The sequence below is a fragment of the Embleya sp. NPDC005971 genome, assembly GCF_040629175.1.
In the GTDB taxonomy this organism is placed as follows: domain Bacteria; phylum Actinomycetota; class Actinomycetes; order Streptomycetales; family Streptomycetaceae; genus Embleya.
This window is the reverse complement of record NZ_JBEXUX010000067.1, coordinates 1-54979: the sequence shown is the minus strand read 5'-3', so window position 1 is coordinate 54979 and position 54979 is coordinate 1. Positions and strand designations below refer to the sequence as shown.

Sequence of the window (54979 nt, the reverse complement as noted above, 5' to 3'; positions counted from 1 at the left end):
CTTCTTGCGGACCAGCAACTGGGCCTGGCCGCTGTTGCCGTCGGCGTCGGTCACCGTGAGGGTGTGCGCGCCGTTGGCGACGTTGTCGGCCAGCTTGACGGTGCCGCTCAGGTTGCCGGCCGTGTCCGCGGAGAGGGTGGAGGCGGCGATCCCGGCGGCGTTGCCGTCCAGCGTCGCGGTCACCGCTCCGGGCGCGAACTTGGAGCCGGTCAGGGCCACTTCGCTGCCGGGCTCGACCGCCGCGGAGGGTGCGTTCAGGACCGGCTTGTCGGCCGCGCCGACCTTGAGGGTGGCCGAGGGGGCGACCGCGGTGACCGGGTTGCACTTGGTCTCGGCGTCGAAGCCGAACGCCTTGGTGAAGGTCGAGTACAGACCGGGGGTCAGCGTCACGTCGCCGGCCTGGGTCAGCTTGACCTTGCCGGTCATGTTGGTGAGCACCAACTCCTGGCCCGGGCCGGTCTCCGGGTTGATCCGCTGACCCTCGACGGCGACCTCGCCGGTGGCCGCGCCGCCCAGGGTGACGCTGCCCTTGGGCAGGGTCGAGTCCTTGTCCACCTTGCCGACGACCGGGATCTCCGGCGGCGCCTTCGGGTACGACTTCCAGGTCCAGGTGACGGTGACCTCTTCGCCGACGTCGTAGCGCGGCTTGGCCGGCGCGACCGACAGGTCGATCTTCAGGTTGCCGTCCGGGATCACCAGGTCCTTGACGATCTGGTTCACGCAGTGCGAGGTGTAGTCGACGTCCGCCGCGTTCGCGGAGGGCGCGAGCGCCACCATGCCGACGGTGCCGGCGATCGTCACGACGCCGAGCGACGCGGCGAGTTGCCTGTTTGCCTTGAACATATGGTGCGTTCCTTTTTCTCGGTTACCGCTCTGCCGGCGCCGGGGAAGGGCGGGGCAGCCGAAACACCGCATCGAGTGGCCGGGGCGCGCCGCCGTCGGGACCGGACGCGGCGCGCGGGCTTCGATACCTCGTGCGCGACCGGCGGACGTCGCAACGGATGCGGCCCGCCGGGTCGGTGGAACGTGTTGCAGAAATCGTGCTTGATCATTCCGCTTCACGAAGATCACAAAGTCAAGGGATTCGCGCGCGGAAACGAAAGGACGCCCTCCTCGAACGATGCGAGGAGGGCGTCCCGGTCTCCGACGGTGACTCAGCTCAGACTGAGCGTCAGATTCCCGGTGTAGGCGTCGGAGCGCGAACCGCCGGGGAGCGAGAGGTTCAACAGGGCGTTCGCCTCGAACGCCCCGCCGGTGACCGCGCCCGTGCTCGGGCTCTGCCGACACAGCACCTCGGCGCTGCCGCCGACCGTGCCGGGCACACCGGTACCCACCGCGGCGGGCGGGCCCTCGACGGTGGTGCAGGCGGGGATCCAGGTGAGTTGCCGGGCCGGGACGATCTCGCCGCCCTGGCCGACGAAGTCACTGGCCTGTGCGGTCAGCGTCCAGCCGAGCGTGCTGCCGCGTCGATCCAGGATGGACACCGGGTTCAGCCGGCCCTCCAACTGTTGTGCGTCACCGCTGGGTTGGAACTGCGGCATGGTCACACCGGCCGAGTTCTGGCGCATGAACAGCGGTCCGGCCACGGTGTCGGCGGGGGTCTGCGGCACCTGGCCGGTGAGCGGCGGCGGGAGGGGCGGGGCGCTCGGCGGCGGGGTGGTCGCCCCGGCGGAGGGGCCGGGGGTGGCGCCGACTCCGCCGAGCGTCGGGTCGCCGGCGCCCGCGGTGCCGGCGGTCGGGTCGGTCGTGGCGCCGCCGGAGGGTGGGGCGGACGGTGTGCCGCCGCCGGACGAGCCCCCGGCGGCGGTGCCGCCGCCCGTGCTCTGGCCCGGGGTCTGGGTGGTGCCGATCTGGATGCTCGCCGACACCGGCAGCCGGTCCGGATGCACCGGGGTGCAGGGCGAATCCTGGATGGCGGTCTGCTTGAGCACGTACGCGCCCGGCGCCAGGTCGATCCGACCCTCGGCCGCGATGGTGAATCGGCCGGTCATGTCCGCGACCGGGAGCGGCTGGGCGCCGCCGACGCCGGGGTGTTTCGCGGGGCCGGTGAGCGTGATGTCGCCGACCTGGCCGTTGGAGAGCTTGACCGTGGCGCTCGGCGCCTCGGTGTTCGGAATCACGTCGACCCACGTCCACGGATTGCGCGGCGGGGAGGCCCAGTGCCAGGTGACGGTCACCTCCTCGCCGACCTTGTACGTACCCTGCTTCGGCGCCGAGACGGACAACTCGACCTTCGGCTTCCAGGTGAAGTCCGGACCGCCCAGGGCCGGCGGTCGGCAACTCACCTCGTGCTCCACGGGCGCCGCCTGGGCCCCGGGTGCGACCGCCGTGAGACCTGCCGCGCCGGCGGCGAGCACGCCTGCCCCCAACATCGCGAACAGCCTCCTGCGGGGTGGAACCATGCGCGGGACGCTCCCTTCCCTGTTTCTCGACTTCGTTCTTCGGCGTCGTTCTTCGGCCTCGATCCCGCCCCGTCCGTTCGGGATCGGGGCGGCCGGCCTGAAACGTGTTCCATAAATGGGCCAAATGCCCATTGATTCCGCTCCTCTGACGTGGTGTCAAGGGATCGCGGCCGGCTGTGACGGGTTCGAGAAGCGCCGGTACGCAGCGTCGTCGTCGCCATGGCTCAGTGTCACGGTCGGGCCGGTCCGGCCGGTCGCCCGCGTTCCACAGGAAACGCGGCACGGCAAGGCCGGTGGGGCGGAATGGAGCGTTCCGCTCGATTGAGGCCGAAAACCGTCCGGTTCACCGCAGCCGCCCGGGAAGTTTTCGGTGGGAAGCGGGACAGAGTGTCGCGACACACGGTGATACCGCGCCAACTTTCGGTTGCACACGTGTCACTCGCGCCGTGCGCCGGCTTTCGATCTGACGCCGTGTCAGGGTTGCCGCGCTCCAGCTGATCCGTACGTGCCGCTCCACCCGGCGCGCCCTTTCGCGCGCCGGGACGTTCACCCCGGGATAGAGGAAACAGCATGCGTGCTTCGCTTCAGGCAAAGGCACTCGTGGCGGCCGGAATGCTCGCCGCCACCATCGGCTTCGCCGCCCCCGCGTCCGCAGGGACGGCCGGCGTCGGCGACAACTGGCAGACCTGCGACGGGCCCAGGACGTTCGCGCCCGACGGTGCCACGGTCGGTACGGCGTGCCTGGCCAAGGTCGGCGACACGCTCCAGGCGTCGACGTACATCGACTTCAACAGCCCGACGCCGTCCGGATGGACGCAGTGCGGTGTGCTCTACAGCCTGTCCAAGCACGCGAGCAACGGTGACTGGGTGTCCGTCGGTGGGGAGTACGTCGACTGCCTCACCGCGGCTCAGGCGGGCACGGCCGTCCTGAGGTCGGACGCCGAGCCGCTCGCGCCCGGGGAGTACCGCGCGTCCGTGGGCATCCTCGGCGTCTACAACGGGCAGGTGCTCCAGTCGCAGGTGCCGCTCGCGGTGACGGCCGCGGTGGTCGTTTCCTAGCGCGGGTCCTCGATTTCGCGTCGAACAGGGCGCACAGCCAGGCTCCGGGCGTTCTCGCCCGGAGTTTTGCTGTTTGGGGGGCTTTCGCGCATCGGTTGTACGCGACACGTGTCGAGTTTGTGGGGACCTGTCGACCGCCTTGTCGACACAGTGATTTCGCAGGTCCGCGCGATATGGAACCGTGTCCGACGGATGCAGATTTTCTGCTTTTCGCTGTTGTCCGCTCATGCCACTTGTCGTACCGTCACCCGAAGATCTGACGTGACATCAAGTACTGGAACAGTCTCGATGTCTCCCGGACGCGCCAAGGGAAGCCCCCTCCAGGGAACGCGAGGCGTGTCCCACCGGTGCTTGCGTGGTCCGGTTTCCCGCCCGGCCCGCGCCTCGAAAGGGGGAAGTCGGGTGTGGCGACCGCGTGTACCCGATGCGTCGGGGCGCGTGCCGGGTCGGTGCAGGCCGACACGCCGGAACGGCCCTGCTGAGCGCGCGTCGCTCCGGCCGTTTCGATCAGGACTTCTCGACGAGCAAGAGATCCCCCCGAAGGGAGAACCACCGTATGGTCAGGCCCAATAAGCGAGCCGCGGGCGGCGTGGCGGCGTTCGCCGTCATGGCAGGCAGCATGCTGGCGTTCGCACCGCAGGCCGGCGCGGCGCCGGTCACCACCCAGGTGAAGTGTGAATTCGCCGACAAGGTCGTCCAGGATGCGATGGGCGGGCCGTCGGTCTCCGGCCCGCAGCCGTTCACCATCACCGGTCCCGCCGACGCGACTCCGGGCAAGTCGATCCAGCTCAGCATCGACCCCGGGGTCAGCCCCGCGTCGTCGCCGGTCCCCGCCGAGGTCAAGATCATCCCGACGGTGGTCTTCGATGCGAAGTCCGACGGCGGCACCGCGACGCTGACCGCGGTCGGCGCGGCGGCCACCCTCACCGTGAAGGAGAAGGTGGGGATCGACGTCCCCAAATTCGCCGTCAACATTCAGGTGCCGAGCAATGCCAAGGGCAAGCTCGAACTGAGCCCCAAGAAGTTCTCGCTGGACCTCCAGGTCATCGACCCGGAGCTGAGGTTCCCGGTGCCGTGCAACATGACCTCGACGGCGGTCGCCTACACGGTCAACACCCCGGGTGCCTCCACGACTTCGGGCACGACCAGCGGTACGACTTCAGGCACGACGAGCGGTACCACCTCGGGTACGACCAGTGGCACCACCTCGGGTACGACCACCGGCACGACCGCGGGCACCACGACCGGTACCACCTCGGGTACGACCGCCGGCACCACCGCCGGTGCGGGCGGCACGCTGCCCAAGACGGGTCCGCTCGACGACGCGCTCTCGATGGGCCTGCTCGGCGGCACCATCGGTCTGCTCGGGATCGGCGGCGTGCTGCTGGCGACCCGTCGCGTGCGGGCCTCGCGCAGCGCCTGATCGATGTCTCGGGACGGTCGGCCTTCCCTGCCCGGAAGGCCGACCGCGCCGCTCCCGGCGGCTATTGACTATGTGACGGGATCGCGCGTGAATGGCCGCCAGAATCTGAAACAGGTTTCAATTCGCAGCACGGGGTCCGTGCCCGGCAAGGGAATCGACGGACGGCGAGACGGCCGCCTCGGTCGTGTGCGACGGATCTTCAGCGAGGCGGTCGCTCAGGTACGGCACCGGAGCGCCGGGCCCACGGAAGTGCGACGCTCCTCGGCTCTCGCTCCGGTGTGGTGTTCGACCGCCCCGCCCCTCGGCGGCCGGCGGTAACCCCCTGAAGGGAGCAGCACCACAATGTTCAAACCCAGAAAAAAGGTTGTCGCGTCGCTCGGCGTCGCGATGATCGCGGGTACCGCCGGTCTGGTCGCGGGAGCGCCGGCCGCATATGCCGGGTCGGTCAACCCCGACCTGGTGTGCACCGAGCCGATCCTGAACTGGAACAAGACCGGCAAGCAGACGTTCGACGCGACCCTGACGCCGGACACCGGCAGCGCGCCGGGCACGGTGAAGATCAAGATCGACGCCGGCGAGAACCCGCTGCGTCCCGACTATGACTTCGAGAACATCGGATTCATCGGCAAGTACACCTTCACCTTGAGCACCGGCGGCGAAGTCACGGTGGTCGCACCGGAGTTCACCGCGAACATCGGTCCCAACACCGGCATCAACCCGCCGGAGTTCACGGCCGACCTGGCGATCCCCCAGGCCGCGCCCGGGACGAAGATCGATCTCACGCTCAAGACGTTCGCACTGGACGTCAACGTGCCCGATCTGCCGCCGCCCACCACCACGGCCACGTGTGAAGTCACCGGCAGCAACGGCGTCATCGCGTCCTACACGGTCGCCGACGCCCCGCAGGAACCGACCCTGACCAGCACTCCCGGACAGGTCAAGCCCGGCGGTGCCCTCACCGTCGCCGGGACGAACTGGCCGGCGGGTACGCCCACGGTCGAACTGTGCGACGCCAGTGGCAACGCCTGTGACGCCACCAAGGTCACCGGGGCCCTCACCGTCACGGATGGTGCGCTCGCCGGTACCGCGACGATCGGCGCGGCCGTCGCGGACGGCTCGTACCAGCTCAAGGTCACCGTCGGCGGCAAGTCCAAGACGTCGAACGTGACGGTCAAGGCCGACGTGCCGAGCAACCCGCGCAAGCTCACTCTGAACCCGACCCACGGGCCGGTCGGCACCGAGGTCACGGTGAACGGCGAGGGCTACACGCCGGACGCCTCCGTCTACGTGGTCCCGACCAATGCCGCGCAGCAGCCGGACGTTCCCGGTCTGGTGGTGGCGAAGGCGGGTGCGGACGGCAAGTTCACCGCCAAGGTCAAGGTCAACAAGGCGGACACCACGCTGATCGCGGCGTCCGAGGACACCGCGGGCACGCTGTCCGCCGGTGCGCCGTTCACGGTCGACGGGAACCCCCCGGCCGGAACGCTCAAGCAGGACCTCACCGGCACGATCGCCGGCGGCGCCCTGACGATCTCTCAGGAGAACGGCGGGATCAAGCTTTCCGACGTGACCCTGAACGGCACCGAGCAGAACATGACCGGCGCGCTGAACACGGTGACGGTCAAGGACTACCGCGGTGGCGCCACCGGTTGGACGCTGACCGGCGCGGTGACCGACTTCAGCAACAACGCGGGCGGCACCATCCCGGCGGAGAAGTTCTCCTGGACTCCGAAGCTCACGCCCGGCGAGGGTTCGCCGAGCCAGGCGGTGGCCGGTAGCGCGGGTCCGATCGGCAAGACCGGCGCCACGCTGGCGTCCGCGCCCAACGCGGATGTCACCGGCGGTACGTTCCAGGCCGACGCGGGTCTGTCCCTGGCGGTCCCGGCGTACCAGGCGCCCGGCAACTACAGCGCGACGCTCACACTCTCCATCTCCTGACCGAATTCTCCGCGCCGGAATCCTTCGGCGCGGAGACCTCGAACGGCCTCGACACCGGGGGCCCGTGCGCCGCGGAAAACCAGCCGCGGCGCACGGTCCGCCGGAGCGGGCCGCTGCGGATCGACGCAGAGCGGAGGGTGGGGCGGGCAGCCGGCCCGTCCCGCCCACACCGCAGGCGGGTGATCCGCATCCGTTCCACCCAGACACACAGCGCGGGCCCTTCGGATCCGCTCCCGAAACCGGCCCTTTCGATCCGCAGCACACAGACCAGTTCTGGAGACACCGATGACGGGCACCCCGGCCCCCCCGAGCCGCCGGCAAGGCGGACGCAACCGATCCCTGGCCACCCTGTTCGCGGTGCTGGCCACGCTGTTCGCATCCTTGACGCTGGTCGCACCGACCCCCGCGTCGGCCGCGGGCAACGGCGAATGGTCGGTCGATCCGTTCGTGCCGGACGGCACCAGCCAGAACGCCCGTCGCTACTTCTTCCTCGAAGGCGCCGCCGGCACCACCGTTCCCGACGTGGTGACCGTGCACAACACGAGCCCGGCGCCGCTGACCATGAAGCTGTTCGGCGCGGACGCGTACAACACGCCGCGCGACGGCGGTTTCGCACTGCGCACCGTCACCGACAAACAGAAGGACGTCGGTACCTGGATCCAGGTGGCGCCGGAGAACCAGACGCTGACCCTGCAACCGGGGGAGAAGCGCCAGGTCCCGTTCAACATCGTCATCCCGCCGAACGCGACCCCCGGTGACCACCCCGGCGCCATCGTCGCGCTCAACACCGCGATCGAGGGCACTCAGCAGCAGGGCCAGATCAAGGTCAACATCCAGCGGCAGATCGGCGCCCGGGTCTACCTGCGGGTGCAGGGCGACGCGCTGCCCGCGATGGACATCCAAAAGGTCGAGGTCAAGCGGGACGCGGGCTTCCACGAGTTCTTCGGTTCGAGCAAGGCGAAGGTCACCTACCGGATCATCAACCGGGGCAACGTGATCCTGCGGCCCAAGTTCGAGCTCAAGGCCGAGGGCCTGTTCGGGCGCAAGCTGATGAGCAAGGTCGACGAGGGCACCGAGATCCTGCCGGGCTCGGCCGTGGAGAAGGTCGTCGAGTGGAAGGACGCCCCGCGACTCGACCACGTCACCGTCAAGGTGAACGGTGTCGTCGCGGACCAGAACATCAAGGACGACGCGAGCGCTTCGTACACGGCCGTGCCGTGGCCGAGCCTGCTCACCCTGGCCGCCCTCCTGCTGGTCGCCGGCATCGGTTGGGGCGTGTGGCGCAACGGACGCAAGGGCAAGGGCGGCGACCCGGCCAAGCCCGCCGGCCCGGTGGGTCCGACCGACGACACAACGGTGCTGCCGCCGGTCCCGGCCGCGCCCGCGCCGGCCGGCGCCGAGCACGCCCAGGCCGCCGGTGAATCCGCGCCCGTCGCGGAGCCGGCGCCGGCCGAACCCGCGAAGGCGGCGGTGTCGGCGGAGACTTCCGGTGCGGCTGCGGATGCCGAGGCGGCCGAGAAGGCCGAGGTCGAGACGCCGGCCGAGGACACGTCCAAGGACGCGGAGTCGGGGGACAAGGGCGAGCGGGCCGAGACGGCCGACAAGTCCGCCGAGACCGAGGAGAAGCCGGCCGAGGTGGCGGCGAGCGACGACAAGCAGGCCGACGCCGAGGCGACTCCCGTGGCGGATAAGCCCGTTGCGGAGACACCCGCCGACGCGAGCGCCGCACCGGAGACGGCGGCAACCGAACCGGCCGAGCCCGAAGCCGCATCCGCCACACCGGCCGCCGAGCAGCCGGCCGCCGCGGTCCCGGCCGCCGACGCCGAGCCCGAGCCCGACGCCGAGCCCGCGGTCCCGGCCGCCGCTCCCGCCAAGAAGGCCGCCAAGCGCCCGAAGGGCAAGCAGCCCCCGGCCCGCCCGCGCGCCGACGCGCCGGCCGCCGAGGACTCCGCCGATTCCGCGGGGGTCGGCCGTTGATCGTGGTCGACCGGGTTCGTCACGTGGTTCGGGTGGGCCGTGCCCGCGGTACCGCCCTCGCGCTGATCGCCGTGCTGCTCCTGGGGCTGGTCGCCCTGGGCGGCACGGCGCCCGCGCGTGCGGCGGACCCGGCGCCGGCCGGACCGAGCGCGTCGATCGACCCGGGCAAGGTCGCGGCCGGGGACAAGGTCTCGGTCGTCGGTGGCGACTGGACTCCCGGCTCGCTGGTCCAGGCGAGCATCTGCGGTGAGAACGGCCTGCGCGGCACGGTCAACTGCGCGGCGGCCAGTGCCGCGAGCGGGACCGTGGACGCCGCCGGCAATGTCACGATCACCCTGACCGCAGCCATCCCGCCGTCCCCGTGCCCGTGCGTGGTCCGGATCGCGGTGATCATGAACGGCCCGCCGAAGGACGCGAGCGTGCCGCTGGAGATCGACGGCGCGCCCTACGCTCCGCTGCCGGTGACCGTCAAGACACCCGGCCGACTGGTCTTCATCGACAGCGCCATGGTCGGCGAGGACTCGATCTTCACCTGGTTCGGCTCGCCGGTGCAGCGCCGGTTCCGGATCGAGGTCGGGAACATGGGCCAACAGCCCATCGTCAACCCGACCTTCCGGATCGGCTTCTACGAAGGTGTCTACGCCCCGACCTGGGAGAACTACGAGTCGCACGTCACCATCCCGCCGGGCAAGCGCACCACCATCTCGCTCCCGGTGGAACTGAACCCCCGTCAACACGGCACCTTCAGTTGGCGCGTGACGTACGACAACCAGATCGTGGACGAACAGGCCCTGGAGGTCGGCCGTCCGTGGGGCGTCTACATCTTCGGCGCGCTCCTGGTGATCGTGGTGCCGGTGGCGGCCTGGCGGTTGTTCCTGCGCATCGTCGAACTCATCGGCGAACAGCGGGCCCGCCGGGCCGGCGAGCGCGAGCGCGAAGTCGGCCTGGCCGAGCCGCCGTCCCGGTTGACCAGGGACGACAAGAACCGAAAGTCCGCCGAGGACAAGGCGGATGACGGCGAGTCGGATTCCCGGACCGCGAACAGACGCCCGCCGCAGTCCTCGGCCGCACCGGTGGACCTGAGCAAGCGCCCGGTGCGTTCGATGGTCGAGACGATGGTGATCGGCGGTCCGCTGTACGCGGGTTCCGAGCCCGGTGAGGACGACCACCCGCGTGCCGGCGAGTCCGGGGGAGGCGATCGATGACCACCCGACCCCGCCGGGGCCTCGGCGCGCTGATCGCCGGCACCGCTGTGATCGGCACCGTGCTCGCGTTCTATTACGGGCCGGGCGGCGGCGAGTTCGGCCCCTCGCACACCAACGTCACCGACCAGGCCGGCCCGAGCGGCGGCGGTACCTACCGGCCCGCGCCCACCGCCGGTACCGGTGATCCCGGCTCCGCCGCGCCGAGCGACGGTTCGACCGTTTCGAACCCGCCCGGATCGGGTGGGAGCGCCGGCGACGGATCGGTGTCCGGCGCGGGAGAACTCGACTGGGACACCAGGATCGACCAACCTCGGCCCCCGGACCGGGTGGACGGCAACATCAACCCGGGTGTCCTGGCCGTCAGTACCCCGAACACCGGACAGAGCCGGCTGACCGTGGATCGCACCAGCGGCACCGCCAAGGGTGCGCTGAATCCGATGCTGGTCCAGGACTTTCGCGGGTCGCGCAACGGGTGGACCCTCACCGGCGCGATGTCCGACTTCCGGGCGGAGGACGGAACCCGGATCGAGGCGCACAACCTCGTCTGGGATCCGTACTGCACGCCGCACCCGGGACGCGGCCCGTATCCCAGCTCGGCCAGGCCCGGAAACCGGGCCGAGTCGAGCCGTACGGCGACCCTGTGCTCGACATCGTCGTCACCGAGCGTCACGGGGGGTGAATTCGATGTCGGCGCAGAGCTGACCCTGCGGCTGCCCGACCGGAACACCTCCGCCGAGAGCTACTCGGCGACCTTGACGCTCACGCTGAGCTGACCAACACGACGGGGTGAGTCCCGCCCCGACGAAGGGAGCGCACAACCTGATGAAGCGCCAAATCACGCGTACCGCGATGGCGGGGGCCGCAGCCCTGGCCATCGCCTCCGGCGGCATGCTCGGCCTCTCCGGAACTGCGGTCGCCGCCGAGGTGGTCGTGCCGGACACCTGCAAGCTGCCGATCCTCGCCGGCGGCAAGGACGTCACGAACGACCAGAAGATCGAACTCGTGATGCCCACGACCGCGATCAAGCCCGGCAACGTCGCGACGGTCGGCGTCAAGATGGGCCCGACCGGGCAGAAGGCACCGGCCAAGCTCAACAACGACTTCACCTTCTCGATGACCTTCGAGGTCGGCGGAGGCGGCGGCACCACCAAGGAGGTGAAGCTCGAAGGCGGTGGGAAGCTGGTCGCCGAGAAGGACGGCGACGTCGCCCTCCCGCAGTTCGACGGCAAGATCGCCATTCCGGCCGACCTCAAGAGCGACATCACGCTCAAGCCGAAGGAGTGGACGACAACCGTAAAGATCGCCGGTTCGCAGGTCACGGTGTGCAAGCCCACCGGGACGGCACCGGAGCTGGGCACGCTCAAGATCAGCGAGGACGGCGGCGGCGACCCGCCGGCCGGCGCCCCGAACGGCAAGGACGTCTCGGTCGACTACACCTGTGACATCTTCCTCGGCACCGAGAAGTTCGGGGATCCGCTGCCGCTGAAGACGACCATCAAGGTGATCGTGCCCAGCGTCGCCAAGCCGAACGAAAAGGTCGCGGTCCAGGCGAAGTTCAAGGACGACATCCTCGGCACGGCGCCCTCGATCACGCCGCCCGAAGGGGTCGAGGCCACCGTTGTCCCGACCCTGACCATCGACACCACGGGCGGTGACAAGAAGCCGTTCGACGTCACGCTGGCGGCCAAGAAGGTCAGCATCAAGCCGGGCGACCAGATCAAGGCGGCCGGTCCCCTCGCGGGCGAGTTCACCGTCGGCGCGGCGGGCGACTACGGGTTCACCCCGGGCGCGTTCAACCTCGGCCTGGAGATCCCGGGCGAGCAGGTGGTCAAGGTCAACCTCAAGTGCAAGGCCGACAAGACCGCCGTCTCGGCCACCCTCAAGGCGAAGGGCGACGGCGGCACGACCGGCGGCGTCACCCAGACCCCCACGGGCAATGTGGGCAGCGACGGTGGCAGCAGCACCACCAGCACCGGCGGAGCCACCGGCGACCTCGCGCACACCGGCGCCTCCGGCGGCGGCATGACCGCGTTCGCGATGGCGGCCGGCACCGCCGTGCTCGGTGCGATCGCGCTGATGTTGTTCGTGCCCTACCGTCGGCGGATCCGCAACCAGGTCTGACCTTCGGAGCACACCCGGCGGCAACTCGGCGCCGTAGCGGCCACGATGGCCGAACCGAGCTGATCCGAAATCGAAGGGTCCCCTTGCCGGTCCTCACCCGGCCGGGGGACCCTTCGGCTGTATCCCGCCACCCATGAGAAGGAACGCGACTCCGATGGTTGTCTGGGCTCCACGCATGGCGAGTGCCGCCCTCGCTCTGGGTTGCACGGTCGGTTCGGCGCTCGCGCTCGCCCCGCCCGCCGGCGCGGCGGAACCGTTGATCGTGCAGGTGCACTGCGTCATCCCGCTGGATCAGCCCGCCGTGGACGGTCCGCAGCAGATCTCGCTGGAGGCACCGAGCGATCCGGTCCGCCCCGGCGACAAGGTGAAGATCAAGGTCACCCTCGGCGGCAGCCCCGCGACCAGCCCACTGCCGTTCCCGGGCACCCCGTTGACCCCGTCGATCCAACTCGTCCTGTCCGGCGGCGCGAGCGGTGAACTCACGCTCCAGGGGCCCAGGATGCGCGTCGACATCCCGGGCACGCCCGCACAGATCGTGGTGCCGCCCTACGAGGGCGAGATCACCGTGCCGCTCGACGCCAGGGGCGACATCAGGATCGCGCCGGGCAAGATGGTCACCAGTACCGCGATCTTCGGCGACCAGATCACCACGTGTTTCCCGACCGCTCCCGCGCCGCCCGCCGCGACGCTCAAGGTCGATGCGGCGGGGAAGGCCCCGGAGGGGCCGCAGGGCACCGCGGCGAGCCCCGGCGCCGGACAACCCCCGGCATCGGGCGCGACGTCCGCAGAGACCGCGTCACAGCGCGCGGAGAGCCCGGCCGCGAGCCCGGGCGGGGTCGCCGAGGGAGCGGGCAAGCCGAGCGGGGTCGACATCGGGACGCTGAGCAGGGGCGAGGACGACGGGGACATCTCCGGCGGGACGATCGCGCTGATCGTGATCGGCGCGCTGATCCTGGTGATGGCCGCGGCCACGATGTTGTACTCGTGGCGTCGACACGAGGACGACGAGTGGTGAGCGCGCCGGTCCCGGTGCCCCGGTCGTTCGCAGTCCCTCGATCAGGGAAAAAATCCCGCCGATTCCCGGCCCCCGCAGCTCTGTCGGGCGGAGCTCGTCAACCTCGCGCCGATGGCTCAGTAACATCAAGGTCATGACCCGCGTACTGCTCGCCGAGGACGACGCATCCATCTCCGAACCGCTCGCGCGTGCGTTGCGCCGAGAGGGCTACGAGGTCGAGGTGCGCGAGGACGGTCCAAGCGCTCTCGAGTGCGCCGCGCAGAGCGGGGTGGACCTGCTCGTTCTCGACCTCGGCCTGCCCGGCATGGACGGCCTGGAGGTGTGCCGGCGGCTGCGTGCCGAGGGGCACGGCTTTCCGGTTCTGGTCCTGACCGCGCGCGCCGACGAAGTGGACACGGTGGTCGGCCTCGACGCCGGCGCCGACGACTACGTCACCAAGCCCTTCCGGCTCGCCGAACTGCTCGCGCGCGTGCGGGCGCTGCTTCGCCGCGGCGCCGCCGATGTCGGTCAGGGGGTGCACGGCGTGCGGATCGACGTCGACTCGCACCGCGCCTGGATCGGCGAGGAGGAGCTTCAGCTCACCGCCAAGGAGTTCGACCTGCTCCGGGTGCTGGTGCGCGACGCAGGCCGGGTGGTCACCCGCGACCAGCTCATGCGCGAAGTGTGGGACACCACGTGGTGGAGTTCCACCAAGACACTGGACATGCACATCTCGTGGCTGCGCAAGAAGCTCGGTGACGACGCGGGCAATCCCCGCTACATCACCACGGTGCGCGGTGTGGGCTTCCGCTTCGAGAAGAGCTGACCTCGGGCCGGGCCGACTTCGCGGGAGCCGATCTCGGAGCCGATCTCCGAGCCGACCTCGGAAAGCTGACGGGACCAACCTTGCGTCGCAGGCTCATCAACACCACGCTCGGCGTGGTCCTGGTCGTCGTGGCCGTACTCGGCGTGCCGCTGGCGTTCGTGGAGACCCACGCGATCGAGAACAGCGCGGGCGACAGCCTCAAGGCCGAGGCCGCGCGCATCCTGGAGGTCGTCGAGCTGCGCCTGGCCTCCGGCGAACGCTCGAACGCGGAACTGCTGCACCGGCAGATCGAACCGCATCGCTACGCGATCGTGCGGCTGCAGGGGGAGCCCCCACTGGTGATCGGCGACAAGCCGAGCGGCCGGGTCTTCGAGAAGGAGATGCCCGGCGAGATGGGCGACTCGGTCACCGTCGGCGAACCGCGCGAGCGGGTCACCGGCAAGATCCGCGAATCCCTCCTGCTGATCCTCGGCGTCGCGCTGCTCGCCGTCGCCGCGGCCGCCGCCCTCGCGGTGTGGCAGGCCCGCCGGCTCGCCCGCCCGCTGACCGACCTGGCCGAGACCGCCGAACGCCTCGGCTCGGGCGACCCGCGCCCCCGACATCGCCGGTACGGCGTGCCCGAGCTGGATCGGGTCGCCGAGGTGCTGGACCAGAGCGCCGAGCGGATCGCGCGGATGCTCACCGCCGAGCGCCGGCTCGCCGCGGACGCCTCCCACCAGCTCCGCACTCCGCTCACCGCGCTGTCCATGCGGCTGGAGGAGATCATCGCGACCGAGGATCCGGAGATCGTCAAGGAGGAGGCCGCGATCGCGCTGTCCCAGGTCGAGCGGCTCACCGACGTGGTGCAGCGGCTGTTGACCAGCAGTCGGCGCGGCAGCGGCGGGCGCGATCCGCGCAACATGTCCGCGGTCACCGTCCGGGTGGACGACGTGATCCAGCAGCAGATCGACGAATGGCGACCCAACTTCCGCGAGGCCGGACGCAGTATCCGAGTCGAGGGGGAGCGCGGGCTGACCGCCGTGGCCACCCCGGGCGCGCTGTCCCAGGTGCTTGCCACGCTGGTCGAGAACACCCTCATGCACGGTGCCGGCGGGGTGAACATCCGTACCCGGACGACCGGCACGTCGGTGGTGGTCGAGGTCGAGGACGAGGGCACCGGCGTGCCCGACGAGCTGGGTGCGCGGGTGTTCGAGCGGGCGGTCAGCGGCCACAACTCGACCGGCCTGGGCCTCGCGGTCGCCCGCGACCTGGCCGAGGCGGACGGCGGCCGACTGGAACTGCTCCAGCAGCGCCCGCCGGTGTTCGCGGTGTTCCTGGCGGCACATCCGGAGGAACCGCCCGGCTGAGCGGGCGGGGCGAGCGCTCAGGCCCGGGACGTTTCGCTTTCGTCCTCGACCAGGCGGGCGGCCTCGGTGTCCAGGTGGGCTGCGCCGGGGGCTATCGGCTCGTCGGGTTCGGCGTCCTCGCCGACCGGCGGTGCGACGACCCGGACCGGCTTGCGGTCGACCTCGTGGGTGCCGGTGAAGACCCAGGTGCGGTAGGACCAGAAGCGGAACAGCGTGCCCAGGGGCAGCCCGACGGCGTACTTGGCGACGTTGTCCGCGAGCAGCGAGGGGTGGCCGAGCCAGTAGTGCGAGATGGCCACGGTGCCCGCCTCGATCGCCATCCCGACCCCGCTGAACGCCATGAACAGCACGAACTCGCGTCGACTGTCCTCGGACGTCCGGTGTCGGAAGGCCCAGTAGCGGTTGCCGAGATAGTTCACCATGATCGCGAGCGCGGTCGAGATCACCGACGAGCGCACCGAGGCCAGGCCCAGGTGGTTACGGCAGATGTTGAACACGATCACGTTGACGACCACGCCGAATCCGCCGACGGCGCCGAACTTCAGCGTCTCGTGCAGCAGGTGTCCGACTCGGTCGTACCAATTCCGGAGCGCCTTCACGACATGCCACCTTCGACGACCGGGAGGGTGCCGGGTCGTTTGTGCTTGAACACCCACGTACGGAATGCCCAGAAGCGGAACAGCGTGCCGAGAGCCATGCCGACGATGTTCGCCGAGATGTTGTCGGCGAGCTTGCTCTCGTAGCCCATCAGGTTGTGCGAGACGAATACGCTCGACGCCTGGATGCCCGCGGCGATGGCGCTGAACACGAAGAAGAGGGTGTACTCGCGACCGACGCCGGTGCGGTCCCGATGCCGGTAGGTCCAGTACCGGTTGCCGATGTAGGCCACGATGGTCGCCGGGATCGAGGAGACGATCTTCGCCGCGACCCCGCCCATGCCGAGCGAGAGGCCGAGGTTGAAGACGAGCACGTCCACCGCGTAGGCGAGTCCGCCCGCGACCAGGAACCGGGTGACCTCCGAACGCAGGCGCGCCATCCGGCCGGGCGGCGGTCCGACGGACGGGTCGGTGGGGGCGCCGACAGGCGAAGGCACGGACGCTCCTTGGGCACCACGGGGGCTACGGGCATGACCACTCACCCGACGAGGGTAGCCGTCGTGGCTGCTCGGCATCGGTGCACGGTCTCCCTCCTGTTGCAGACTCTTTACCGGAACATCTCCCGTCCCGTGTGGCACACGTCGTTTCGGCGGGCCCGGCTCGTCCGAAGCCTGCCCGCGATCCCCGCCGCCACGACCGCGTGTCTCGGGTCGGTACCCTTCCCCCGTGACGTTCCCAGTCGTCGGCATGGTCGGCGGCGGCCAGCTCGCCCGCATGACGCACCAGGCCGCAATCCCGCTCGGCGCCCGCTTTCGCGTGTTCGCCGCATCCCCGTCCGAATCCGCGGCCCAGGTCGTGGGCGACGTCGTGCTCGGCAGCGAGGACGATCTCGCCGACCTGCGCCGCTTCGCGCAGGGCTGTGACGTGGTCACCTTCGACCACGAACAGGTCCCCACCGCGCTGCTGGAGGCCCTGGAAGCCGACGGCGTCGCCGTGCGGCCGAGCCCGCGGGCCCTCGTGCACGCCCAGGACAAGGGCGTGATGCGGGCCAGGCTGGCCGAGATCGGCGTCCCGTGCCCGCGCAATCGGATCGTGACCGATCCGGCGGACGTGACGGCGTTCGCGGCCGAGGTCGGCGGTTGGCCGGTGGTGCTCAAGACCACCCGCGGCGGCTACGACGGCAAGGGCGTGTGGATCGTGCGCGGCGAGGCGGAGGCCGCCGTGCCGTTCGCGGCCGGGGTGCCGGTGCTCGCCGAGGAGAAGGTCGACTTCACCCGCGAACTGGCGGCCTGCGTGGTGCGCTCGCCGCACGGGCAGGCGGTGGCCTATCCGGTGGTCGAGTCGATCCAGGTGGACGGCGTGTGTCGCGAGGTGATCGCACCCGCGCCGAACCTGACCGAGGAGCTCGCGGTCCGCGCGCAGCGGATCGCGCTGTCGATCGCGGGCGAGCTGGATGTCACCGGGCACCTCGCGGTCGAACTGTTCGAGACGCCCGACGGCCGGATCCTGGTCAACGAGCTGGCCATGCGCCCGCACAACAGCGGGCACTGGAGCATCGACGGCGCGGTCACCTCGCAGTTCGAGAACCACCTGCGCGCGGTGCTCGACCTGCCGCTGGGCGACCCGCGCGCGCGGGCGCCGTGGACTGTGATGGTCAACGTGCTCGGCGGCGACTATCCCGACATGTACCGTCCGTACCTGCACGTGATGGCCCGCGACCCCGGGGTCAAGGTGCACATGTACGGCAAGGACGTGAAGCCCGGTCGCAAGGTCGGGCACGTGACCGTGTGCGGCGACGATCTGGACGACGTGCGCGAGCGCGCCCGGCACGCCGCCGACTATCTCCGAGGGGACATCACCGAATGAGCACGCAGCCCGTCGTCGGCATCGTCATGGGATCCGACTCGGACTGGCCGGTGATGGAACTCGCCGCGCAGGTCATGGACGAATTCGGGATCGCCTACGAGGCCGACGTGGTCTCCGCGCACCGGATGCCGCAGGAGATGATCGAGTACGGCACGAACGCGGCCGAACGTGGGCTCAAGGCGATCATCGCGGGCGCGGGTGGCGCCGCGCACCTGCCCGGGATGCTGGCCTCGGTCACCCCGCTGCCGGTGATCGGCGTACCGGTGCCGCTGAAGTACCTGGACGGCATGGACTCGTTGTTGTCGATCGTGCAGATGCCGGCCGGCGTGCCGGTGGCCACCGTCTCGATCGGCGGCGCGCGCAACGCCGGGCTGCTCGCGGTGCGGATGCTGGCGGCGCACGATCCGGTGCTGCTCGAACGCATGACCGCGTTCCAGGTCGAGCTGAAGGCGCAGGCGACCGAGAAGGGGCGCAAGCTGCGCGAGCGAATCGGTTCCTAGCGTGTCCGGGCGGGGCCCGATCGGGTGCTCGGGCCCCGGCCGCCGGGCTCAGGCCCGGCCCGCGCCCGTCATGGTGATGCGCTGGAGCTCCACCGCCGAACAGCGGTCCATCACCATGTCCAGGCCCGCGTCCCGGACCCGCTGGTAGGCCCGCTCGTCGATCACGTCCAACTGGAACCAGACCGCCATCGCGCCGATCTTCACCGCCTGGTCGGCGATCTCGCCTGCCTGGTCCGAGTTGACGAACACGTCGACCACGTCCACCGGGAACGGGATCTCGGCGAGCGTGGCGTAGCCCGGCTCGCCGTGCACGGTCTCGGCCTTGGGGTGCACGGGCACGACGCGCTTTCCCCACTGGCGGAGGAACGCGGCTACTCCATACGCGGCGCGGTGGGAGTTGGTGCTGAGGCCCACCACCGCCCAGGTGTTCGTGTCGAGGATCCGTCGGATGGTGGGCTCGTCGCCGTACGGCATGCTGATGACCTCGCAGTCTTGTCTCGCTGCTCGCGGTGCCCCCCGAGCGACGGACGGCGCGACGCCCGTCGGCCGGGTGAGTGTGCCCCCGGGGCGGGCCGGCTACTCAGGGGCGACCGAGTGCCCGGTACGTCCATCCTGCGCCGCGCCAGCGCACCGGGTCGAGGGCGTTGCGCCCGTCGAGTACGCGCCGTTCCGCGACGATCTCGCCCAGTACGGCCGGGTCCATCTCGCGAAACTCCGGCCACTCGGTCAGGTGCAGCACCACGTGCGCGCCGCGGGCCGCGTCGAAGGCGGTGTCCGCGTAGGTCAGGCCCGGGTACATCTTTCGCGCGTTGTCCATCGCCTTGGGGTCGTACACGGTCACCTCGCCGCCCTGGAGTTGCACCTGGGCGGCGACGTTGAGCGCGGGCGAGTCGCGGATGTCGTCCGAGTTCGGCTTGAAGGCGGCCCCGAAGACGGCGACCCGGCGGCCCAGGAAGCTGCCGTCGCACTGTTCGCGGGCCAGATCGACCATCCGGAACCGGCGGCGCATGTTGATCGCGTCCACCTCGCGCAGGAAGGTGAGCGCCTGATCGGCGCCCAGTTCACCCGCTCGGGCCATGAACGCGCGGATGTCCTTGGGCAGGCAGCCACCGCCGAAGCCGAGGCCGGCCTTGAGGAAGCGGCCGTTGATCCGCGGGTCGAAGGCGAGCGCCTGGGACAACTGCTCGACGTCGGCGCCGGCCGCCTCGCAGACCTCGGCCATCGCGTTGATGAACGAGATCTTGGTGGCCAGGAACGAGTTGGCGGCGGTCTTGACCAGCTCGGAGGTGGCGAAGTCGGTCACCACGAGCGGGACACCCTCGGCGAGCAGGGTCGCGTAGACCTCGCGCAGGGCGTCCTCGGCCCGCTGCGAGCGCACGCCGATCACCAGCCGGTCCGGGTGCAGGGTGTCCTGGACGGCGAAGCCCTCGCGCAGGAACTCGGGATTCCAGGCCAGCTCGGCCTCGGCGCCCACCGGTGCCAGCTCGGCGATCCGGGTGGTCAGCCGTTCGGCGGTGCCGACCGGGACGGTGGACTTGCCGACGACCAGGCACGGGCGGCGCAGCAGCGGGGCGAGCGCGTCCACGGCCGCGTCCACGTAGGACACGTCGGCGGCGAACTCGCCCTTGCGCTGCGGCGTGTTCACGCACACGAAGTGCACGTCGCCGAACTCGGCCAGCTCGGCGATGTCGGTGGTGAAGCGAAGCCGTCCCGATGCCACGTGCGGGGCCATCAGCTCTTCGAGTTCGGGCTCCCAGAACGGCGTCCGGCCGCTCGCGAGGGTGGCCACCTTGTCGGGATCCACGTCCATCCCGAGGACCTCGAAGCCCAGCTCGGCCATGCACGCCGCGTGCGTGGCGCCCAGGTAGCCGGTACCGATGACCGTGATGCGGGGTGCCACGTACGTCACCTGACTTCTTCGTCGTAGGGCGGGATACAGCCGGATACGGCCTCATGGATCGTATCCGGCCCCGTTGTGGCGCCGTCGGGGAACCGCGACCGTGCCGCCCCGGGCTCGAATCGGGGCCCGGCTGAATTAGGGTGGATGCCAGTGCTGGTTACTGAGCGGTAATAAAATGCGTCAGCCTTACAGCTACGTACCCTGCACGTGTCAACTCTTCATGCGTCAACTCTTGAGCCGAGAGGCAGGCACCCGTGGCCGGACGAAAAGACTTCGACCTCTTCCGCGTCTCCGAGGAGCACGACATGCTCCGCGAGTCGGTTCGCGCCCTCGCGGAGGCGAAGATCGCCCCGTTCGCCGCCGAGGTCGACGAGCAGTCCCGCTTCCCACAGGAAGCGCTGGACGCGCTCGGCGCCAACGATCTCCATGCGGTGCACATCCCGGAGGAGTACGGCGGCGCGGGCGCCGACGCACTGGCCACCGTGATCGTGATCGAGGAGATAGCCCGGGTGTGCGCGTCCTCGTCGCTGATCCCGGCGGTGAACAAGCTCGGCACCATGCCCTTGATCCTGTCCGGCTCCGAGGACCTCAAGCGGCGCTACCTGGGCGCGGTCGCGCGTGGTGACGGGATGTTCTCGTACTGCCTGTCCGAGCCCGAGGCCGGTTCGGACGCCGCCGCGATGAAGACCCGCGCGGTGCGCGACGGCGACTCGTGGGTGCTCAACGGCGTCAAGCGCTGGATCACCAACGCGGGCGTGTCCGAGTTCTACACGGTGATGGCCGTGACCGACCCGGACAAGCGCAGCAAGGGCATCTCGGCCTTCGTGGTGGAGATGTCGGACGAGGGTGTCTCGTTCGGTGCGCCGGAGAAGAAGCTCGGCATCAAGGGCTCGCCGACGCGCGAGGTCTACCTCGACAACGTACGGATCCCGGCCGACCGGATCATCGGCGCGGAGGGCACCGGCTTCGCCACGGCGATGAAGACGCTCGACCACACGCGCGTGACCATCGCGGCGCAGGCGCTGGGCATAGCCCAGGGCGCGCTCGACTACGCGAAGGGCTACGTGCGGGAGCGCAAGCAGTTCGGCAAGCCGATCGCCGACTTCCAGGGCATCCAGTTCATGCTCGCGGACATGGCGATGAAGCTGGAGGCGGCCCGGCAGCTCACCTACGCGGCGGCGGCCAAGTCCGAGCGCGGCGACGCGGACCTGACCTTCCACGGCGCCGCGGCCAAGTGCTTCGCCTCCGACGCGGCGATGGAGATCACCGTCGACGCGGTGCAACTCCTCGGCGGCTACGGCTACACGCGCGACTACCCGCTGGAGCGGATGATGCGCGACGCCAAGATCACCCAGATCTACGAGGGAACGAATCAAGTCCAGCGGATCGTGATGGCGAGGAACCTGCCGAAGTAGCGACGCCGAGCGCATCGCGATCCCCCGGCCGGGGCGTTTCGGCCGGGGGATCGCCACGCGCGGGAGGCCACGGGTCGATGCCGTCGGACCCGGTGTTCGAGGTCAGGGGGCGGGGACGAGCTTGACCACGGTCACCGTGACGACGGTGGCGCTGACGATGTAGCGGATGAACGCGACGCCGGACACGGTCGTCTCGCGGCGGTCCCGGTCGCCGCCCACGGCCGAGCCGTGCGCGTAGGGGGCGGACGCCATGGCGGTCATGCCGGAGTCGAAGCGTTTGCGGCGCTCCGGTGACAGATGTGTGCGTTCGACTTCGGCGTCCGGGGCGTAGGCGATGCGGTAGCTCATCCGGTGCTCCGGTACGCGTCGTCCAACTCGTCGGCGTACGTCATTCCGGTCATGTCGCCGGTCTTCAGTCGTTCGACCAAGGCATCCTCGTCCGGGTCGTGTGCTTCGGGCGTGCGCAATGCCCAACTGGCCATCAGGCCGAAGAGTTCGTCCGCCGAGGCGGACTCGATCTCCCGCACGAAGTCGGCGCGATCCGTCTCCGGGAGGGCCTCGCGGATGTCGGCGATCGTGCCGGGCAAGGCGACCTCTCGGCCCGCTATGTGTGTCCTGAATACGTGCTGGGCCATGACGCCTCCTTGTCCGCGCGGTCCGGTTGCCATCCACCAGTGTGCCCCGGGGACGCGGTCGGTCGTGTCGGTTCCCGAGGGATGGGCGGCCGAGTGCATGCGCGGAGTCCTTCGGTCGTGGGCCGGGCCGGATTCGATGCGGTCGGCCGGGGCGGGGAGGTGGGTTCGCCGGTCGCGGGGAGCGGCTTCCGGGGCGGGAGCGCGGGCCGGGAAGTCGGGCCTGCTCGTGAGTCGGGCTGGATCTCATGGCGCCTTGACGACGACGGCTGTTGCGGGTTCGCTCGGTCGTACGCTCGGGCGCAACCTTTGGGGTCCCGGGTCGTTGGCGACGGCATGATGATCACTGTCGGCCGTGCGGCCGCTGCCCTGTCCGCCGGCATTGCCGGTCTGCTGCTCGCTCTCGCTCCCGTCGCTGCTCGGGCGGCCGAGAGCGTACACGTCGGGGGCGACCGGGTTTTGCTCGATTCGACCGTGTGGGTGGCGGCCGATGGCACGATCACCCTCTCCGGTACCTACCAGTGCTCCGCGGGCCATGCCGGGGTCGTGCTGGTCGGCGGCAGTGTCGGCCAGGCCGGCCACCACACCGCGGTCGGCGGCAGCATCGCCACCTGCGACGGTCGGGCCCACGCCTGGCGCAACAGCGAGAAGTCCGCCATCGGCTTCGTCCCCGGCGCCGCGCACGGTGATGCCACGCTGCTCGAACTCGAGGACGGCGAGGGCGTGGTCCCGGTGCTGCCCGCCATCCTCGCGGTCGACGACCACGACGTGGTGATCCAGCGGGCCTAGGATCCGCGTTCACTCCCCCTTCGGGCTCCTCGCCGCGCTCACGCCGCGGCGCCCGAAGGGGGTCGAACGGCTTGGGTGCCGGCCGAGGTGTCCCGTTCCGGGCCGTCCGCGGGTGCGCGGGGGGCGGGTTCGGTCCGGGCGCTGTGCCGACCGCCGCCCCTGCTGTTCTGCGTCGGGGAGATCTCGCCCGCGGCCACCGCCGACAGGGGGCGGCGGGCCGCGTGGCTGATCACGATCAGGACCGCGACCAGCCCCCAGTTGGTGATCACCGACGAGCCGCCCTGGGCCAGGAACGGCATCGTCATGCCGGTCAGCGGGATCAGGCCGATGACGCCGCCGGCGACCACGAAGACCTGGAGCGCCATGACGACCGCCAGCCCCGCGGCGAGCAGCTTGCCGAACGGGTCGCGCGCCGCCAACGCGGTGCGCAGGCCGCGTTCGATCAGCAGCGCGTACACCATGAAGATCGCCATCATCCCGGCCAGGCCCAGTTCCTCGCCGACCGAGGTCAGGATGAAGTCGCTGTTGGCGGCGAAGCCGATCTCACCGGGGTGGCCCTGGTTGAGGCCGGTGCCGAGCATGCCGCCACTGCCGAACCCGAAGAGCGCCTGGGCGGCCTGGTCGGAGTCGGTGAGGCCGGGCTTGGGCAGGTCGTAGTAGTACATCGGGTCGAGCCAGGCGTGTACCCGGCTCTTGACGTGCGGTTCCACCGAACCGACCAGCACCGCGCCGGTCGCCGACAGGACGAGCCCGAACACCAGCCAACTCGTGCGCTCGGTCGCGATGTAGAGGAGTACGACGAACACCCCGAAGAACAGCAGCGAGGTGCCCAGGTCCCGCTCGAACACCAGGATCAGCAGGCTCAGCAACCACGCGGCCAGGATCGGCCCCAGGTCGCGACCCCGCGGCAGCGGCATCCCCAGCACCGTACGGCCGGCCAGCGCGAGCGCGTCGCGTTTGGCCATCAGATAACCCGCGAAGAAGACGGTGAGCACGATCTTGGTGAACTCGCCGGGCTGCAACGAGAACGGGCCGAGCGCGACCCAGATCTTGGCCCCGTTCACCGCCGGGAACGGGATCGGCGACACGAGCAGCACCAGCGACAGGGCCATCGCGGTGTAGGTGTAGCGCTGGAGCACACGGTGATCCCGGAGCAGCACGACGATGCCGAGGAACAGCGCGATGCCCATCGCCGACCACACGAGCTGGGTCGACGCGGTCTGCAACGCCTTCTTCTGGCCGCGTACCGGATCGAGCCCGATGCGGTAGATCAGCACCATGCCGATGCCGTTCAACAACGTGGCCAGCGGCAGCAGGAGCGGGTCGGCGTACGGCGCGAACCGGCGGATCGCCAGGTGCCCGAGCAGGGCCGGCGCACCGATGCCCAGGCTGTAGCCCACCATGCCCGCGGGTAACGAACCGTCGCCCGCCAGCCCGACGTTGGCATAGGCCAGTACGGTCACCAGCACCGCGAAGCCGAGCATCGTCAGCTCGGTGCCGCGCCGATTCGGTATGGGCCCCGCGTCCGCCGGCCGATCCGTCATCTCTCGTGCTCCCATCGGCCGACCGTGATCGTTCCGAGGAAAGACGAGGGCGTCGGCGGCGCCGGTTCCGCTCAGTCCTTCCGGTTCTTCGCCACCTCGTAACGCAGGTCGGTGAGTTCGCCGACGTCGGCCACCTCGTTCGCCGCGCACACCTTCAGCGCCGCCTCCAGTCGAGCCACCGCCGCCGGCCGCTGCTCCAGGCCGAACGCCTCTATTCGCGCGCCCAGTTGCACCGCGTCCAGATACCCGTCGCGCTCCTGCGGCAACAGCGGCACATACGCCGCCGCGGCCCGGTCGGCCGCGGTCAACGCCGGGTGCAGCCGGTCGGCGCGCGCCAGCAGGTGGGCGAGCTGGTGCTGCGTGCCGGCCGTCTCGATCGCGACCATCGCCGCCGCGTCGTCGTCCGCATCCGCGGACACATCCGCGCCCGCGCCCGGCTCGACCCCCGCCAGCTCCCGCAGCGCCTCGCCGAACAGCGCCAGGGCCCGGTCCACCCCCGACGGGTCCTCCCGATCGGTGCTGCCCGCGATGCTCCACGCCTTCGCCCGCAGCGCCCGCACCGTCTCGCGCACGTCGCCCTCCGCGCGCAGGAGTTCGATCGCCCGGCCGAACGCGGCCTGTGCCTGCGCGGCCATCCCCGCGTCGTCCAGCGCGTGTGCCGCCGCCACCGCGATCTCCGCCTGGGTCGCCCGATCGGCGACCTTCGTGGCGGCCTCGGCGGCCATCGACAGGTGCCTGGCCGCGTCCCGGGCATCGCCCAGCCGGCGCAGGCACATGCCCAGTGCCCAACGTTCGTGCATCGCGTGTTCGGGGCCGTGGTGCGCCTCGATGTCCGGCAGCAACTCCTCCAGGATCGCCGCGGCCTCCGCGTCCCGACCCAGGCCGAACAGCATGCCCACGGCGCCCCTGCGGCAGGCCGCCGCCATCTCCGCGTCACCCTCGCCGTCGAACACGTGCGCGGCCTCCAACGCGAACGGCAGCGCGTCCTCCGGCCGTTCCTGCGCGCCGACCGCGTTGGCCAGCATGGTCAGCGCGTGGCCGACCGGGAACTGCGGCTCGTCGTAGAACGCCGCCGTCTCCAGCGCGGCGCGCATGTCCGCCTCGGCCGCCGCCGGGTCGCCCGCCTGCATCCGCACCTGGCTGCGCAGGAACAGCGGTCGGCAGGCCGACCAGGGCCGTTCCGCCTCCCGGCACAGTGTGATGGCCGCACTCAGATCGACTTCGGCGTCAATCGTGCGCTCCTCCTGGAGCGCCTGCTCCGCACGCAGATGCAGCGCCGCCGCCCGGCGGTGCGCCAGTCCGTGGTCCCGACCCAGGTCGTGCAGTTCGGTCAGGACCGCCTGCACGTCGTCGGACCCGGTGGTCAGTGCCACGATCGCGCGGTGGTGCAACACCAGTGCCAGCGGCGCGGCGTCGTCCGGCAGGAACTTCTCGGCCTCGGCCCGAGCCGCGTCGAACAGTCCGATCGCGTCGGCGTCCTCGGCCCGGAACCGGGCCATCGCGATCCGCACCTCGGCGCCCACCGCCCGCCCCGGCGCGTCCGCCGCCCGATAGCCGGCCGCGGCCCGGGTCAGCGCCGCGATGCCCGCCGCGAACTCGCCCTCGTCGACCAGGTCGACGCCCTCGTCCTCGGTGATCGCGGCGAGCGCGAACGCGTCCACGTCCTGCCCCAGAGCACCCGCCGCCGCCGCGTAGTCCCGCCAGGCCGCACCCGAACGTGGATGCCCCGCGGTGTCCGACTCCCGTGCACGAAGCAGCAGTTCCGAAACATCGTGGGTGGCCGAAACCGTCGCTGCGGGCGGCGCGGCCGGCGCCGACGCGGCCACCCGCGCCGAACGCAGGCCCAAGGGCAGCGACTTCGCCACCGGCGCCGCCGCCAACCGGCGCCGCACCCGCGAACTCACCGCGTCGTTCCCGTTGCGCGCGTCGAAGCGTGCCGCGATCTCGAACAACTCGCGCTCGACCGTGTCGCGCAGCGCGCCCGCCGAGGTGTCCTCGAAGACCACCAACCCCGGCCCGCCGATCGCGACCAGTCGGCGCAGCAACACCGCGACGCCGGCCAGGAAATCGGCGTGGTCGGAGGGGTCGCTCTGCGGACGCTCCAGCCAGGCCCGATGCTCGGCGAGGATCTCGATCCCGCGGCCCTCGTTGCCGGTCAGCGCACAGAACTCGATGTGCTCGGCGACCGCCGCGTAGGTGCTCACCTTGCCGCGCACCGACCGGTAGCCGCGCAGGTGGTGCGCCCGGGCCCGATCCGGGTCGCCCTCGCGCACGAGCGGCAACATCGACGCGGCCAGCGAGACCTGTGGCTCCTCGGCGCAGGTCAACGCGCCGTCCAGGGTGGGCGCGAGCAGTTCCAGCGCGTCCGCGTCCCGGCCCCGGGCGATCAACCAGCGGGCCTGCTCGCGCCGTTCGCACGCGTCGCAGTCGGCGAGCCGATCACGATCGGCGGCCAGCCACGCCTCGAACGCCTCGCCGCTCTCCGCGTCGGCGCCGATGTGTCGGGCCAGGTAGAACCGGCTCTGCTGAACCGGCCGCAGGCTGTGCCCGGCGGTGCGGTAGCGGCGTTCCATGTCGGCCAGGTAGCCGCGGATCGCCGGCAGCGGCACCTCGGGCACCGCGAGCAGCGAGCTGGTGATCCACTTGAGATCCCAGAACAGGTGATGGGTCAACTGCTCGTCGAAGCCCTCGGGGTGCTCGTCCCACAACTTGAGCAGGCGGGAGAGCGGGACCGGCGTGCGCGGCGACTCGCCGCCGTAGTTGTACGCGGTGATCAGCCGCAGCAGCGCCCAGGCGAGGTTCTCGTCGCTGCCCATCCGCTCGGCGACCACGACCAGTTCCTCGGCGCGGGCGGTACGCGCCTTTCCGTACGGCAGTTCCTCGTTCGCGTCCAGGGCAGCGAAGAACCCGGCGTCGTCACGGATGTCCATCAAGGGTTCCTATTCGGCGGGGTTCGGCTGGTGGACGGCCCGCTCCAGCAGGCCGAGGAAGGATCGGCCGAGCAGGCCGGTCTCGGCCGAGGTGAGCGGTCGGTGGCTGAGCAACAGAGCCTGGCCGTACAGTCCTTCGACCGCGGCCCGGGCCAGTTCGGGATCATCGAGGCCGGCGATCCGGCGGACCAGCGGGTTGAGGTGGTTGAGCACGAGCTGCGCCCGCGGGCCCTGCCCGCGCAGCGAGCCCAGGATGCCCGACCACAGGTCGTCGCCGCGGCCGGCCGCGTCCTGCTCGGCCTCGGCCCGCCCCCGCTCGCCGCGCGCGTCCCGCCCGTCCAGCAGCAACGCGGGCACGGTGACCGGCTGGAACGTGCGCAGCGACACGTCGCACGAGAGCGGGTCCAGCGCGGCGCGCGCGTGCGCGAGGAAGCTCGCCGCGGCCAGTTCGGCGGTCGGGTCGACCGAGTCCAGGTGCGCGGTGACGGTGTCCGGGTCGAGTTCGGTGACGGTGGTGCCCGGGCGGATGTCGGCGAGCCGGTGGACCAGGTCCAGGTCGTAGGTGTAGCCGCCGTTGACCACGCCCAGCCCGGCCGCCGCCGCGATCGGCGCGACCTGGCGGTATTCCTCCACCGTCGGCGTCACGTGCACGACCGGATGCCGGCGGGCGAACTCGTCCAGCGCGATCCGTCCGTCGGTGGTCTCGAACGGCAACCACGGCAGCACCAGCCGCAACAACTCGTCGTCGTGCCGGGCCAGTGCCTTCACACCCAGGTGATGCACGCTCAGGAACCGCGCCAGCCGCGGCTGGTCGTGCGCGGCCAACTCGGCCAGCCAGTCCCGGATATGCCCGCCGAGCGCGTCCCGCACCCCGGCCAGCGACTCGTCGTCGTACAGGCTCTCCCGCGACGCGGTGGGCCGCAGCGTGTCGGTGTCCACGACGCAGCGCACAAAGAACGCCCAGTCGGGCAGCAGCCCGTCGGCGTTCTCGGTGAGCAACATGCCCTTGAGATGCACCCGATGCTTGCCGCGCATCGCCGGACTGACCGCCTCCGGCAGCACGAACGCCGCGCCGCGCACCCCCGCGAGCGGCACGTCCAGGTCGATCACGTCCAGCGGGGTGAAACCCAGTCGGCTCTCGCAATACGCGGTGAGCGCGGCCCGGCGACGCTCCGGTGTCGGGTACGGGCGGTCCCAGACCGCCGGCGTGTCGGTGATCGGCGTGTGCTCGCCGGCGGCCACGACGGTGACCGGATACGGCAGCAACGCGCCGAAGTCACGGGCGAGTTCGACCACCCGATCGGCGGCGAACCAGGACTCGCTGCCCCGACGCGGGGTCAGGAACACCGTGGTGCCCGGCTCTTCGCGTTCCTCGTGGGCCAGGGTGCGCACCGTGTAGCGGCCGTCCGAACCGGCCTTCCACTCCACCGGCGGCGCGTCCGGCGCCTGGGCCGAGCGGGTGACCACGGTGATCTCGTCGGCGACCACGAAGCAGGCGAGCAGGCCGATGCCGAACTGGCCGAGGTAGTCGCGCCGGGCGCTCTCCAGCGCGTCCCGCTTGGAACTGCGCCCGATGGTGGCCAGGAAGCGGTGCACGTCGGCCTCGGTCAACCCGACGCCGGTGTCGGTGACCCGAAGTCCGCCGTCCTCCACCGTGATGGTGATCGCCGCCGGGGCCTGCGCGTCCGCGGCCCGCCGCGCGGTGACCGCGTCGACGCCGTTCTGCAGCAGCTCGCGCAGGTATACCCGGGGGCTGGAGTAGAGGTGGTGCGACAACAGGTCGACCAGACCGCGCAGATCGACCTGGAAGGTGTGGTCAGCGGCGGTTATCGCGGCATCGTTCATGCGGACTTCGTCACCTCGGGGCAGGATCGCCGGCCGACATCCCGGCCGAGTGCTGATGGTACGAAACGGCGGGGACAGGCGGCGAATCATCGAGCCGACCGCCGGTCCCCGCCGAGCCGGGTTCAGCGCTTGGGCGCGTCCACCGTCCGCCCGTCGCGCAGCGCCTGGAACAGCGCCTTGGAGCCCTTGTCGTCCCACAACACGGTGGAGCCGACGCCCTGAACGTTGTATCCGGGATTCGAGATCGGCACCGTGGTGGTGACCCCGTCGCCCCCGGACAGGCTGCCCATGTCCTTGAACAGGTCGTACAGATCGAACAGGCCGGTGTCGTCGTCCACGGTCACCGCGCTCAGCGAGGCGTCGGCCACCGGGAAGGCGCTGAACGGGTTGAGCAGCACGCCGGCCGACTTGGCCTTCTTCGCCAGCGCGCTGAGGAACTGCTGCTGGTTCTCCATCCGGGCCAGGTCCGAGCGCGCCGGGTCGTAGTAGCGGGAGCGGACGAAGGCCAGCGACTCGGCGCCGTCCAGCGTCTGGCAGCCGGCCTCCAGGTTCGCGCCGGACTTCTTGTCCTTGATCGGCCCCTTGAGGCAGATGTCCACGCCGTCCATCGCGTTGACGATGTTGTTGAACCCGCCGAAGCCGATCTCCGCGTAGTGGTCGAGTCGCAGACCGGTGGCCATCTCCACGGTGCGGGCCAGCAGCGGGGCGCCGCCGGAGTCGAAGGCCGCGTTGAGCTTGTCCTTGTGCGCCTTCACCGTCTTGCCGTTCTTGCTGAACGCCGGGATGTCCACGTAGGAGTCACGCGGGAGGCTGATCAGCGCGGTGCCGCCCTTGCCCTTGTGCAGCAGCATCATCGAGTCGGTGCGCTTGCCCTGGGCCTTGCCGGTGTGCAGCTTCTTGCGGTCGGTGGCGTCCAGGCCCTCGCGGCTGTCCGAGCCGACGATCAGCCACGTGGTGCCCGCGGACGAGGCGGGTCGCCCCTTGTAGTTGTCCAGGACGTCCTCGTGTTGGATCTTCGAGTCGGCCCAGAAGTAGGTCACCGTGCCGAAGACCAGCACCAGCGCGACGAAGACGCCGACCCCGATGAGGATGCGCTTCTTCCAGTTGACCGGACCGCGCGGACGCCGCAGCCGGCCGGCGGGGCCACCGGGACCCCCCGGGCCGGGCGGCTCGCCGGGACCGCCGGGTCCCTCGGGACCGCTGGGACCGCGTTGCGGCGGTGGCCCCGCCGGCGCGCCGTGCGCGTCGGCGATCGGCGGCTGCGGCGGATAGGCGTCCGCGCCGGGCGGCCGCTGCACCGGCGGCACGCCGTGCGGCGAGTGGCTCAGGGGAGCCGGCGGATACCCACCGGGCGGCTGCGCCGGATAGGCGTTCGGCGCCTGTGGCGGATACCCGCCCGGTGCCTGCTGCGGGTAGCCGCCGGGGCGGCTCGGAATCGTTCCCGGGGGAGGTTGCTGCGGCTGCTGGTCGCCGTCCGCCCATCCCGGCGGCCAATTGTTCATGGGACCGAAGCTTTCACTCGATCAGCCCCGAGGCAACCGAATGTCGACCTCATCGACCATCTGTTCCACAGTTGATGCTCACTTCTTACATGAGACCTCGTCGCCGGATTTGGCGGAGTATGCCGGATTCGGCGTGACGCCGACGGACGGCTGCTCGGCGGACGCCCCACCGACGCGCACCGGAGTCGCCCCCGCGTACGACGAACCCGCGATCACCTCGATCGTGCGGCCCAGGCCGGTGACCGGCTCCAGGGTCGCGCCCGGCAACGCGGCCTGCACGGTCTTGACCGAGCGGTTCCACTTGGGGTCGTACCGGATGATCGTGCGCACGCCGTCGGTCGAGGTCGAGGTCCGCGGCGGGCCGGCCATCGCGAAGCCGAGGCCCTTGAGCTCCTCGTGCGCGCGTGTGCCCAGGCCCGTGCTCGGCGCGCCGTTGTACACCTGCAGCGAGATGTCGCCGGGCGCCACCTCGACCGATACCGGGGAGGGCGCGGGCGCGTTGGTCGGGCCCGGCGTGTTCGTCTTGTCCGGCGACGGCGCGATCAGGTCCTTGTCCTCGCGGATCGCCTTGAACAGGCCCGCCGCCTTCACGTCGTCCCACAACACCGTCGAGCCCCAGTCCGGGACCTGGTGGTCGATGCTCTTGAGCGGCACCTGGGCGTAGGTGACCCCGGAGTTGGACAGGTTCCGCAGCTTGCTGCCCAGATCCAGGAAGGACTGCGGGCTCATGCCCTCGTCCACCTTGATCGAGCCGAGCACCGCGTCCAGCACGTTCTTGAGCTTGATCGGGTTGGTCAGCGTGCCGGAGGAAGTCGCCTTGGCGAGCACCTGCGTCATGAACTTCTGCTGGCGCTGGGTACGGCCGATGTCGCCGGTCGGATCACTGGCGATGTACCGGGCGCGGACGAACTGCAGGGCCTTGACGCCGTCCAGCTTGCTGGTGCCCGCAGGCAGGTCGAGGCCGGACTTGGGGTCGCGCAGCGGCTTGGGCGTGCACATCTCGATGCCGCCGAGGGTGTCCACGACGGAGACGAAGGAGACGAAGTTGACCTCGATGTAGTGGTCGATCCGGATCCCGGTCGCCTTCTCCACGGTGGCCACCGTCAACGGCGGGCCACCGAGCGTGTACGCGGCGTTGATCTTGCCTCTGGAGGGACCGCGTTGCTCGCCGGTGGTCTTGTCCTTGTGCGCCGGGAACTCCACATAACTGTCCCGAGGCAGGCTGGTGATGGTCGCGCGGTCCCGCTTGCCGTTGAGGTGGACGATCATCACCGTGTCGGTGCAGTCGCAGGATTCGCCGCCGGCGTGCAGCCTCTGGAGGGTGTCCTTGGAGATGCCGGCACGGTTGTCCGAGCCCACGATCAGGAAGTTGAGGTCGCTGCCGGATCCGGTGTCCGGGCGGTTGTCCAGGCCCTTGAACGGCTGTATCCGCTGGATCTTCCCGTCGAAGTGCTTGACCCAGGCCCAGCCGATGCCGCTGGTCGCCAGGATCGCCGCCGCCAGCACGCCGGTGATCAACACGAACCAATTGCGGCCGACATTGCGGCCGTTCCGGTCGCCGTTCGCGATTCTCGCCGAGGGTCGTCCGCCGGTGGTCGCCATGGGGTGCGGTTTCCCTCCTCGCGGACCGATCTCGTCCCGCCGTCGGCTGCGCACCCTCCCGGCGCGCGTCGTGCGGATGTTCATCCGTACCCGTGTACACCCGAAGGACGCCTGTACGGCCGACCACGGTTGCGGTGCTGCGCGTCGAACCACCGTAAAGCGGGATCGAGCGGGAACGGCCGCGGCACGCCGAGGGGTCCGGGTGCTCTCCCGCTCGGTCGATGTCGGTCGTCGGGGTCGTTCGCAGTACGCTCCGAAGCGATGAATCCCACTGCCGACGAGCCCGCCACCCACGAACCTCCGGTTCGCCGAGCGGAGCCGCTTCCCGAAAAACCGCCCGTCTCCGTGATCATGCCGGTGCTCAACGAGTCCCGACACCTCGAAGAGGCCGTCGGTCGTGTGCTCGCCCAGGACTACCCCGGCGAGATCGAAGTGGTGATCGCGCTCGGACCGTCCACGGACGACACCGACGAGATCGCCGCCCGGCTGGTCGCCAACGATTCCCGAGTGCGTACCGTCCCCAATCCCACCGGTCGTACCCCCAGCGCGCTCAACGCGGCGATCCGCGCGTCGCGGCACCCCGTGATCGTGCGGGTGGACGGCCACGGCATCCTGCCCGCCCGGTACATCTCCACTGCCGTCCGGCTGCTCGCGGAGACCGGTGCGGCCAACGTCGGCGGGCTGATGCACGCCGAGGGCACCACCCCGTACGAGGAGGCCGTCGCGCGCGCGATGACCTCCAAGTTGGGCGTCGGCAACGCGCGTTTCCACACCGGCGGCGGCGCGGGGCCCTCCGACACCGTCTACCTCGGCGTGTTCCGGCGCGAGGTGTTGGAGGAGTTGGGCGGCTACAACGAGGAGTTCGAGCGGGCCCAGGACTGGGAGCTGAACTACCGGATCCGCGAAGCCGGTTACCTGATCTGGTTCTCGCCCGAGCTGGAGGTCTCCTACCGGCCTCGGCCGACCACCAAGGCGCTGGCCAAGCAGTACTTCAACTACGGCCGGTGGCGTCGGGTCGTCTCCCGGCACCACCAGGGCTCGGTGAACCTGCGCTACCTGGCTCCGCCGGCCGCGCTCGCGGCGGTGGCCGCCGGTACCGTGGTGGGCCTGTCCGGACGCAAGGTCGGCTGGCTGGTGCCGGGCGGGTACGCGGCGGGCATCCTGGCCGGCGCCGCGTGGGAGGGCCGCGACCTGAGCCCGGGCGCGCTGGTTCGGCTGCCGGGCGTGCTCGCCACGATGCACGGATCCTGGGGCGCGGGCTTCCTGACCAGTCCCAAGAGCCTGGCCGATCGGGTCGAGGCGGGGACCGCGCAGGCCGAGGAGGAACTCGGCTAGTCCGCCTGTGCAGTGCCGTGTCGGCCCGAGTCGCCAGGGTGTGCGACTCGGGCCGACGTGCGTGTACGGGGGGGTCGCGGGCCACCCGCTCGGCCCGACGCGCCGTCTTCCCGGTCGGAAACCGGGTGCTTTCGGTAAAGCCAAGTAACGTGGCCGCCCTGGTCACCGCTCGTCCCCGGTGACAGTCTGTGAACAGTCGGCACGGCCTTGGGAGACGACGGCGATGAGCGAGAGTGACTCGGCTGTGGCCGCGGGAGTGGCGATCCCGGACGCCCGGCAGGCTGCGGAGGATGGCGGTTTCACCCCGCCGGAGCGGTTGCGGCGGCTCGTCGTCACCCACACGGAGGTGGGTGAGGAGTATCCGAACGACCCGGTCGAGGGTGCCTACGTATTGCGGGTCACCCCCGCCGAGACCGTCGCGGTGACCACCTCGGTCGAGGTCACCGAGACCGGCGTGGTGCGCTCCCTGCGGGTGCCGGTCGACCCGGAACGCACCGCCCGGCTGGCCGCCGCGCGGGCCGCGGTCGAGGCGCTCGACGGCGGCGGAGTACTCAAGGGGCTGCGGCGGATCATGGCCCAGCGCGATCTGGAGGCGGTCCGGCGCACCCACCGCGCGGAGGCCGAACGGGACGCGGAGGCGTGGGCGCGGCGCTGTGCGCAGGCGTACGAGCCGTACGTGCGCGCGTTCGCGGCCGACGCCGAGCCGGTGCCCACGTCCTCGCCGGTGCTGGGGATCGGCCCGACCAACACCGCCGGGCAGGGGCACGCGTGGGCCCGCGCGGTCGAGCGACACCTGCCGGGGGTGCGGGCCGAGTCGTCCGCGCTCAGTTCGGCGAACACCCTCGGTCATCCCAGTGACCAGGCGATCGCCACCGACGACTGGCTGTCCACCCGCTGGCAGTTGGGGCGGCTGGCCCGGGTGCTGGATCGCTACACGCACGTGTTGGCGGAGGGCGGGATGCCCGCGTTCGGCCGGCTCGGCGGCTCGTGGGTGGACACCGACCTGGCCGAACTGCGGGCGGCCGGGATCGCGCTCGGGCTGGTGTTGTACGGCTCGGAGGCACGCGATCCGGCGGCGCATCGGGCCCGGGTGGAGTTCTCGCCGTTCGACCCGCGTTACGAACTGACCCACGCGTTGCAGGGCAAGGTGGACCGGTTGTTGCCGATCCTGCGCGGCCTGGACGTACCGACCTTCGTGGCCACGCCCGACCTGATCGCGGACGTGCCGGACGCGGTGTGGCTGCCGGCCGCGCTCGATCCTTCGACCTGGCGGACCGAAAAGCCGGTGCTGGCTCGCGAACGCCCGGTCGTGGTGCACGTGATGACCAGTCCGTTCCTGCACGGCACCGCGCGGATCGAACCGACCCTGTACCGACTGCACGAGATCGGTCTGATCGAGTACCGCCGCATCCTGAATCGACCGGCCGCCGAACTCCCGGCGCTGTTCGCCGATGCCGACATCGTGCTCGACCAGTTCGCGTGTGGTTCCTATGGCCTGACGTCGTGTCAGGCGCTGGCGGCGGGTCGGCTGACGATCTGTTACCTGCACGAGTCGGCGACCGAACACCTGCCGGCCGACCTGCCGATCCGCGGCGCGGACCCGAACTCGCTGGCCGAGGTGCTGGAGGAGGTGGTCGCCGAACCGGCGGCGGCCCGCGAACTGGCCGCGCGCGGCCCGGCGTACGTCGCCGAGCATCACGACGGGCGGCGCTCGGCCCGCGTCCTCGCCGATTTCCTGGGCGTGGCGGCCGAGTGAGCACTAGCGTTCGGGGGTGGCTATCGACCCGAGCGCGGATGTGGACGAGTCGGCGATCATCGGCGAGGGCACCCGAGTGTGGCACCTCGCCCAGATCAGGGAGGATGCGGTCCTCGGCGCGAACTGCGTGATCGGCCGGGGCGCCTACATCGGGCCCGCGGTCCGGATCGGCGCGAACGTCAAGGTGCAAAACCATGCGCTGGTCTACGAACCGGCGGTCCTGGAGGACGGCGTCTTCATCGGCCCGGCGGTCGTGCTGACCAACGACATGTACCCGCGTGCGGTCACTCCCGAGGGCCTGCTCAAGGGCGAACAGGACTGGGACGCCCAGGGCGTGACGGTCCGCCGGGGAGCCGCGGTGGGCGCCCGCAGCGTGATCGTCGCGGGCGTCACGATCGGCCGCTGGGCCCTGATCGCGGCCGGCGCGGTGGTCCACCGCGACGTCCCCGACCACGCCCTGATGGCCGGCGTCCCGGCCCGCCGCGTCAAGTGGGTGGGTCGCGCCGGCGTCCCCCTGACCCCGGCCGGTGACAGCACCTGGCGCTGCCCGAAAACCGCCGAAATCTACACGGAACACAACGGCGAACTGACCCTGACGTCACCGGCGAACGGCTAGTCCCGCAGGTTCCGCGAGCAACTCCCTACGCCACGAGCAACTCCACGACATGCGCCGTGCGCCGAAACGACCGGGCAGTACCGGCGACCGGGGCCGTGCGTCGCGCCGAGCACGCGCGCCGGGTTCCGGGGATCCGTCCCCGGAGGTGCGCCGACCGGCTCCGTAGTGGCCGGCGGTTGTGGCTCAGTCCAGGGGGAGGGTGGCTTCGACGGTGTCGCCGTTCGGGGTGGGGGTCGTACGCGGACGGAGGTCGGCGCCGGCCGTGGTGAGGAGGCGTCGGGCGGCGGTGTTGGCTTCGGTGGTGGTGGCCACGATGCGGGTGGCGCCCTGGGATTTCGCCTCGGTGCGCAGGAGCGCGAGGACGGCGTGGCCGACGCCTCGGCCGCGGTGGGAGCGGCCGATCCACAGGCCGGTTTCCAGGGCGTCGTCCGGGGCCTCGGGCGCGGGTTGCAGGCGGGCCGCGCCGACCACGTGGCCGGCGACCAGGATCGCGTAGGTGGTGGGGGTGGCGGCCCATTCGTGATGGAAGGCCAGGAAGGCGGCGCGGCGGTCGGCGGTCCAGCCGGGTGGGCCGGGTACGGGAGGCATCACCTCCGTCGGATCGGCGTCGGCCACCGCGGCGTCCAGGAGGGCGGTCAGCAAGTCTTCGTCCAGGCGGCGCAGTTGCACCCGTGCGTTGTCCACACCGGGAGCCTGTCCGGCTTCGGCGACCGCCGTCAAACGCATTGGCGCGCGCCGTGCCCTCGGCACCCGGACGGCGCCCCGGGTGCCGCGCCCGTCGTCACCGCGACGGCGCCCACCCGGGCGGCCGCGCGGCGCCCACTCCCGCGCGAGCGCCCGCCCCGGCCCGGGTGCCGTCCCGTGATCGCCAACGGCCGCCCGCCCCCTCCTCGTTCGGAAGGGACGGGCGGCCGTGGTGGGCGGTGGCTACTTGTTCTTCTTCGGTGCGCAGACGTTCTTGTCCGCCGTCTCCAGGTCGATGTTCTTCGGGGGGTCGGTCGGTGGGGTCCCCGCCGCCGGCGGTGGCGTGGCGGGGAAGTCCTTGCCGATCAGGACCTCGAAGCGGGTCAGCGTCGTGGAGGTGCTCTCGACCAGCGCGCCGTCGCCCAGTCCGGTCGCGGCGGCCAGTGCCTTCGCGGCGTCCAGGCGGCCCTTGGGATAGGTGATCGTGCTCGTCGGGTGGATCTTGCCGTCCCTGGCGTTGCCCGACGGGACCGCGACGAACTTGCGTCCGACCAGGTCCGCCGCGACCTCGTTGGCGCGCTTGTTGACGCCGCTGCCGTTGCGGACGTCGACCTTGACCGTGGCCGGGTCGATCTTCGGCACGTCGGGGGTCGGCGACGTCGCCGGCTGCTCGGTCGCGGGCTTGTCGTCCTTGGTGACGGGCGTGTCGTTGCGCAACATCGCCATCAGGTTGTTCGCCTCGGGCTGCTTGGGCTGCACCTTCGACTTGGCCATCGGCGGGTATTCCTCGATCGGCAGCGTGGTGAACGCCATCCGCTTCTCGGGGACCTTCTTCAACTGGTTGCCCAGCGAGATCAGCTTGTCCACGCCGCCGAGGCCGTTGTCCACCGTCAGCGACTCCACCGCGATGTTGGCGAGCTTGAACATGCCTTCGACGTTGGTCAGCGACGCGCTGTTCTTCAGCTTGCGGGTGAGCGCCATCAGGAACGCCTTCTGCGCCTTGATCCGGGCCAGGTCGCTGCCGTCGCCGAAGGCGTGCCGCGCGCGCAGGAACTTCAGGGCCGTCTCGCCGCTGAGGTTCTGGTCGCCCGCGTCGAGCTTGAGGTCGGTGCCGCCCTGCTGGTTGGGCAGCACCGGGTCGTTGATCGGCTCCGAGATGCACATGTCCACGCCGTCGACCGCGTCGGTCATCTTCTTCACGCCGGTGAAGTCGATCATGATGTAGTGGTCCACCTGGACCCCGAGCATCTTGTCGACCGTGGACACCGTGCACGGCGGACCGCCGTTGGCCAGGCTCTCGTTGAACGACTGCGGGCCGTTGGACGCCGGGTAGGTCTTGCCGTCCACGACGCACTTGGGTATCTGCACCATGGTGTCGCGCGGGATGCTGACCAGGGTCGCGTTGCTGCGGTCGGCCGAGACGTGCATCAGGATCGTGACGTCGGCCAAGCCCTCGGTGTGCTCGGCCGCGCCGTACTTCTTGCCGAGGCCCTTACGGCTGTCGTTGCCGATCAGCACGATGTTCAGCGGCTTGCGCCCGAACGCGTCCTCCTCGGTCTTGGGGACACCCTCGCTGCCCGCGTTCTTCGCGGTGGTGGTTATTTTGCTGTCGAGGTACTTGATGTACCCGTACGCGCTGCCGGCCAGGACCACGATGATGCCGACCACCGAGATGGCGATCCACTTGAGCCGCCGCTTGACCTTGCTCTTCGGCGGTCCCTCGCCGCGCGCGCCGCTGCGGGTCGCCGCGCGTCCGGCGGGGGCGTTGCCCGCGCGTTCGCGGCGCCGGGGTGGGTCCTCGTCGGCTTCCCGACCGGACGCCGCCGCCACCGCGGACGGGCGCCGGCCCTCGGGATTCGCCGCCCGCGAGCGCGGCCGCGCGGCACCGGAGTCGTCCTTGCCGGGAGCACCGGCGGACCCGCTGCCGGCACCGGCACCGGCACCGGCGGCACCGGGGCCGCCCGGCGCCCGCAGCTCGAAGCTGCCGGTGTCCGGGTTCATCACCCACATGTCCGCGACGTCCGCGTCGTCCATGCCGCCCAGGGGATCGTTGTCCCCGGGCGCGCCACGGTGCGGCCCGTTCCCTCTGTTCACGCCGAGATTCCCTCCGGCTGTATCCGCCGCACTGCCCCCCCGGCTGTGCTCGGTCCCTCAAGGGCGACACCGGGGTCCCGGAGGCATCCGTACGGAACCCGACGGTGATACGTGATGGTCGGTTTGGAAGCAGCCACCATAACCGGCGAGATCTCGCCATGGTCACAGAGACTGCGAAGTCCTGACACTCGGATCGTCGGAAAAGGGATAAAACCCTTCATCGATCGTTCCTGATTCGGTATCGGTCGATCGTTGTTCGATCGATGGGGGTCACGGGCGGACGCATTTGTGTGCTTCCCACCGCGACCCCCTCGAACGTGTCTGCGAACGTGCCTGTGAGCTCTATTGCTTCTTGCGCGGCGAGGCGCACTTGGTGTTGTCGGCCGTCTCCAGGTTCAGGTCGGCGGCCTTGGGCGGTTCCGGCGTACGGCCGGGGCCACCGGTGGCCGAACTCGTCGGGTCGCCGGTGCCCGGATCCGGGAGATCCGCCCCGATCAACAGCTTGATCGTGGTGTCGCCGGGCCTGGCCACCTCCAGGGCGGTCTCCGGCACGCCCAGCGCGGTCGCGATCGCCTTGGCCTGATCCCGACTGCCGTCGGGGTAGGTGATCCGGCTGTTGGCGTGTTCCCGGCCGTCCGGCATCGTGGTACCCGAAGTGGCCTTGAAACCCAGCCGCTTGAGGGTCTCCACCGTCGGGGTGATGCGCTTCTTCGCGGTCCCGGTGTCCACCGTCACCCTGATCCGGGCCGCGTCGCCGGGCGCGATCGTGGCCGGCGGCGGAGGCGGCGTCGTGGTCACCGGCGCGGGCGGCGGATCGGTCGTGCCGTCGCCCTTGGTCAACGGCCGGTCGGCCCGGACGGTGGCCCACAGGTCGTCCGCCGCGGGCCGCCTGGGCTGGACCTGGTCCGGGGCCGGACGGTAGGTCTCGGTCGGCAGCGTGGTGAACGCCATCCGCTTCTCCGGCACCTTCTTGATCTCGTCGGCCAGATCGATCAGCCTGTCCACGCCGGCCAGGTCGTTGTCGACCGTGAGCGCGCTCACCGCGCTGTTCGCGATCTTGAACAGGCCGTCCACGTTGCTCAGTTTCGCGTTGCTCTTGAGCTCGCGCGCCAGCGACATCAGGAAGACCTTCTGCGCCTCGATCCGGGCCAGGTCGCTGCCGTCTCCGAACGCGTGCCGGGCGCGCAGGAATTGCAGCGCGTTGTCGCCGCTCAGGGTGTTCGGGCCGGCCGGGAGTTCCAGTCCGGTACCGCCTTGCGAGTTGCCCAGGACGGGGTCGTGGATCGGCGAGTCGAGGCAGATCGGCACCCCGCCGACCGCTTCGGTCAGATCACGGACACCCTTGAAATCGACCTCGATGTAGTGGTCGATCCGGACCTGGAGCATGCGGTCCACGGTGGCGACCGTGCAGGACGCGCCGATGCTGCGGAAGCTGTCGTTGAACTGGCCGAACCGGGCCTCGGTGACCTTCTTGTCCTTGCCCTTGCCGATCTCGCAGCGCGGGATGTCGACCATCGTGTCGCGCGGGATGTTCACCAGTGTGGCGTTGGAGCGGTCGGCGGACAGGTGCATCAGGATCGCCACGTCGGCGAGCCCCTCGTGCCCCTCCGCGCCGTAGCGCCGCCCCTCGCCGATCCGGCTGTCGTTGCCGATCAGCAGGATGTTCATCGGACTTCGGCCCTGCTCGTCCTTCGCCGCCGCCGGTGGTCGGTTGTTCTTGTCGGCGGTGATCTGGCTGTGGTGCAGCTTCCCGTTCAGGTACCGGATGTACCCGTACGCGCTGCCGGCCAGGATCACCAGGATGCCGACCACGGAGATCGCGATCCATTTGAGGCGCTTCTTCACGGTGCTCTTTCTGCGCGTGCCCCGCCGGTCGGGTGCCGCAGCCTCCCCGACCTCCGTATCCGCGTCCGTGCCCATGTGACGAATCCCCTCCGGCAACGTGCCGGGTCACCGCCGATCCGCGGCGACCCGGCTCCCCTGTGCGGTATCGATGCAATCAGCCCGCGCACACGTCCTGTTCCGCCGTTCGTCCCGATACGGTGACGATCGCGCCCGTGTCCGCGGCCGACGTCGGCTCGGCCGACGAGGTGCCGCCGCTGGTGGATGTGGGGTCGGCCGTGGAAGCCGACGAGCCCGGGGCTCCGGTGCCCGCGGGTGAGCGGGTGCCGGTCCCCTTCCCGGTGCCGCCGGTACCCGGCGCGGTCGGCGTGACCGTGACCCGGTTGCCGTCCTCGTCGATGGTGGTGCGGGTGGACGGCTTCGGCGTCGCCGACTGCTCGATCCGCACCTCGCCGTTGTTCTCGAACCCGTTGTCGTCCTTGCCGGTCACGGCCGCGCCGACCGCGATCCGGTCCAGCCGGATCGCGTCGAACAGCCGGTCGGCCTGGGGCTGGACCAGTTCGTCCCGGTCGCGGTCGAGCCGATAAGGCTGCCGCGGCACGGTCAGGAACGCGAACTTGTCGTTCGGAATCCCCTTGACGCTGTCGGACAGGTCCATCAGATCCCTAAGCGAGCTCAGTCCCGGGTCGGCGGTGATCGACCGGGTTCCGGCGTCGAGGAGGTCGTACAACTTCCACGGCTGGGTCAGCATGTCGCCGACCTTGACCTTCTTAACGAGCGCGGCCAGAAAACGCTGCTGGCGAGTCATCCGCTGGGTGTCGCTGCCGTCGTCGACGTTCTTGCGGGCGCGGACGTAGCCGAGCGCCTGCTCGCCGTCGAGTCGGTGCTTGCCCGCGGGCAGGTCGAGCTTGGCGGCGGTGTCCCGCATCGGCCGACTCAGGCACACCTCGACGCCGTCCACCGCGTTGACCATCTCCTTGAAGCCGGAGAAGTCGATCACGATGTGGTGATCCACGCGGACCTTGGTCATCTGTTCGATGGTCTTGATCGTGCAGGCCGCGCCGCCGATCTCGAACGCGTGGTTGAACTGGTCGCGGTACGCCCGCGACTTGCTGCCGTCCTGGCGCACGCACGAGGGGATGTCGACCATCAGGTCGCGCGGAATGCTGACCGCGACCGAGCTCTTCCGGTCGGCGGCCAGGTGCAACAGGATCGTGGTGTCCGAGCGCTTGGTGCCCTCGCCGATGTCGCCGTACTGCTTGTTGTCGCCGCTGCGGTCGTCCGAGCCCATCAGCAGGATGTTCGTCGCGTCGTGCGCGACGACCTGCGGGCGTTCCTGCTCCGGGCCCAGCTTGGCGGTCAGGTCCTCGGTGGTGATGTTGCCGTCGAGCTTGCGGTAGATCGCGTAGACCGCGATGCTGCCGGCCACCAGGCACAGCGCCACGGTGACCGTGACGCCGATCAGGACCCGCTTGTACACCCGCCTGCGTCGATCCCGCCGGGAGAGTCGGTCCGGCGCCCCGGCCTCGCCGGCGGCGGCCATCGCGGCGACGGCGGCGGCGAGCGGCTCCTCGGTGGCGGCCGCGGCGGGCGTCGCCTCGGCGGGCGCACTCGGCTCGGCCTGCGCGTTCGGCGCGCCCGACTCGGTGGCGGCGGGCGCACCACTGGGCTCGACTCGTGCGCCAGGCTCGGCCGGCGTGTCCGCCTCGACCGGCGCCGGCTCGGTTCGCGTGCCCGCCTCGGCCGGCTCGCCGACCGCCGGCGCACTCGACTCGGCCTGCGCGCCCGGCTCGTCCGCCGTGCTCGGCGGAGTCGATATCTCGGGTTCGGTCGAAGCCTCGGGCGCCGTTTCCGGGCTCGTGTCCCGACCGGGTTCGGCCTGCTTGCCGGCCCGTTCGCTGTCACTCACGTCGTGTCTGCTTCTTTCCCCAGGGCGCCCAACGCCGATCAAGAGCGACGAACCGCGCGTGGAGCGGCCGTTGCTAGTGATAGACGTGCTGCCGGTTCCCCGAGTTGCGTGCGCCCTTCCCCCTGTGACGCAGGTCACTGGTTGAAGAAGCCGCACGTCACACCGGAGCGGCCCGCGTATCGGCGAGCACGCTACCGTGCGCCACCGTATCCGGCGCCGTGCAGGTGGGCGTCTGCGGACGAATGGGGTGATGGAGCGTCAGTTCGCCTTGCAGATGTCCTGATCCGCGTTGCGGGTGTCGGCCCGGACCGGTGCCTTCGCCGAATCGGACGGCGTGCCGGTGCCGGTGGCGCCGGCGACGTGCACCCCGGCCGCCGGGGCGGCTCCGCCCGGTCGCCGGCCGTGCCCCGCGGACGCGCCGGGCGCGGCCTCGACCGACGGCGCCTCACCCGGCCTGCCCGCCGCCGCGTCCGGTCTGCGCCGACCGTCCAAGGGCTCGTCGTGGTTGATCGCGTCGAACAGGTGCCGGGCGTCCGGCTGGATCAGGGCGACCCGGTTGTTGTCCTCGGGCGGGTTGTACACCGGGACGTGGGCGAAGGTGATGTCCCGGGTCTCCAAGTCCCGCATCCCGCGCGCGAGGTCGACCAGGGCCGACACCGAGTCCAGGCCCTCGTCGGCCCGGATCGACTTGGTCAGCGCGTCGGCCAGGGCGAACAGCCGGGACGGGCTGGAGAGCGTGTCGCCGCTGCGGATCTGCTTGGCGAGCGAGGCCACGAAAGCCTGTTGCCGCTTGATCCGACCCAGATCGCTGCCGTCCCCGCCGAGCCCGACGTCGTGCCGCAGTCGGACGTAGTCCAGTGCCTCCCGGCCGTGCACCTTGCGTCGGCCGGCGGACAACGAGATGTTGCCCTCGTGGTCCTGCACGTTCCTGGGCAGGCAGATCTCCACGCCGCCCACCGCGTCGACCATGCCCTTGAAGCCGGAGAAGTCCACGATGATGTGGTGGTCCACGCGCATGTCGGTGATCTTCTCGACGGTGTTGCGCGTACACGCGGCGCCGCCGAGCTCGAAGGCCGCATTGAACATCACCCCGCGCTGCTCGGCGGAGCGCGCGCCGTCCCGGGTCACGCACGAGGGGACGGTGACCAGCAGGTCGCGCGGGATGCTCATGACCACCGCGTGCTCGCGGTCCGAGGACAGGTGCACGAACAACGTGGTGTCCGAGCGCTCGCCGTTGTCCCCGCCGCCGCCCAGGGCGCGATTCTCGCCCGCCCGTGAGTCCGAGCCGATGATCAGCAGATTCAGCGGCTTGCCCTTGCCGTTGCCGCCCACCTCCGGGCGGTCGGCGTTGAGCTTGCCGTCCACCGCGTCGGTCTCGAGGTTGCCGTTGAGCCGCTGGTACGCGACGTAGGCGGCGGATACGCCGGTGAGCAGGATCAGCGAGATGCCGACGCCGATCGGCAGGAACACCTTGCGCCGCCGGTTGCGCTTCTTGCGGGCGCGGCGCGCGGCGGCCCGGCCGGCGCCGGATTCGACCGGTGCGGCCGCCCCGGGCTCGGGGGTCGGGGGCGGCGCCTCGGGCGCGGCGGCGGGCTCGGCCGCGTCCTCGGACCGGTACAGGTGATCCCACGCATCCATGAACCCCACGCCTCCCCGCCTGCTGAGGGACCGCCGGGCACGGCACTACGGGCGGTCTGGGCCACGAAAGCGCAGCTCGACCCGTCTTGTCATGCCTGCTCGGCGGAACGGGTGACGGCACGCGTGACCCGCTCGGCCTCGATCCGCCGCTCCAGCAGGGATTCATCCAGGTGACGGCATACGACGACCGGTACGGACGCGGCCAGCGGCGCGAGAACGCCCGCCCGCAATCCACCCGTTCGGGCGAAGCTCAACGAGGTGAGCAGGCGATCGCCGGGGACCAGCCGCCACTCGCGCGCGGCGGCCTCGCCCGCTTCGGCCAGCTCGCCGGCCGTCCACTCGCGGCCGGCCTCGACCAACGCGGCGGCACCCGCGGGCACCGGACCCTCGGCGACGAACCGATCGCCGTGCCCGGCCACTTCGGCCGCGTAGTCCAGGAAGCCGGCCGGCGGCGTGGGAAAGCGTCCGCCCATCGGCCGCAGCGCCAAGGCGACCCGCTCGCCCGGGCAGGTCGCGGCGCGGTCGAGGGTGTCCGGGCCGGACACCACCACGTCGGCGTCGGCGGGATCCCCGTCGAAGCTCACCACCAGGCCCAGCGACCAGGCCGCGAGCAGCCACACCTGGGTCTGCCAGTGCACGGGCAACAGCAACGAGACGCGCGCGCCCGGCTCCACCGCGAGGTCGTCGCGCAGCAGGTTCGCGGTCTTGGCGACCCAGTTGTCGAACGTCGCGACGGAGAGCTCGACTCGCTCGCCGGTGGCGTCGTCGTAGAAGGTGGTGAACGGCCGCGCGGAGTCGGCGGCGAGCGTGGTGCGCAACTGATCGACCGGGGTGCTGGGCATGAGATCAGCCTACCCAGCTCGATGAATCGATGGCGCAAATGGGTGCAATTGTCATATTTGGTACGGCATTCAGTGCCATGCGGGAACCGGTAGAGCTCGACCCACGACGGAGGGGCCTGCCCGTGTACACCAGAATCGCGTTGTCGATCGCCGCGCTCGCCGTACCCGCGGTGCTCGCCGGAGCGCCCGCGCAGGCCGACTCCCGGCCACCCGGCACCCCCGGTTCGACCGTGACCCTCCCGCTGACCGGGATCGAACAGGAACCGGACGCCGCCGCGCCGAGCGTGGGCCGGACCGAGGTGTTGACGGCCGAACGCGCTACCCCCGCTTACTCGTTGCTCGGCGTCACCTGGGCCGACCCGGGCGCGGGCGAGCGGGTCGCGGTACACGTGCGCACCCGCACCGGCGGCGTGTGGAGCCCGTGGCACGAACTGCACGCCGGCGGCCACGGCACCGGCGACGCCGAGGGCGGCGGGCGCGGCGGCACCGAGCCGTTCTGGGCGGGCCGATCCAACGGCGTCCAGGTGCGCGTCGGCGTCCTGACCGGCGCACCGCCCAAGGACCTGCGGGCCGAACTGGTCGACCCCGGCGACTCGATCCTGGACCGGATGCCGGCCCGCCCGACCCTGCCCGACCTCACCGACGGCCGCACGGTCAAGGGCCACGCCGACAAACCGGCGATCGTGGCCCGCAGCGACTGGGGCGCCGACGAATCGCTGCGGGACGCGAAGTTCAAGTACACGAACACGGTTCGGGCCGCCTTCGTGCACCACACCGCCGACGGCAACGACTTCCCGTGCAGTGACTCGGCCAAGGTGCTCCGGTCGATCTACCGCTACCACGTGAAGACCAACGGCTGGGCCGACGTGGGCTACAACTTCCTGGTGGACAAGTGCGGCACGATCTTCGAGGGGCGCGCCGGCGGCACCGACAAACCGGTCCTGGGCGCCCACACCCTCGGGTTCAACACCGACAGCACGGGCGTCGCCGCCATGGGCACCTACACCACCACCGCGCCGCCCGCACCGATGCTGATCTCCATCTCCCGGGTGCTGGCCTGGAAACTCGGCCTGCACGACCGCGACCCCAAGGGCAAGGTCACCCTGACCTCGTCGGACAGCGGCAGCCGCTACCCCAAGGGCAGCACCCACTCGTTCGACGTGATCTCCGGCCACCGGGACGCGTTCAACACCGAGTGCCCCGGTCAGGCGCTCTACGACCAACTGCCCGCGATCCGCACCGACGTGGCGCTGCGCGTGGGCTGAACGCGGCTTCGGGGCCGGCCGCTCAGGCCCGCTTGCCGACGATCTCCCCGAGCCGCTCCACCAGCGGCGCCACCACCGCCTCGGGGACGAACCGCTCGCGCGCGAGCGCGACCGTCGCGGCGCGCAACCGGGCCACCTCGGCCGGGTGTTGGGCCAACCGGCGCAGCGCGTCGGCCAACGCGTCCGAATCGCCCGCCGGCACGAACAACCCGGCCGGCCCGAACAGTCGGCGCTGCGGCGCGGTGTCCGAGGTGAGCACCGCGCACCCCGCCGCAGCGCCCTGGAAGACCTTGTTCGGCACCAGCCGCAACGCCTTGGCGCCGGTGCCGAACACACCCAGGCACACGTCGTGCGCCGCGACCAGATGCGGCAGTTCGGCCTCCGGCACCCAGGTCCGCCAGGTCACCCGCGGCGCGTCCGGGCCGACCAGGTCCCGAGTGCGCTGCGCCTGTAGGCCCCGACCGATCATCGTCACCGCGATCGGATAGCCCTCCAGCCGACTCAGCGCGGCACCGATCACCGGCGCACCCTGCACCGGCGAGTACAACCCGAACGAGATCACCCGCAGATCCTCGCCGGGCCGGAAGTCCGCCTCGACCGACACCGGGCCCGGATCGGCGCCCGGGCGACCCGCGTCGAACCACGCCGGTGCCGCCCCGATCGGCACCACCACCGCCCGATCGCGATGCCCCGGGGTGAGCACCCGACGATGCTCCTCGGTGTCCACGAGCACCAGTCGGGCCGCCGCGATCGCGGCCTGCTCGATCCGGTCGACCTTGCGCAGCTCGGCCTGCGCCGCCTGGCCGAGCCGATCGGCCACGTCGTCCACGCTCTCCAGGTGGTCGAGCACGAGCGGGGTGCCGGGAAACAACCGGCGGGCGATCTGGATGTCGAGCCGGCCCTGATAGCCGACGATCACCACGTCCGGCCGCGGCGCGCGGCGGGCCTTGGCGACCAGCTCGGCAATGCACCGCGCGTGCCGGATCCGCTGGCGGGGGATCCCCGGATGGGCCGACGGTGGTGGGACCATCGGCCCGGCATCCATGTGTCCGAGGGGAACGTTGCAGGTCACCACCTCGATACCGTGGCGCCGCAAGCCCTCGATGAGGATTCCCACCCGGGGGTGGACGGTCGTGTCATACGTGCCGAACGCCATCACCCGCATAGGTGAAGTCTGCTCTGCGCACATCGGGGCAAAACCGGGAAGGTACCGTGGCGGTCCGAACCCGGATCGCGAGGAGAGCCCGTTGCACCCCAGTGCCCTCCATCGTGTGTGGCGTCCCGGTTTCCCGCTCGACCTCCGGCTCACCGTAGGTCAACTGCGCCGCGGCCACAGCGACCCCACCCACCACGCGGGCACCGACGGCTCGGTGTGGCGGACCTCGCGCACCCCGAACGGACCGTGCACGCTGCGGCTGATCGACCGTCCCGCGACCGGCGAGATCGAGGCGAGCGCGTGGGGACCGGGCGCCGAATGGCAACTCGACGCGCTGCCGGCCCTGCTCGGCGCCGAGGACGACCCGGACGCCTTCGTCGCCCGGCACACGATCGTCCGGGACGCCGAACGCCGGTTCGCGGGCCTGCGGATGCCGCGCACGACGCTGGTCGTGACCGCGTTGGTGCCCTCGATCCTGGAGCAGAAGGTCACCACGATCGAGGCGCGCCGGGCCTATCGGCTGCTGCTGGGCAAGTACGGCGAGGCGGCGCCGGGGCCCGCGCCGACGGGCCTGCGGGTGGTGCCCGATGCCCGTACCTGGGCGATGATCCCGTCCTGGGACTGGGCGCGGGCCGGCGTGGACGGGCGCCGTTCGCGCACCGTGATCGAGGCGGTCCGGGTGGCCGGCCGGCTGGAGGCGACCACGGGCGTGGCCCACCCCGAGGCGGCGCGGCTGCTGCGACTGGTGCCCGGGATCGGGATCTGGACGGCCGCCGAGACGATGCAGCGTTCGCACGGCGACGCGGACGCGTTGTCGGTGGGCGACCTGCATCTGCCCAAGACGATCGGCTACGCGCTGGCCGGACACGCGGTCGACGACGCCGGGATGCTCGAATTGCTGGCCGGCTACCCGGGACACCGGCATCGGGCCGCGTTGTTGATCCGCATGTCGGGGGTGAAGGTGCCGCGCCGTGCGCCGCGGTATGCGCCGCGGGGGCACTTCGTCGGAAAGGCGTTGTGACGGCGGTGTCGTGACCGGGGGTGCGGGGTGTGGCGCGCGGGGTGCGGTGCCGGCGGCGCCTGGCCCGAAGGACACCACGTTTGCCCCCGGGGGCCTCGGGCAGCCGTTTGGGTGAAGGACTTGGCTGTTGTTGCATCGCAGCCCGGAACCGACACCGAGAACGAGGAGGAAGTGCTCGTGACGACCGTCCAGCACTCGATCGACGTGGACGTGCCGGTCCGCACCGCGTACAACCAGTGGACCCAGTTCCGCGAGTTCCCGAGCTTCATGAGCGGGGTCGAGCGGATCGACCAGATCGATCCGACACATACCCACTGGGTCACCCGAATCGCCGGTGTGTCCCGGGAGTTCGACGCCGAGATCACCGAACAGCGGCCCGACGAGCGGGTCGCGTGGAAGACCGTGGACGGCCCGCACCAGGCGGGTGTGGTGACCTTCCATCGGCTCGACGACGTGCACACCAGGGTGATGCTCCAGATGGAGTTCGACCCCGACGGCCTGGTCGAGACGGTGGGGGACAAGCTCGGCTTCGTGCGTGGTAGGACCAAGGGCGACCTCGAACACTTCAAGGTGTTCGTGGAGGAACGCGGGCACGAGACCGGTGCCTGGCGCGGCGAGGTAGAGCCCCCCGGCAGCCCCGGCTCCGGCCGGCCGCAGAACGCGCCTCCGCCCTATGACAGCCCCGGTATGTCGCCGACTCCCGGTCGTACCGGAGCGCCCGGCGGCGGACACATCCCGCCGCCGCGCCCGCAGGCACCGCCGAGCGTCGGCGGGACCTGGGCGGGTGGCCACTGACGCGGCGCGACGCCCCCGGACATCGGCCGGACATCGCTGACGACCCGACGTCGGCAGCGGTGGGAGCCCGCCGAATCCGGGCCGGCAGCGCCAAGCGGCAGAGACCGTGCACGAAAGGGTGGGCGCGTCATCGCGATCGCGATGACGCGCCCACCCTTCGGGTTGTGGGTTGCCGGCGTGGTTCGGGTTGCTCGGGTCGTTCGGGTGCTTGGACTTCGGATTGCTCGGGTTGCTCGGATTGCTTGAGCGTGCCGCTCAGCGCACCACGATCACGTCGTCCGCCGAGCGAGCCGGGCGGTCCCGAGGCGGCTCGGCCGGTCGGCCCACCGCGACGGCACCCATCGGGTCCCAGCCCGCGGGCAGCGCGAGCGTGGCGCGCACCACGTCGGGACAGAACATCGTCGACGACACCCACGCGGACCCCAGGCCCTCCGCGGTCAGCGCGATCAGCAGGTTCTGTACGGCGGCGCCCGCCGCGACCGTGAACATCTCCCGCTCGGCGCGCGCCCGCACCGCGTCCGGGTAGGTGTGCGCACCGTCGGTGACCAGGCACGGCACCACCAGGTACGGCGCGGCGCGCAACACGTCGCCGCGCCCGATCCGGCGGGTGATCCGCTCCTCGCTCAACCCGTCCGCCCGCAGATCCGCCACCCACGCGTCGCGCATCGCGTCCAGCAGCGCGATCCGGGCCGGCGCGCTCTCCAGGAGCACGAATCGCCACGGCACGGTGTGGTGCGGGGCCGGCGCGGTGATCGCGGCGGTCACCGCGCGGCGCACCGCGTCCGGATCCACCGGCTCCTCGGTGAACGCGCGTACCGTGCGACGCGCGGTGATCGCGTTCCGGGCGCCCTCGCCGAGCGCCTCCCGGGTGCCGAGCCGGAACATGTCGTCCTCGGCGCCGCGCACCAGCGGACGCACGCCGGCGCCGTCCGCATCGGTGACCAAGTGCCCCAGGCCGCGCACGATCGCCACCGGGACGGCGCCCGCCTTGCCCTTGACCAGCTCGGCCGCGCTCGCGAGTTCGTCCACCACCGCGGTGACGGTGACCGCGAGTTCGTTGCCGTGCGTGTCGATCCGGCCCCGGTGGTCGTCCACCGCGTCCAGGCCCGCCACGCCGATCGCCACGTCGGTGACCCCGGTCCGCCAGGGCCGGCCGAACGTGTCCGACACGACGATGCCCACCCGGACCCCGGTCCGCTCGGCCAGCGCCGCGCGCAGCCGGCGGGCGGAGGCGTCCGAGTCCTCCGGGAGCAGCAGCAGGGTGCCGGGCTGGGTGTTGGAGGCGTCCACGCCCGCCGCGGCCATCACGAATCCGTGCCGGGTCTGCACGATCCGGGTGGGGCCCTTGCGCGCGACCACGCGGACCGCCTCGGCGTCGATCACCTTCTCCCGATCGACCCCGCGCAACAACCGGCCCTCGGCCTTGCTGAGGATCTTCGAGGTCACCACGAGCACATCGCCGTCGAGCAGGCCGGGCCCGTCCGGGCCCGTCGCCGCGTCCGCGATCAGCCGGCCCAGATCGGCACCCTCGCCGATCTCGGGCAGCCCGCTCACCCCGAACACCGAATAGCCGCGGGGCGGGGCGCCCATCAGCGCACCTCGTCCGCGAGCGCGAGCGCGGCGCGGGCCATCTCGGCGGTCGCCTCGACGTCGGTCATCAACAGGGGGATGGCCCGGCACGGGATGCCGGCCGCCTCGACGGCGAGCACGGCGTCCGCGTCCGCGGTGTCCACCAGCCAGCCGTCCAGCAGGCCCGGCCCGTAGTGCTGGGCGACGGCCGCGGCGCCGGTCTCGACGCCGACCGCCTCCAGGACCCGGTCGGCCATCCCGCGTACGGGCGCGCCGCCGATGATCGGCGACAACCCGATCACCGGCGCCGGCGCGGCCACCAGCGCCTCCCGGATCCCGGGCACGCCCAGGATGGTGCCGATGCTGACCACGGGATTGGACGGCGGGAACAGGATCAGGTCGGCCTCGGCGATGGCCTCCAGGACCCCGGGCGCGGGCTTGGCCGTCTCGATGCCCACCGGCACGATCGCGTGCGCGGTCGGCGCGGCGCGAAGTCGCACCCAGTACTCCTGGAAGTGGATCGCCTTGCGCGACCCGGGCTTGTCGGGGTCGTCGATCACCACGTGCGTCTCCACCCGATCGTCGCTCATCGGGACGAGTCGCACGCCGGGCCGCCACCGTGCGCACAGCGCCTCGGTGACCGCCGACAACGGGTAGCCGGCGCCGAGCATCTGGGTCCGCACGATGTGCGTCGCGTAGTCCCGGTCGCCCAGTCCGAACCAGGTCGGTTCGACACCGTAGGCGGCCATTTCCTCGCGAATGCTCCAGGACTCCTCGCGGCGGCCCCAGCCCTGCTCCTCGTTGATGCCGTCGCCGAGCGTGTACATGACGGTGTCGAGGTCCGGGCACACCTTGAGCCCGAACAGGTGGATGTCGTCCCCGGTGTTGCCGACGACGGTGATCTCCGCTTCCGGAACGGCCGCCTTGAGGCCCCGCAAGAACCGGGCCCCACCGATGCCGCCGGCAAGTACAACGATGCGCATGACATCAGTCTCGCAGGACCCCGACGAGCAGGTGCGGGCCGGCACCTCGGTCGGGGGCGGACGGGGACGCACCGAGCGCGGCGGGTTCGGCTTGGGTGGATCGTGGGGGCGGCCTGGACGGGGTCGCGAGGGCGGCGAGCCCATTCGACTCGGGGAGTGAGCGTGCTTCACCGGTCGGGGGTGTGGCGGGATCGCTTCGCCCAGGGCGGCGGCTCCGCCTGGGTCGCGGGCACAGCGGCACGGCGTACCCAAGTCGCGGGGGCGGCGGGCCCCCCGACCCGGGAGGTGCGCGGCGGGCTCGCTTCGCCGGGGGCGCGGGCGCGGTGAGTTCACCGATCCGAGTCGTGAGGGCGGCCGGCAGGGCCTGGTCGGAGTCATGAGTGCGGCGAGCACGACCGGCCTGAGTCGCGAGTACGGCGAGCCCGCTTTGTTTGGGTCGCGGGCCGGGCTCGATGCCCGAGGTGAGGTCGGGGGCGCGGCGAGCGCGTAGGCGGTCGTGGGCTGGGCCCGATACCGACGTGAGATCGCGAGCGGAGCGAGCGGGTGGGTGGTGGTCGTGGGCCGGGCCCGACACCCCCGAAGTCGCGAGCGGAGGGGGCCAGGGACGGCAGCCCGATGCCCGAGCCGAGGTCGTGGCCTGATACCTGGGGCGAGGTCGTATGCGGAGCGAGCGGGCCGGCGCGAAGCGCGAGCCCAATCCGACACCCGAGCCGAGATCGCGAGCGGAGCGAGTCGGTGGGCCCCGGTCGCAAGCCGGGCCCGACGCCCGACCCGGGTAGTGGGCGGAGCGGGCCGGGCCCAGGTCGCATGGCAAGCCCGAAGCCCGAAGCCCGAAGCCTGAGCCGAGGTCGTGATCGCGGCGAGCGGGCCGGCGCGAAACGCAAGCTGGGCCCGAGACCCGGGGCGAAGTCGTGAGCGGAGCGAGGGTGGACCTCGGTCGCGGGCTGAGACCGATACGCGACGTGAGATCTCGGGCGCGGCGAGCCGGTGGGCGGTGGTCGTGTGTTGGTGGCCAGTTCGAATTCCCCAACGGCGGCCGGTTGCTGGGGAAGCAACCGGCCGCCGATGTTGCCGTGCGTAACTGTTCGCAGAGCCGGTCGGTAGGGCCACCTCGGCAAGCGGAATCGGTAAGGTCAGTAGACGATCGACAGAATCCGGCAGGCCGCCTCGGCCAGTTCGCGGTCTCCGATGATGCGGGCGCCGGCCAGGGCGGCGTCGGGCTGGATGCCGCGGGTGCACAGGCGCCATGCGGTCTCCGCGTCCAGTTCGACGAGTGCGGTTGGGCGTTCGGCGTCCGGTTCGGCCAGCGACCAGCTGCTCCCGGTGGCCGTCGCCGTCCAGGTGCCGCCGGCCGGGCCGTCGATCCGCACCCGGACCTGCGTGCCGACCGGTGCGTCGGTCCCGCGCAGAGTGTGAGGCAGGGCCCGCATGAAGGTGTCGAGGACCACGGCCAGGGGGCGCGGGTCGGGGTCGGTGTCCTGGCCGACGGCGTGGCGGATCTGCTGGCGGTGGGTCCAGAACTCGGTGAAGTCGCGGGCGCTGTCCAGCCACATCGGTGCCGGATCGACGCCGGCCCAGGACACCCCGAGCGACGGGGCGTCGGGGTCGGCGGTCTCGAAGAACCGGGCGGTCCGACCGCCGATCAGGTCGATGGTGTCGGTGAGCGCGGCCGGGCTGACCCGGCGCTGGGCGTCGACCCATTCCTGGTTGATGCGGTGGATGAACGCCTCCAGGGCCTCGCCCGGTGCGAAGGCGGGACCGTCCCGGTGGCCGTCGCGGTCCCGGGCGAGCCGCCCGTAGAAGTCGCCCAGGACGTGGGCGGCGAGATCCCGAACGGTCCACCCCGGCACCGCCTCCCTGCCCCAGTCGGCGGGCGCCAGGCCGCGCAGCGCGGCCGTCAGTGCGGCCTGTTCCGGGGCGAACAGAGGGCGGGCGTCGATCGGGGTACCGAGCCAGGGATAGCTCGGCGCGTCATTGGACTGCGGGTTCATGGACCGATCCTGTCGACCGGGTGACCGTTCCACCAGTGAATATCCCACTGTGGCAGTGGCTTTCGGCTACGGTGAGCGACTGTTCCAGCCGGCCGTACGCGGGGAGTTTCTCCTGGCCACTGTCATGGTCGCAAGCCGAGCCCGACACCCGACTCGACCCGACGTCGTGAGCGGAGTGAGCGGGCCGGTGCGAAACGTAAGCCGGGCCCGACACCCGGGGTGAGGTCGTGAGCGGAGCGAGTCGGTGGGCCCAGGTCGTGGGCCCGAGCCGACACCCGGGCCGGGGTCGTGAGCTGAGTGAGCGGGGTGGGCGGCTTTCGGCGATGCAGCGCTGCTTTTTGTTGGGCGCCTTCGGCGCCGGCTCGCGAGGCACCACTTTTTTGCTCCGTCGCAGGCTCCTCCACAAAAAAGTGGCCCCTCGCTCGTGACTTCGTGTCCCTGCGCTTCGCTCCGGGCCACGAAGTCAACGTTCTGCGGCTCCGCCGCTCTCCGCGCTGCGCGCGTCGATCACGAGGTCTCGACAAGGTCGTGGGCGCTGACGCGCCGGGCCGCAGCCACACTCGGCGACCCGGGGAAAAGCCACTCCACACCGCAGCCAACCCGCCCAGTTCCCCGTAGCCATGCCGGGGGTGCAGCCGTCGACCCCTCGCACGAAACAAGCAAACGAGCCCCGCAGCCCGGAGCAACGCCACCGCCCCGACCCGGCCCCACCCACCCGCCGCCCCCGGCCCTGAGCTTGCTCCGTTTTGACGGACACCCTTGTTGTGGTGTTCAGGCCGCCGCGAGGGCGGTTTCGTATTCGACAAGTGTGCGGTAGCCGAGGCTGCTGTGCAGCCTGCGGATGTTGTACCGGGCCTCGATGTACTCGAATACCTCGGCGCGTGCGGCGGCCCGTGTCGGCCAGGGCGGCCTTGCTCCCAGGTCGCTTTTCAGCGTGGAGAAGAACGACTCCGCGAGTGCGTTGTCCCAACAGACACCGGTCCGACCGACCGACAGCCGGATGCCGAACTGCCTTGCCGGCCGGGCGAATTCGTGACTTGTGTACTGACAGCCGCGATCCGAGTGGAAGAT

42 protein-coding genes and 2 pseudogenes are annotated in these 54979 nt (G+C 71.1%); 20 read left to right on the top strand and 24 right to left on the bottom strand.

Going from position 1 to position 54979, the window contains the following annotated elements; all coding sequences use genetic code 11:
- Positions 1-843: pseudogene (locus tag ABZ374_RS39085) on the bottom strand (hypothetical protein); the annotation flags it as partial.
- Between the two features lie 311 nt (positions 844-1154).
- Positions 1155-2402 carry a hypothetical protein gene (locus ABZ374_RS39080; protein ID WP_360321039.1) on the bottom strand — a complete coding sequence of 416 codons (1248 nt, stop codon included), beginning with the start codon at positions 2400-2402 and terminating at the stop codon, positions 1155-1157.
- A 570-nt stretch (positions 2403-2972) separates the two neighbouring features.
- Between ABZ374_RS39080 and ABZ374_RS39075 the strand changes: the two genes are divergently transcribed.
- From ABZ374_RS39075 to ABZ374_RS39030, 10 genes are all read left to right on the top strand, one after another.
- Positions 2973-3461: a hypothetical protein gene (locus ABZ374_RS39075; protein WP_360321036.1), complete on the top strand. Its 489-nt coding sequence runs from the start codon at positions 2973-2975 to the stop codon at positions 3459-3461.
- 556 nt (positions 3462-4017) lie between these two features.
- Complete coding sequence (locus ABZ374_RS39070) at positions 4018-4884, top strand: hypothetical protein (protein WP_360321033.1); 867 nt, start codon at positions 4018-4020, stop codon at positions 4882-4884.
- 342 nt (positions 4885-5226) lie between these two features.
- Positions 5227-6822, top strand: a complete 1596-nt coding sequence (locus ABZ374_RS39065; RefSeq protein ID WP_360321030.1) for a hypothetical protein — start codon at positions 5227-5229, stop codon at positions 6820-6822.
- Between the two features lie 285 nt (positions 6823-7107).
- Complete coding sequence (locus ABZ374_RS39060; RefSeq protein ID WP_360321027.1) at positions 7108-8799, top strand: DUF916 domain-containing protein; 1692 nt, start codon at positions 7108-7110, stop codon at positions 8797-8799.
- A gap of 32 nt (positions 8800-8831) precedes the next feature.
- Positions 8832-10004, top strand: coding sequence for a hypothetical protein (locus ABZ374_RS39055; RefSeq protein WP_360321024.1), 1173 nt, complete (start codon positions 8832-8834; stop codon positions 10002-10004).
- Positions 10001-10777, top strand: coding sequence for a hypothetical protein (locus ABZ374_RS39050; protein WP_360321021.1), 777 nt, complete (start codon positions 10001-10003; stop codon positions 10775-10777). Before ABZ374_RS39055 ends, ABZ374_RS39050 begins: the two co-directional genes overlap by 4 nt.
- A gap of 49 nt (positions 10778-10826) precedes the next feature.
- A complete protein-coding gene (locus tag ABZ374_RS39045) occupies positions 10827-12125 on the top strand; it encodes a hypothetical protein (protein ID WP_360321018.1) in 1299 nt (432 codons plus the stop codon).
- 175 nt (positions 12126-12300) lie between these two features.
- Positions 12301-13140: a hypothetical protein gene (locus ABZ374_RS39040; protein WP_360321015.1), complete on the top strand. Its 840-nt coding sequence runs from the start codon at positions 12301-12303 to the stop codon at positions 13138-13140.
- Between the two features lie 133 nt (positions 13141-13273).
- Complete coding sequence (locus ABZ374_RS39035) at positions 13274-13945, top strand: response regulator transcription factor (protein WP_020556678.1); 672 nt, start codon at positions 13274-13276, stop codon at positions 13943-13945.
- Between the two features lie 80 nt (positions 13946-14025).
- Positions 14026-15291 carry an ATP-binding protein gene (locus tag ABZ374_RS39030; protein WP_360321012.1) on the top strand — a complete coding sequence of 422 codons (1266 nt, stop codon included), beginning with the start codon at positions 14026-14028 and terminating at the stop codon, positions 15289-15291.
- A gap of 17 nt (positions 15292-15308) precedes the next feature.
- Here ABZ374_RS39030 and ABZ374_RS39025 read toward each other — a convergent pair whose 3' ends face one another.
- Positions 15309-15890, bottom strand: coding sequence for a GtrA family protein (locus tag ABZ374_RS39025; RefSeq protein ID WP_360321009.1), 582 nt, complete (start codon positions 15888-15890; stop codon positions 15309-15311).
- Positions 15887-16384 carry a GtrA family protein gene (locus ABZ374_RS39020; RefSeq protein ID WP_360321006.1) on the bottom strand — a complete coding sequence of 166 codons (498 nt, stop codon included), beginning with the start codon at positions 16382-16384 and terminating at the stop codon, positions 15887-15889. The genes ABZ374_RS39025 and ABZ374_RS39020 overlap by 4 nt, the downstream gene beginning before the upstream one ends.
- Positions 16385-16613: 229 nt before the next feature.
- On the opposite strand from ABZ374_RS39020, the gene ABZ374_RS39015 reads away from it, so the two are divergent.
- Positions 16614-17753, top strand: a complete 1140-nt coding sequence (locus ABZ374_RS39015; RefSeq protein WP_360321003.1) for a 5-(carboxyamino)imidazole ribonucleotide synthase — start codon at positions 16614-16616, stop codon at positions 17751-17753.
- Complete coding sequence (gene purE, locus ABZ374_RS39010) at positions 17750-18253, top strand: 5-(carboxyamino)imidazole ribonucleotide mutase (protein ID WP_360321000.1); 504 nt, start codon at positions 17750-17752, stop codon at positions 18251-18253. Before ABZ374_RS39015 ends, purE begins: the two co-directional genes overlap by 4 nt.
- Positions 18254-18301: 48 nt before the next feature.
- Here the strand turns inward: purE and ABZ374_RS39005 are convergent, their stop codons facing one another.
- Both ABZ374_RS39005 and ABZ374_RS39000 read right to left on the bottom strand, forming a co-directional pair.
- Positions 18302-18727 (bottom strand): CoA-binding protein, encoded by a 426-nt coding sequence (locus tag ABZ374_RS39005; protein ID WP_360320997.1) that lies wholly within the window; start codon positions 18725-18727, stop codon positions 18302-18304.
- 106 nt (positions 18728-18833) lie between these two features.
- A complete protein-coding gene (locus tag ABZ374_RS39000; RefSeq protein ID WP_360320994.1) occupies positions 18834-20153 on the bottom strand; it encodes a UDP-glucose/GDP-mannose dehydrogenase family protein in 1320 nt (439 codons plus the stop codon).
- 254 nt (positions 20154-20407) lie between these two features.
- Here ABZ374_RS39000 and ABZ374_RS38995 point away from each other — a divergent pair, with 254 nt between their 5' ends.
- Positions 20408-21568, top strand: a complete 1161-nt coding sequence (locus tag ABZ374_RS38995) for an acyl-CoA dehydrogenase (protein WP_360320991.1) — start codon at positions 20408-20410, stop codon at positions 21566-21568.
- 102 nt (positions 21569-21670) lie between these two features.
- Here ABZ374_RS38995 and ABZ374_RS38990 read toward each other — a convergent pair whose 3' ends face one another.
- Both ABZ374_RS38990 and ABZ374_RS38985 read right to left on the bottom strand, forming a co-directional pair.
- Positions 21671-21916, bottom strand: coding sequence for a hypothetical protein (locus tag ABZ374_RS38990; protein ID WP_360320988.1), 246 nt, complete (start codon positions 21914-21916; stop codon positions 21671-21673).
- Positions 21913-22203, bottom strand: a complete 291-nt coding sequence (locus tag ABZ374_RS38985) for a hypothetical protein (protein WP_360320985.1) — start codon at positions 22201-22203, stop codon at positions 21913-21915. Before ABZ374_RS38985 ends, ABZ374_RS38990 begins: the two co-directional genes overlap by 4 nt.
- 333 nt (positions 22204-22536) lie before the next feature.
- Between ABZ374_RS38985 and ABZ374_RS38980 the strand changes: the two genes are divergently transcribed.
- A complete protein-coding gene (locus ABZ374_RS38980) occupies positions 22537-22989 on the top strand; it encodes a DUF6299 family protein (protein ID WP_360320982.1) in 453 nt (150 codons plus the stop codon).
- A 38-nt stretch (positions 22990-23027) separates the two neighbouring features.
- Here ABZ374_RS38980 and ABZ374_RS38975 read toward each other — a convergent pair whose 3' ends face one another.
- From ABZ374_RS38975 to ABZ374_RS38955, 5 genes are all read right to left on the bottom strand, one after another.
- On the bottom strand, positions 23028-24533 hold the full coding sequence (locus tag ABZ374_RS38975; RefSeq protein WP_360320979.1) for an FtsW/RodA/SpoVE family cell cycle protein: 1506 nt from the start codon (positions 24531-24533) through the stop codon (positions 23028-23030).
- Between the two features lie 71 nt (positions 24534-24604).
- Positions 24605-27463, bottom strand: a complete 2859-nt coding sequence (locus tag ABZ374_RS38970) for a tetratricopeptide repeat protein (RefSeq protein ID WP_360320976.1) — start codon at positions 27461-27463, stop codon at positions 24605-24607.
- 9 nt (positions 27464-27472) lie between these two features.
- Positions 27473-29308 carry an HSP90 family protein gene (locus ABZ374_RS38965; protein WP_360320973.1) on the bottom strand — a complete coding sequence of 612 codons (1836 nt, stop codon included), beginning with the start codon at positions 29306-29308 and terminating at the stop codon, positions 27473-27475.
- Between the two features lie 122 nt (positions 29309-29430).
- Complete coding sequence (locus ABZ374_RS38960; protein WP_360320970.1) at positions 29431-30810, bottom strand: LCP family protein; 1380 nt, start codon at positions 30808-30810, stop codon at positions 29431-29433.
- 78 nt (positions 30811-30888) lie between these two features.
- Positions 30889-32412: an LCP family protein gene (locus ABZ374_RS38955; protein WP_360320967.1), complete on the bottom strand. Its 1524-nt coding sequence runs from the start codon at positions 32410-32412 to the stop codon at positions 30889-30891.
- 261 nt (positions 32413-32673) lie between these two features.
- Here ABZ374_RS38955 and ABZ374_RS38950 point away from each other — a divergent pair, with 261 nt between their 5' ends.
- The 3 genes from ABZ374_RS38950 (at position 32674) to ABZ374_RS38940 (ending at position 36119) form a co-directional block, all read left to right on the top strand.
- The gene (locus tag ABZ374_RS38950) at positions 32674-33747 is read left to right on the top strand and encodes a glycosyltransferase family 2 protein (protein WP_360320964.1); all 1074 of its coding nucleotides are present in this window, start codon (positions 32674-32676) and stop codon (positions 33745-33747) included.
- Between the two features lie 223 nt (positions 33748-33970).
- A complete protein-coding gene (locus tag ABZ374_RS38945; protein ID WP_360320961.1) occupies positions 33971-35503 on the top strand; it encodes a hypothetical protein in 1533 nt (510 codons plus the stop codon).
- 22 nt (positions 35504-35525) lie between these two features.
- On the top strand, positions 35526-36119 hold the full coding sequence (locus ABZ374_RS38940) for an acyltransferase (protein WP_360321042.1): 594 nt from the start codon (positions 35526-35528) through the stop codon (positions 36117-36119).
- Between the two features lie 183 nt (positions 36120-36302).
- Here the strand turns inward: ABZ374_RS38940 and ABZ374_RS38935 are convergent, their stop codons facing one another.
- From ABZ374_RS38935 to ABZ374_RS38910, 6 genes are all read right to left on the bottom strand, one after another.
- Positions 36303-36803: a GNAT family N-acetyltransferase gene (locus ABZ374_RS38935; protein WP_360320958.1), complete on the bottom strand. Its 501-nt coding sequence runs from the start codon at positions 36801-36803 to the stop codon at positions 36303-36305.
- Positions 36804-37046: 243 nt separating this feature from the next.
- The gene (locus ABZ374_RS38930; RefSeq protein ID WP_360320955.1) at positions 37047-38837 is read right to left on the bottom strand and encodes an LCP family protein; all 1791 of its coding nucleotides are present in this window, start codon (positions 38835-38837) and stop codon (positions 37047-37049) included.
- Positions 38838-39239: 402 nt separating this feature from the next.
- Positions 39240-40742 (bottom strand): LCP family protein, encoded by a 1503-nt coding sequence (locus ABZ374_RS38925; RefSeq protein WP_360320952.1) that lies wholly within the window; start codon positions 40740-40742, stop codon positions 39240-39242.
- A 154-nt stretch (positions 40743-40896) separates the two neighbouring features.
- Positions 40897-42648: an LCP family protein gene (locus ABZ374_RS38920; RefSeq protein WP_360320949.1), complete on the bottom strand. Its 1752-nt coding sequence runs from the start codon at positions 42646-42648 to the stop codon at positions 40897-40899.
- 258 nt (positions 42649-42906) lie between these two features.
- Positions 42907-44286, bottom strand: coding sequence for an LCP family protein (locus ABZ374_RS38915; RefSeq protein WP_360320946.1), 1380 nt, complete (start codon positions 44284-44286; stop codon positions 42907-42909).
- An 89-nt stretch (positions 44287-44375) separates the two neighbouring features.
- The gene (locus ABZ374_RS38910; protein WP_360320943.1) at positions 44376-45128 is read right to left on the bottom strand and encodes a TIGR03089 family protein; all 753 of its coding nucleotides are present in this window, start codon (positions 45126-45128) and stop codon (positions 44376-44378) included.
- A gap of 122 nt (positions 45129-45250) precedes the next feature.
- On the opposite strand from ABZ374_RS38910, the gene ABZ374_RS38905 reads away from it, so the two are divergent.
- A complete protein-coding gene (locus tag ABZ374_RS38905) occupies positions 45251-46393 on the top strand; it encodes a peptidoglycan recognition protein (protein ID WP_360320940.1) in 1143 nt (380 codons plus the stop codon).
- A 22-nt stretch (positions 46394-46415) separates the two neighbouring features.
- Here ABZ374_RS38905 and ABZ374_RS38900 read toward each other — a convergent pair whose 3' ends face one another.
- Positions 46416-47423, bottom strand: a complete 1008-nt coding sequence (locus tag ABZ374_RS38900; protein WP_360320937.1) for a glycosyltransferase — start codon at positions 47421-47423, stop codon at positions 46416-46418.
- Between the two features lie 217 nt (positions 47424-47640).
- Between ABZ374_RS38900 and ABZ374_RS38895 the strand changes: the two genes are divergently transcribed.
- Both ABZ374_RS38895 and ABZ374_RS38890 read left to right on the top strand, forming a co-directional pair.
- Positions 47641-48570 (top strand): DNA-3-methyladenine glycosylase 2 family protein, encoded by a 930-nt coding sequence (locus tag ABZ374_RS38895; protein ID WP_360320934.1) that lies wholly within the window; start codon positions 47641-47643, stop codon positions 48568-48570.
- Between the two features lie 177 nt (positions 48571-48747).
- Positions 48748-49191 (top strand): annotated as a pseudogene (locus ABZ374_RS38890) (SRPBCC family protein); the annotation flags it as partial.
- Between the two features lie 429 nt (positions 49192-49620).
- Here the strand turns inward: ABZ374_RS38890 and ABZ374_RS38885 are convergent.
- From ABZ374_RS38885 to ABZ374_RS38870, 4 genes are all read right to left on the bottom strand, one after another.
- Entirely contained in the window at positions 49621-50955 is a 1335-nt protein-coding gene (locus ABZ374_RS38885) for a coenzyme F420-0:L-glutamate ligase (RefSeq protein WP_360320931.1), read from the bottom strand.
- Entirely contained in the window at positions 50955-51917 is a 963-nt protein-coding gene (gene cofD / locus ABZ374_RS38880; protein WP_360320928.1) for a 2-phospho-L-lactate transferase, read from the bottom strand. The genes ABZ374_RS38885 and cofD overlap by 1 nt, the downstream gene beginning before the upstream one ends.
- A gap of 1133 nt (positions 51918-53050) precedes the next feature.
- Positions 53051-53908 (bottom strand): maleylpyruvate isomerase family mycothiol-dependent enzyme, encoded by an 858-nt coding sequence (locus ABZ374_RS38875; protein ID WP_360320925.1) that lies wholly within the window; start codon positions 53906-53908, stop codon positions 53051-53053.
- 771 nt (positions 53909-54679) lie between these two features.
- A partial coding sequence (locus ABZ374_RS38870; protein ID WP_360320922.1) for an integrase core domain-containing protein occupies positions 54680-54979 on the bottom strand: 300 nt, incomplete at its 5' end.

Coding starts and splice junctions, on each gene's coding strand:
- ABZ374_RS39080 (WP_360321039.1), bottom strand. CDS start 2,402: ATGGTTCCACCCCGCAGGAGGCTGTTCGCGATGTTGGGGGCAGGCGTG.
- ABZ374_RS39075 (WP_360321036.1), top strand. CDS start 2,973: ATGCGTGCTTCGCTTCAGGCAAAGGCACTCGTGGCGGCCGGAATGCTC.
- ABZ374_RS39070 (WP_360321033.1), top strand. CDS start 4,018: ATGGTCAGGCCCAATAAGCGAGCCGCGGGCGGCGTGGCGGCGTTCGCC.
- ABZ374_RS39065 (WP_360321030.1), top strand. CDS start 5,227: ATGTTCAAACCCAGAAAAAAGGTTGTCGCGTCGCTCGGCGTCGCGATG.
- ABZ374_RS39060 (WP_360321027.1), top strand. CDS start 7,108: ATGACGGGCACCCCGGCCCCCCCGAGCCGCCGGCAAGGCGGACGCAAC.
- ABZ374_RS39050 (WP_360321021.1), top strand. CDS start 10,001: ATGACCACCCGACCCCGCCGGGGCCTCGGCGCGCTGATCGCCGGCACC.
- ABZ374_RS39045 (WP_360321018.1), top strand. CDS start 10,827: ATGAAGCGCCAAATCACGCGTACCGCGATGGCGGGGGCCGCAGCCCTG.
- ABZ374_RS39040 (WP_360321015.1), top strand. CDS start 12,301: ATGGCGAGTGCCGCCCTCGCTCTGGGTTGCACGGTCGGTTCGGCGCTC.
- ABZ374_RS39035 (WP_020556678.1), top strand. CDS start 13,274: ATGACCCGCGTACTGCTCGCCGAGGACGACGCATCCATCTCCGAACCG.
- purE (WP_360321000.1), top strand. CDS start 17,750: ATGAGCACGCAGCCCGTCGTCGGCATCGTCATGGGATCCGACTCGGAC.
- ABZ374_RS39005 (WP_360320997.1), bottom strand. CDS start 18,727: ATGCCGTACGGCGACGAGCCCACCATCCGACGGATCCTCGACACGAAC.
- ABZ374_RS38990 (WP_360320988.1), bottom strand. CDS start 21,916: ATGAGCTACCGCATCGCCTACGCCCCGGACGCCGAAGTCGAACGCACA.
- ABZ374_RS38985 (WP_360320985.1), bottom strand. CDS start 22,203: ATGGCCCAGCACGTATTCAGGACACACATAGCGGGCCGAGAGGTCGCC.
- ABZ374_RS38980 (WP_360320982.1), top strand. CDS start 22,537: ATGATGATCACTGTCGGCCGTGCGGCCGCTGCCCTGTCCGCCGGCATT.
- ABZ374_RS38975 (WP_360320979.1), bottom strand. CDS start 24,533: ATGACGGATCGGCCGGCGGACGCGGGGCCCATACCGAATCGGCGCGGC.
- ABZ374_RS38970 (WP_360320976.1), bottom strand. CDS start 27,463: ATGGACATCCGTGACGACGCCGGGTTCTTCGCTGCCCTGGACGCGAAC.
- ABZ374_RS38965 (WP_360320973.1), bottom strand. CDS start 29,308: ATGAACGATGCCGCGATAACCGCCGCTGACCACACCTTCCAGGTCGAT.
- ABZ374_RS38960 (WP_360320970.1), bottom strand. CDS start 30,810: ATGAACAATTGGCCGCCGGGATGGGCGGACGGCGACCAGCAGCCGCAG.
- ABZ374_RS38955 (WP_360320967.1), bottom strand. CDS start 32,412: ATGGCGACCACCGGCGGACGACCCTCGGCGAGAATCGCGAACGGCGAC.
- ABZ374_RS38950 (WP_360320964.1), top strand. CDS start 32,674: ATGAATCCCACTGCCGACGAGCCCGCCACCCACGAACCTCCGGTTCGC.
- ABZ374_RS38945 (WP_360320961.1), top strand. CDS start 33,971: ATGAGCGAGAGTGACTCGGCTGTGGCCGCGGGAGTGGCGATCCCGGAC.
- ABZ374_RS38930 (WP_360320955.1), bottom strand. CDS start 38,837: ATGGACGACGCGGACGTCGCGGACATGTGGGTGATGAACCCGGACACC.
- ABZ374_RS38915 (WP_360320946.1), bottom strand. CDS start 44,286: ATGGATGCGTGGGATCACCTGTACCGGTCCGAGGACGCGGCCGAGCCC.
- ABZ374_RS38910 (WP_360320943.1), bottom strand. CDS start 45,128: ATGCCCAGCACCCCGGTCGATCAGTTGCGCACCACGCTCGCCGCCGAC.
- ABZ374_RS38900 (WP_360320937.1), bottom strand. CDS start 47,423: ATGGTCCCACCACCGTCGGCCCATCCGGGGATCCCCCGCCAGCGGATC.
- ABZ374_RS38885 (WP_360320931.1), bottom strand. CDS start 50,955: ATGGGCGCCCCGCCCCGCGGCTATTCGGTGTTCGGGGTGAGCGGGCTG.
- cofD (WP_360320928.1), bottom strand. CDS start 51,917: ATGCGCATCGTTGTACTTGCCGGCGGCATCGGTGGGGCCCGGTTCTTG.
- ABZ374_RS38875 (WP_360320925.1), bottom strand. CDS start 53,908: ATGAACCCGCAGTCCAATGACGCGCCGAGCTATCCCTGGCTCGGTACC.